This window comes from Streptomyces sp. NPDC048270 (assembly GCF_040652335.1).
Lineage (GTDB): Bacteria > Actinomycetota > Actinomycetes > Streptomycetales > Streptomycetaceae > Streptomyces.
Map to the genome: position 1 here is coordinate 53,015 of NZ_JBEZLV010000018.1, position 55,501 is coordinate 108,515.

Below are 55,501 nucleotides of genomic sequence, written 5' to 3' on the forward strand. Positions count from 1 at the left end.
ACGGCGCCCGCGGCCCCCGCACCCGCCCCCACGGCGCCCGCGGCCCCGGCGCGCGGGTCCGCAGCGCCCGTACCCCCTGGTCCCGCGGCCGGCGGACCGGCACCGGCCGCGCCCGGCCGGCCGCCTGCCCGTCCGTCCGTCCAACCGCCCGTCGAGCCCGACCCCGTCCCGGCCCCCACGCCGGCCCGGGCGGGGACGGGCCGGTACCTGCTGTGCGGCATGCTGCAGTTCCTGGCGTTCCTCGGCTATTCCTACCTCGCCGCCCTGAGCGCGGTCCGGGGCTTCGAGTGGGTCGCCGCCGGCACCGGTGTGCTCGACGTCTACCTGCGGTCCGTACTGCTGGGCAGCGCCGTCTTCGCCGGCCTGTGCGTCCTGCCGATCGCGGCGAAGTGGACCCTCATCGGTCGCTTCACACCCCGCGAGTTCCCCGTATGGAGCCTCGGCTACGTCCGCTGGTGGCTGGTCAAGACCTTGATCCGCAGCAGTCCTGCCCGCATGTTCGCCGGGTCCCCGCTGTACGCGGCGTATCTCAGGGCGCTGGGCGCGAAGATCGGCCGGAACGTCGCGATCTTCTCCACCCACATTCCCGTCTGCACCGACCTGATCACGATCGGTGACGGAACGGTGATCCGCAAGGACGCGAACCTCTCCGGCTACCGGGCACACGCCGGTCTCCTCCAGACCGGCCCCGTCACCCTCGGCAGCAACGTCCTCGTCAGTGAGCAGACCGTCCTCGACATCCACACCTCGATGGGCAGCCAGGCCCAGCTCGGACACGCCTCCAGCCTGCACGCCGGCCAGGCCGTCCCCGCCGGCGAGCGCTGGCACGGCTCACCGGCCGAGCCCACCGGCACGGACTTCCGCATGGCCGGAGGCGGCGCGTGCTCCACCGCCAGGAAGGTCCGCTACACCGCCGGGCAGCTGCTCGCCCTGCTGCTTGCGTACCTGCCGCTGGTCACGGGCGGCGCCACCGTGCTGCTGGCCCCCCTGTGGGAGCTGGCCGCGCCGTCAAGGGCCGGCAGTCCGGCGTTCACCAGCGCACCCTTCTACCTCGGTGCGCTGGCCGCGTCCTTCGTCCTGTTCTTCGGCGCCGCCCTCGCCGGGCTGGTCATCCAGGGCGTGGTGCCGCGCCTGCTCAACCTGGCGGTCAAGCCGGACACGGTCTACCCGCTCTACGGCGTGCACTACGGCCTGCAGCGCGCCATCGGGCGTCTGACCAACAGCAAGTTCTTCACGGCGCTGTTCGGGGACAGCTCCGCGATCGTCCACTACCTGCGCTACATCGGCTACGACCTGTCGCGTGTCACGCAGACCGGCTCGAACTTCGGCATCGAGGTGAAGCACGACAGCCCGTTCCTGAGCACGGTGGGCAGCAAGACGATGGTCGCCGACGGCCTGTCGGTCATCAACGCCGAGTTCTCCGACACGTCGTTCCGGCTGTCCCGCGTCTCGATCGGCGCCGACAACTTCCTCGGCAACCGCATCGCCTATCCCTCGCAGGCCAAGACCGGTGACAACTGCCTGCTGGCGACGAAGGTGATGGTCCCGGTCGACGGGGAGGTTCGGGAGAACACGGGCCTGCTGGGCTCGCCCGCCTTCGCCATCCCCCGCACGGTGATGCGCGACACCCGCTTCGAGGACCTGGAGACCGGCAGCGAACTGCACCGGCGGCTGGCCGCCAAGAACCGGCACAACGCCGTCACCGCGGCGCTGTACCTGACGGCGCGGTGGCTGCACGTCTTCGTCGTGACCCTCGTCGGCCTGGGCGCGGCAGTCCTCTACCCCGCGCTGGGTGTGTCCGCGTTCGCGCTGGCCGGTGTCCTCATCCTGCTGTTCACCGTCGTCCACTTCGCGCTGCTCGAACGGGCCACCACCGGATTCAAGACGCAGAAGCCGCTGTACTGCTCGATCTACGAGCCCTCGTTCTGGCGGCACGAGCGCTTCTGGAAGATGGCCTCGGTCGGCTACGCGCGGATCTTCGACGGGACCCCGTTCAAGAACGTCGTCTGGCGGCTGCTGGGCGCCCGGATCGGCAAGCGGGTCTTCGACGACGGCTGCTCCTTCCCGGAGCGGACCCTCATCACCATCGGGGACGACTGCACGCTGAACGCGGGCACGGTCATCCAGTGCCACTCGCAGGAGGACGGCGCCTTCAAGTCCGACCGGACCACGATCGGCGACGGCTGCACCCTCGGGGTCGGCGCGTACGTCCACTACGGCGTGACGCTGGGAGACGGCGTCCAGCTCGCCTGCGACTCCTTCCTCATGAAGGGCGAGCAGGTCCCGCGGCTCGCCCGGTGGGCGGGAAACCCGGCCCGGCAGATGCCCGACGAGGCCCCGGCACCCGCGAGGCCGCCGGCACACCTGCCCGGCGCGGCGCCCCTGCACCCCGACCCGCTCACCGGCATCTGACCCCCACGCATCAGCACCAGACAGGAGAGACCCCCATGGCACGCAACGCATCCACCAGCAGAGAGTTCTGGCACGGCGTCCTGGCCGCCGGCAGCGGCTTCGCTCCCCTTCCCCGATGGACCCGGGTGCCGGTGGCGGGCGTGGCCGAGTACGAGGCACCGGTCCCCGCCGGCCAAGCGGCTGCACTGCGCCGGCTGGCGGACGACCTGGCGGTGCCGCTGGACCGCGTGCTGCTGGCCGCCCACGCGAAGGTGCTCGCTGCGCTGAGCGGGGAACGGGACGTCACCACCGGTTACGTCACCGCCGCCGGGGACCGCCCGCTGCCGTTCAGGCTGACGACCGCCCCCGGATCGTGGCGCAGCCTGCTGGAGCACACCGGCCGCGCCCTCGCGGACCTGCTGGCCCACCGGGACTTCCCCGTCGAAGACCTCAGGCGCGAACTGGGCCTGGCCGACGCGCCGTTCGAGACGGTGCTGGATCCCACCGGCATCACCGGCATCACCGGCCTCAGCAGTGACCTTCCCGGCACCGACGGCACGCCGGCCCGGAACCGCAGCACCCTGCCCGCGGACACGGCGCTGTGGATCGGCGTCGCCCACCACGACGACGCACCGCCGAGGCTGCTGCTGCGCTACCGCACCGACGTCCTCGACGCGGACTGTGCCGCCCGGATCGCCGGCTACCACCTGACCGCGCTCGCCCTGATGGCCGCCGACCCGGACGCCGATCACCGAGGCCGGAGCCTGCTCTCGGCCCAAGAGCTCCGCTTCCAGCTCCACGACCTGGCCGGGCCGAGCCGAGACCTTCCCGGGCTCCGCGTGCACGAGCTGTTCGAGCGGCGGGTGCGGCAGCACCCGCACGCCGTGGCCGCCCAGCACGGCGACCGGCAGTGGACCTACCAGGAGCTCAACACCCGCGCCAACCAGCTGGCGCGCGCCCTGCAGGCCCAGGGCCTGCGGCGTGAAGGGGTGGTCGCGGTGGCCATGGAGCGGGACCTGGACTGGCCGGCCGCCGTCCTGGCCGTCTTCAAGGCCGGCGGCGCGTACCTGCCGATCGAGCCGGGCCTGCCGGCCGGACGCATCAAGTCCATGCTGGCCCGTGCCGGATGCGGGCTCGTGCTGACCCAGCCGGCCGCCACCGCCCACGTGCGGCAGGCCCTCGCCTCCCAGCCCGAGGTCCGGGTCCTGTTCGCCGACACCGTCTACGGCCAGGAGCACTCCGGGACCGACCTCGGCATCGACGTCGCACCCGACCAGCTGGCCTACATCTACTTCACCTCCGGCTCGACGGGGGAGCCCAAGGGAGCGATGTGCGAACAGGAGGGCATGCTCAACCACCTCTACGCCAAGATCGACGACCTCGAGATGGGGGAGGGGCAGGTGGTCGCCCAGACCGCGCCCCAGTGCTTCGACATCTCGCTGTGGCAACTGCTCGCCCCCCTGCTGGTCGGCGGGCGAACCCTGCTGATCGAGCAGGAAGCGATCCTCGACGCCGCACGGTTCGTCGACACCGTCGCCCGCGGCCGGGTCACCGTGCTGCAGGTCGTCCCCTCCTACCTCGACGTGGTCCTGTCCCACCTGGAGCAGCACCCCCGGACGCTGCCGGACCTGCGGTACGTGTCGGTCACCGGCGAGGCGCTGAAGAGGGAACTGGCCCAGCGCTGGTTCACCGCCCAGCCCCACATCAAGCTCGTCAACGCCTACGGGCTGACCGAGACCAGCGACGACACCAACCACGAGGTCATGGACCGCGTACCGGACACCGACCGGGTCCCGCTGGGCCCGCCGGTCAACAACGTGCACCTCTACGTCGTCGACGAGCACCTCGACCCGGTGCCGCTGGGTGCGCCCGGCGTGATCGCCTTCTCGGGGGTCTGCGTAGGCCGCGGCTACGTCAACGACCCCGAGCGCACCCGGCCGACCTACCTGGCCGACCCCCACCGCGAGGGCATGCGCCTGTACCGCAGCGCCGATGTCGGCCGCTGGCGGATCGACGGCAAGCTGGAGTTCCTCGGCCGCCGCGACAACCAGGTCAAGATCCGCGGTTTCCGTATCGAGACCGGCGAGATCGAGAACACCCTGCTGCGGGCCCCCGGGGTCCGCGACAGCGCCGTGGTGGTCACCGAACGGCCCGATCAGAGCGCCCACCTGGTGGCGTTCTATGCCGCGCCGCATCCGCTCGAAACCGGTGTCCTGCTGGACCTGCTGGGCGCGTCGCTGCCCGGGTACATGGTCCCCTCGGCCCTGCACTGGCAGGAGAGCCTCCCGCTGACCGCCAACAGCAAGATCGACCGGAAGGCCCTGACGGCCCTGGCCGCGCAGCTCCACGCCGTCGAGGACGCAGTGAAGGACGACACCCGGGAGCCGGCCACTCCCGCCGAACAGCGGCTGGCGGCCGCGTGGGCGAAGGTGCTCGGCGTCCCGCAGGGCCACATCGGCCGGCGCGACAACTTCTTCGACCGGGGCGGCACGTCCCTGTCGGCGGTGCGGCTCGCCGTCACCCTCGACCGCGCCGTGTCCCCGGCCGACGTGGCCCGCCACCCCGTCCTCACCGATCTGGCCCGCTTCCTCGACACCACGTCCCACCGGCGCCCCACCGCGCCCTCGGCCTCCTCCTGATGGCCGGCCGCCTCACCCACACCCCTGAAAGGACCCAGACCATGTCGCTCACCCGTCCCGCCCCGCTCAGCCCCGGCGCCGCGCCCACGGCCGCTTCCCGGGTCGACCTGAACCCCGGCAAACCCCCGATCCTGCACGTCCGCACCCCCGCGCCGGCCGATCTGCCGGCCTGGGCGGCCGAACACCGCCCCACCTTGCACGGCCTCGTCGCCGAGCACGGCGCCGTCCTCGTCCGCGGGGCCGGCCTGAGCGACAGCGGGCAGGCGGGGGCCGTCTTCGGCCAACTGGTCCCCGCCCTGATGACCGACACCGAGACCTTCGCCCCCCGCCAGGCCCACGCCCCCGGCGTGTACTCCTCCACGGTGTGGCCGGCCAACCAGCCCATGTGCATGCACCACGAGCTCAGCTACACCCACAGCCCTCCCGGCCTGATGCTGCTGGCCTGCCTGACGGCACCCGCCGCGGGCGGGGCCACCGCCCTCGCGGACGCCGCCACCGTCCTGGACGCGCTGCCGCCGGAACTCGTCCACCGCTTCGAGCAGGAAGGCTGGCTGCTCACCCGCACCTACAACGACGACATCGGCGCCTCCTGGACCGAGGCGTTCGGCACCGAGGACCCGGCCGTCGTCGAGGGCTACTGCCGCGCCCACGCCATCGAGTTCGCCTGGCAGGGCGACGGCAGCCTGCGCACCCGCCAGCTCCGCCCCGCCGTCGTGCGCCATCCGGTCACCGGCCGGCGCTGCTGGTTCAACCAGATCGCGTTCCTCAACGAGTGGACGCTGGCGCCCGAGGTACGGGAGTACCTCGTCGACGTCTACGGACCCGAAGCCCTGCCGTTCAACACCCACTTCGGAGACGGCGCCCCGATCAGCGAGGACGTGGTCGAGCTGATCAACACGGTCTACGCCGAGCACACCGTCCGCGAGCCGTGGCAGTCCGGCGACCTGATGCTCATCGACAACATCCGTACCGCCCACAGCAGGGAGGCGTTCGAGCCGCCGCGCGAGGTCCTCGTCGCCATGGCCGCACCGCAGGCCCCGGCCTCCTTCCCGCCCGCCCCGACCGCGGCCTCCGAGGGGAGCACCCGATGATCACCGTCCATTCCACTCCGACCCAGTCCCCCCTGTCCGACCCGAACGCGGCGTCACCCCGGTCCGCCGTGCCCCCGTTCGCCGTGATCCCCGGAGCCCAGGTCCAGCAGACCCTCCAGGGCCAGGAGCGCCGGATCACGGAGCTGATCGAGGACACCTACCATCTCCACGCCGCCGGGCAGTCGGTGAACCCGCCGTCGTACTTCCTGCGCTTCCCCGACCGCCCGACGGCCCGCATCATCGCCCTGCCCGCGTCGATCGGCGGACAGGCGCGGGTGGACGGCCTCAAGTGGATCTCCAGCTTCCCCGACAACGTGCAGGCCGGCCTCCCCAGGGCCTCCGCGGTGCTGATCCTCAACGACCACGACACCGGCTACCCGTTCGCCTGCCTGGAGAGCTCCATCATCAGCGCCACCCGGACCGCCGCGATGGCCGCATCGGCGGCCCGCACCCTCAGCCAAGGCCGGGGGACGCGGCCGGCCCGCGTCGGATTCTTCGGAACCGGGCTGATCGCCCGCTACATCCACACCTTCCTGGCCGCGACCGGCTGGTCCTTCGACGAGATCGGCGTGCACGACATCTCCGCCGACAGCGCCGCCGGCTTCCAGAGCTACCTGCAAGGCAGCGGCACGAGCGCCCGGCTCACCGTGCACGACAGCCCCGAGGAGCTGATCCGCTCCAGCGACCTGCTCGTCTTCGCCACCATCGCCGACCGGCCGCACATCACCGACCCGGCGTGGTTCGACCACAACCCCCTGGTCCTGCACGTGTCGCTGCGCGATCTCGCCCCCGAGATCCTGCTCGCCTCGACCAACATCGTCGACGACGTCGAGCACTGCCTGAAGGCCGACACCTCACCCCACCTGGCCGAACAGCTGACCGGAAGCCGCGAGTTCCTGGCCGGCACGCTGTACGACGTCACGGCGGGCCGCGTGGCGCTGCCGCAGGACCGGCCGGTGGTGTTCTCGCCCTTCGGCCTGGGCGTCCTCGACCTCGCCGTCGGCAAGCACGTCTACGACGAGGCGGCCCGCACCGGGCAACTGCAGGTCATCGACGGCTTCTTCCACGAGCTGCGGCGATACGGCTGAGGCGCCCGCGGCCGGCGCCGCCCGGGTGCACCGAACCAGCCGCGGAATCGGCGCGGTCGAGCCAGTCCCGGCCGCTGTGGCCGGTGACCCTGGTGGGGTCACCGGTCACTATGTAATGTCACATCGCGTGATCTTACGTCGTGCGGTATCGGCCGCTGCCCTCCTCGCCACCCTCCTCCCGGTGGCCGTCGCCTCGCCCGCCCACGCGGCCGACGGCGCGTCCGCCTGCCGCCCCCCGGCCCCGGCCGTGCCCGACGCCGAACAGGAACGGCTCGCGGACCCCCGTACCACCGCCCTCGTCGAGCGGGCCGGCCTCGGGGAGTTCGTACGCCGGCTGCCCACCGCGCTGTGCACGACGCGCAGCCCCGCCGAGTCCGAACGGCTCCTCGACTCCTGGGGCCAGGCCCTCTGGCAGGCCTCCGTGCGCAGGGCCCAGGGACAGCGGCCCGGCGGCGACCTCGCCCCCGGCGACGACCGGCCGCTGTACTGGGCGCGGCTCGGCATGACCGCCGTACTCGCCCGCTGGCAGCCGGTGTTCACCGTCGACCGGGCGGCGCTCCGGGCCCGTTTCGAGGACGCCTCCCGCGGCCTCACCGACAACGCCTTCCGGACGCAGCCCGGCGTACGAAGGATCTTCATCAGCGGGTTCGACCCCTTCGGCCTCGACGCGGAGATCCGCCGCGCCAACCCGTCCGGCTCGGCCGCCCTCCAGCTCAACGGGCGGCGGGTGACCCTCGCCGACGGCAGCCCCGCCGAGATCCGCGCCGTCGTCCTGCCCGTGCGGTACGCCGACTTCGACGCCGGCATGGTGGAGCGGGCCTTCGCCCCGCACCTGGCCGCCGGCCCCGCCGCGGCCGACATCATCACCACCGTCAGCCAGGGCTACCCCGGCATCTTCACCCTGGAGGACTGGGCGGGACGGGCGCGCTCCGCCGACCCGTACCCCGACAACGCGCGCGCCCTCTCCGGCGGCACCCGCGAACGTCCGGTGACGGCCCCCGGGCTCGGCCCGGGCCCGGAGTTCATCCGCACCACGCTGCCCGCCGACGCGGTGACCGCCGCCGTGCAGAGCCCGTACCCGGTCCTCCTCAACACCGAGGTGACCGAGATCCCGGCGGGCGCCACCGCTCCCGTCGACCGCGCCGACGGCCCGACACCCGGCTCACGGGCCGTGGCGGGCGGCGGGGGCGGCTACCTGTCCAACGAGGTCGCCTACCGCTCCAACCGACTGCGCGGCGAACTCGCCCCGCACCTGCCCGGCGGCCACCTGCACACCCCCGTGCTCACCGGACTGCCGGCCGACCCCCAGCAGCTCACCGGCCCCGAGTTCGAACGCAACGAGAGCGCGATCACCGCGGAGGTCCGCGCGGTCCTCGAACACGCCGCCGTACGGCGGTAGTCGCCGCCCCCGCCTGCGGTGCACCACCCGTCATGGGGCAGGATGGCAGCCCGTTCCGGATGCGCACACGCGCCCGAACGGGGCTTACCGCACGACGAACTGACAGGTGACAAGGTGACGACACACCTCATACGACGGTCGGCAGCGCCCGTCGCCACGCCCCGGAGCCGCCGCGCAGCGGAGGGGGTCCGTTGAACCGGGACCTCGTCCTGCACGACTGGCTGATCGCGGGCATCGCGGTGGCCGCGGGCGCCGCGGCCGGGCTGCTGCTGCGCGCCCTCCTGCGGTGGCTGGGCCGGCACGCCGAGCGGACCCGGTGGCGGGGGGACGACATCATCGTCGACGCGCTGCGCACCATCGCCCCGGGTGCCGCGGTCATCGCGGGCGCCGCGGTGGCCGCCACGACCCTGCCGCTCACCGCACGGGTCTCGGGGATCGTGAACCAGTCCCTCACCGCGCTGCTCATCCTGATCGCCACGCTCAGCACGGCGAGGGTCGTCGCGGGCCTCGTCCAGTCCGTGGCGGGGGCGCGCACCGGGGTGGCCGGGTCGGCGTCCATCTTCGTCAACATCACGCGGATCGTGGTCCTCGTGATGGGCGTGCTCGTCGCCCTGGAGACCCTCGGCGTGTCCATCGCGCCCCTGGTGACCGCCCTCGGCGTGGGCGGTCTGGCGGTGGCCCTGGCACTCCAGGACACCCTCGCCAACCTCTTCGCAGGGGTGCACATCCTCGCCTCCAAGACCGTGCAGCCCGGTGACTACATCCGGCTCACCAGCGGCGAGGAGGGGTACGTCGTCGACATCAACTGGCGCAACACCGTGGTGCGCAACCTGTCGAACAACCTGGTCATCATCCCCAACGGACGGCTCGCGCGGACCAACATGACCAACTTCACCCAGCCGGAAGCCAAGTTCTCGATCCTGGTCCAGGTGGGAGTCGGATACGAGAGCGACCTGGAGCACGTCGAGCGGGTGACCCTGGACGTCGTCGACAGCGTGATGGCCGACATCAACGGAGCGGTCCCCGAGCACGAAGCGGCCGTCCGCTTCCACACGTTCGCGGACTCGCGCATCGACTTCACCGTGATCCTGGGTGTGGGCGAGTTCAGCGACCAGTACCGGATCAAGCACGAGTTCATCAAGCGGCTGCACCGGCGGTTCCGCGCGGAGGGCATCTCGATCCCCGCCCCGACCCGTACGGTCGCCCTCCAGCGGGACCAGCTCCCGGCACCGTCCGCGCAGGTGCCGGTGCCCCAGCAGCGCGGGGCGTCACCGACGGTCCTGACGGACAGCGCCGGACGCTAGAGCGCCGTACGCCGTACGCCCCTGCCGGAGGCGAAGGACGCGCTCACGCCGAGCCGGCCGGGGCGGCCGGCTTCGCCACCGAGAGCGGCTCGGCGATGTCCTCCAGCGAGCGCCGCTCGGCCTTGACCGCCAGGAAGGCCGCCACGAGGCCGGCGGCGCACATCAGCGCGGCGCCGATCCGGAAGGCGAGTGCCGTGTCGCCGACCACCCCCGACTCGGTGAGGTCGGCGAAGATCAGCGGCCCGCTGATGCCGCCGGCCGCGGTGCCGAGGGCGTAGAAGAAGGCGATGGCCATGGCGCGGGTCTCCATGGGGAAGATCTCCGAGACGGTCAGGTACGCGCTGGAGGCGCCCGCCGACGCGAAGAACAGCACCACGCACCACCAGGCCGTCATGGTCGTCGCCGTGAGCGAACCCCGGTCGAACAGCCAGGCCGTGACGAACAGGAGCAGGCCCGAGACCAGGTAGGTGGAGGAGATCATGATCCGGCGGCCGAGCGTGTCGAACAGCTTGCCCAGCAGCAGGGGCCCGAGGAAGTTGCCCGCGGCGATGACGGCGAAGTAGTAGCCGGTGTGGCCCGTCGGCACGTCGAAGAACGTGATGAGGATGGTGCCGAAGCCGAAGGTGACGGCGTTGTAGAGGAACGCCTGGCCGATGAAGAGGGACAGGCCGAGGAAGGCGCGGCGCGGGTAGCGGCCGAAGACGGTCTTGGCGATCAGGCCGAAGCCGATGCTCTTGCGCTGGTGGATGGTGATCTCACCGGCCGGCGGCGGAAGGGGTTCGCCCTTCTCCTGCTCGATCTCGTGCTCCACGGAAGACACCAGGGCCTCGGCGTCCTCCTGCCTACCGTGGATGAACTGCCATCGCGGGCTCTCCGGGACGTGCCGGCGCACGAGCAGGATGACGAGGCCGAGGACGACGCCGAGCGCGAAACTGAGCCGCCAGCCCAGGTCCTTGGGGAAGATGGCGGTGTCCAGCAACACGACGGACAGCAGGGCGCCGCCGATCGCGCCCAGCCAGTAGCTGCCGTTGATGATGAGATCGACCCGGCCGCGGTAGAGGGACGGGATCAGCTCGTCGATCGCCGAGTTGATGGCCGCGTACTCGCCGCCGATACCGAAGCCGGTGAGGAAGCGGAAGAGGAAGAACCACCAGGACTCGAACGACAGCGCGGTCATCGCGGTCGCGCCGAGGTAGACGACCAAGGTCACCATGAAGAGCTTCTTGCGGCCGTAGCGGTCCGTCAGCCATCCGAAGAAGAGCGCGCCGGTGCAGGCCCCTGCCACGTAGAGGGCGGCGGCGATACCGGTGACCTGGGCCGCGGTGATGTCGAGGCCGCTGCCCTCCTCGGCGAGGCGGCCGGCGACGTTGCCGACGATGGTGACCTCGAGTCCGTCGAGGATCCAGACGGTGCCGAGGCCGATCACGATCATCCAGTGCCAGCGGGACCACGGCAGGCGGTCGAGTCGGGCCGGCACGGCTGTGGTGACGGTGGCCGTGGCGGCCGGCGCGGACACCGGCGACGAGTCGGATGCCATATTTCCCCGTTCCCTCCATCGCGAACGATCTCTGCCGTGCCGGATTCCCGGGAACCGGTCGGACATGCGGCCGTGGCCGCGCACGGCTGCCGGCCGGGTCCGGCGCGCCGCGCTGTTCGGCCCGCCGGCGCAGCCGGATCCCAGCTTGCGCGCAGTCCCCGGGCACACCCGCTGCGACACACCTGTGCGGCCGGCACGGTGCCCCGCGCCGGGGGACGGTGGCACGGATACGACAAGAAGATCCCCTCCGTGGGATCGACACGAATCCATTGACTATCGATCGCTATCGATCGATTATCGATGCATGCCTCGCTTCTTCATCACCGTGCTCCGTGCCGGCATCGCCGCGGCGATCCTCTTCGGCCTCTTCGGCCAGCTCGTCATCATCCCCACCACGGCGGCCGACGAGGTCGACGGCTTCCCCCCGTACGCCCCGTACGCCCTGCCCTACACGGTGGTTGCCCTCGCGGGGGTCGCCTGTGTGCAGGCCGTCCTCGCCGCGGCGTGGAGGCTGCTCACCATGGTCGAACGCGATGCGATCTTCTCGGCGGCGGCCTTCCGGTGGGTGGACACCATCATCGGCACCACCATCGCGGCGACGCTCCTCGCCTTCGCCGTCACCTGCCACCTGATGCTGGCCGACATCCCTTCCCCCGGTGACGGGATGGAGCTCATCAGCGCCTTCGCCGCCGCGACCGCGACCACCGGCATCGGGGCCTGCCTGGTCATGCTCCTCGTCATCATGCGCGGTCTGCTGCGCAAGGCGACCCACATGAAGAGCGAACTCGCCGAGGTGGTCTGATGGCCATCATCGTCGACCTCGACGTGCAACTCGCCAGACGCAAGCTCTCGGTGGCCGAGTTCTCCGCCGCCGTCGGCATCAGTCCCGCCAACATCGCGGTCCTGAAGAACGGCCGGGCGAAGGCGGTCCGGTTCACCACCCTCGACGCGATCTGCCGGACCCTCGACTGTCAGCCCGGCGACGTGCTGCGCTGGGTGCCTGATGATGCGGACGAGGTGTGAGTGCAGTGCAGCTCGGTGGTGTTCGGAGTGGAATTCGGGAAGGCTGGGGCGCATGGTTTCGGTAGTGCAGAACGTGGCGATCGACTGTGCGGATGCCTATGAGCTGGCCCGGTTCTGGAGCAGTGTGACGGGCCGTCCGATGGACCCGGACGCCGGCCCGGGGGACCGCGAGACCCAGGTGCTGCTGGCGGAGGGCCCGGTGCTGTACTTCAACCAGGTGCCCGAGGCGAAGACGATCAAGAACCGGATCCACCTGTGCCTGCGCCCCGAGACCTCGCGCGACCAGGAGGTGGACCGCCTGCTCGACCTCGGTGCCGCCTTCGTCTCCGATCACCGGAATCCTGACGTTGAGCCGGGAACACCCGGCCTGGTGGTCCTGGTCGCAACACGGCGCCCGCCGCCGCGAAGTCGGGCTCCGCACCCGCGACCCCCGCTTCGCACCCCTCGACACCCTCCGCTTCGGCCACCCCCGTGAGGCGGCCGCCTGGCTCGCATCACTCTGATCCGCCGGGCCGGGCCCGGACGGCGCCTTCGCGGCGCGGGGCCCCCGCGGCGAGCCCCCGCACCGCCCGCCGATCCTCCTCGCCACCCGTGCGGCCTAGCACCTGGTAGCGGGGCGCCGATCGACGCCTGTTGATGCCGGGACAGGTGTGCGCGCCGTGGTACGGGATATCAGAAGCCAAACCGGGCCATGATCGCGAAAGGTGCCGCCTGTGTCTCAGGAGCAACGTAAACGGGGGCAACGGCTGCGGCTGCCCGTGAAGGCGGCCCTCCCCGGCCGCCACCCGCAGGAGGACAAGCCGCCCGTGACCGACCGGGTGGTCTTCGGCGTGACGGCCGTGCTGACCTTGGGCTTCGTGATCTGGGGCGTCACGGCCACCAGCGCGCTCGAGAGCGTCTCCGACACCCTGCTGAACGGGCTGATGCACAACGGCGGCTGGGCGTTCGTCCTGGCCGCCTCGGGGTTCGTCGTCTTCGCCCTCTGGCTCGCCATCAGCCGGTACGGGCGCATCGAGCTGGGCCAGGAGCACGAGAAGCCGGAGTTCAGCACCGTCTCCTGGGTCGCCATGATGTTCAGCGCCGGCATGGGCATCGGCCTGATGTTCTACGGCGTCAGCGAACCCCTGGCGCACTACACCAATCCGCCGCCGGGCACCGACCCCGCGGACGCGGCGGACGCCATGCAGACGGCCCTGGCCACCACGCTCTTCCACTGGACGCTGCACCCGTGGGCCATCTACGCCGTGGTCGGCCTGGCCATCGCCTACAGCACGTTCCGGCGCCGCAGGCGGCAGACCATCAGCGCCGTCTTCGTCCCGCTCCTCGGGAAGAAGCGCGCCGAGGGCGCACCCGGCCGGGTGATCGACATCCTGGCGATCTTCGCCACGCTGTTCGGCTCCGCCACCTCCCTCGGGCTCGGCGCGCTCCAGATCGGCAGCGGCATGCACGAGGTGGGCTGGCTGGGCAAGGCCGGGACGGGGCTGCTCGTCGCCATCATCGGCGTACTGACCGTCTGCTTCGTCTTCTCCGCCGTCTCCGGTGTGGAGAAGGGCATCCAGTGGCTTTCCAACATCAACATGGTGCTGGCCGTCATCCTCGCGGTCTTCGTGTTCGTCGTCGGCCCCACCATCCTGGTCCTCGACCTGATCCCCACCTCCCTCGCGGCGTACTTCGACGAGCTGCCCCAGCTGATCGGCCGCACCGAGGCGTCCACCGGTGGCGGTGACGTCGCCGACTGGCTGAGCAGCTGGACGGTCTTCTACTGGGCCTGGTGGATCTCCTGGACCCCGTTCGTCGGCATGTTCATCGCCCGCATCAGCCGGGGCCGCACCATCCGCCAGTTCGTCGGCGGCGTCATCCTGGTGCCCAGCACCGTGAGCCTGGTCTGGTTCGCCATCTTCGGCGGCACGGCCATGCGGCTGAAGGAGCAGGGCGCCCTCGGCGCGGCGACCACGCCCGAGGCGCAGCTCTTCGGCGTGCTCCAGGAGTTCCCGATCGCCGGCGTGATGAGCCTGCTCGTGATGATCCTGGTCGGCATCTTCTTCGTCTCCGGCGCCGACGCGGCGTCGATCGTGATGGGCACCCTCTCCCAGAAGGGCACCTTCGAACCCGCCCGGTTCATCGTGGTCTTCTGGGGCGTGGTGACCGGTGGCGTGGCCGCGGTGATGCTGCTCGTCGGCGAGGGCAAGGGCGACGCCCTCGCGGGCCTGCAACACCTGACGATCCTCGTCGCGGCCCCGTTCGTCCTGGTGATGATCGGCATGTGCTGGGCCCTCCTGCGCGACCTGCGCCGCGACCCGCTGATCGTCCGCGGCGAACTCGCCGAGGAGGCGGTGGAGGAGGCCGTGATCGCCGGCCACGAGAAGTACGCGGGCGATTTCGAGATCCGCATCGGCCCGGCGAAGGACGAGCCGCCCCGGGAACCGAAGGAAGACCGCGACCGCAAGGACCCGGAAACCCCGCCGCCGTCCGCCTGACGGGCACACCCGCGTACGCCGAACCGCCGGCCCGGGCCTCGCACCCCGGCCCGGCGCGGCCGGCCCCGCCGCCCGAGCCCGAGCCGAGAGTGACTGCCGTGAACCGCATGGCCCCGGACCCGACCGTGCTCCACCCGTTTCCCGACCAGCCGCGCGTCGTTCTGCTGAAACCGCTGGTGACCTCGCCGCTGATCGAGGTCGGGGAGTACTCGTACTACGACGACCCGGAGGATCCGACCGCGTTCGAGTCCCGCAACGTGCTCTACCACTACGGGCCGGAGAAGCTGGTCATCGGGAAGTTCTGCGCGCTGGGCGCCGGGGTGCGGTTCATCATGAACGGGGCCAACCACCGCATGGACGGCCCCTCCACCTTCCCCTTCCCGATCATGGGCGGATCCTGGGCCGAGCACTTCGACCTGCTGGCCGGCCTGCCGGGAAGGGGTGACACCGTCGTCGGCAACGACGTCTGGTTCGGCTACCACACCATGGTCATGCCCGGCGTGCGCATCGGGCACGGCGCGGTCATCGCGTCCGGCGCCGTGGTCGTGGAGGACGTCCCCGACTACGGCATCGTCGGCGGCAACCCGGCCGGACTCATCCGCACCCGCTACGACGGCGACGAGGTCGCCCGCCTGCTCGACCTCGCCTGGTGGGACTGGCCCGCGGACCACCTCACCGAACACATCCGGACCATCATGTCCGGCACCGTCAACGACCTCGAAGGGATCGCCCCACGGGCCTGACCCGCGTTCCGAGTCGCCTCGCGGGGCGCCGGAACGGAGGATGGGGTGGGTGATGACGGTTCTGGTGGTCGGCGTGCCCGAGGGCGAACAGCTGGAGCTGCTGCGCTCGGGCATCCAGCGCAACCCGCACTTCCGGGTCGTGTCGCACGCCCACGATCCCGTGCTCGCGCTCGCCCGCGCCCGTGTCCTCCTCCCCGACATCACCGTCCTGTCCGTGCCCGCCGGGCTCGACAGCCTCGACGCGGATCCCGGCATCCTCCGCGTGTTCCACGGCGTGCGGACCCTGGACCCGCCGAGCGGAGTGGTGCTGCGCACGGCGGCCGCTCACGTGCCCCGCGCGGTGGCCGGACTCACGGTCGACGGAGCCGTCCACGTCGTGCGCGAGGGGGACGCCGAGGCCCTGATGCGCGCCCTGCGCACGATCGGGCTGCGCCGGGCCAGCTGCGACCCCGACGAGATGCCCTGACCGGACCGGGGACGACCGATGAGTTCCTCCGCGATCCGCAGTCATAGATCATGGTGGGCGCGCCGCGGCCACGAGCGTGGTCCGTGCGTGCACCGCCCGACCTGCTGCGAACCAGACACGAGGATCCTCAGATGCGTACGCTGATCAGCACCGCTTTCATCTCCCTCGACGGCGTCGTCGAGGGCCCCGGCGGCGAGCCCGGGTACCGCAACTCCGGATGGACCTTCAAGGACGTCGAGTTCCTTCCCGAGGCCTTCGAGATCAAGGGCCGTGAACAGAAGGAAGCCGCCGCGATGCTGCTGGGCCGGGCCAGCTACGAGGCGTTCAGCGCGGTGTGGCCGGACATGGAGGACTTCGCCGACTACAAGGAGATGCCGAAGTACGTCGTCTCCACCACCCTCGCCGAGGACGACCTGGTGGCCAACTGGGGCGAGACGACGATCCTGCGCTCACTCGAGGAGGTCGCCGCACTGAAGGAGACGGAGGGCGGGCCGATCATCGTCCACGGCAGCGCTTCCCTGAACCGGGCCCTGTCGGACGCCGGCCTGATCGACCGCTACCACCTCCTCGTCTTCCCGCTGCTGCTCGGGGCGGGCAAGCGCCTGTTCAGCACCACGGACAAGGACACCCAGAAGCTGAGGCTCGTCGAGCACGAGGCGTACGCCAACGGTCTGCAGAAGAACGTCTTCGACGTCGTCCGCTGACGGGGCGCCCCCGCGGTCGAGGGAGGGGAAGCGGACAGTAGCTGTCCGCAAGGGGGTGCACTCTGGGGTCGTCGGCCCACCCCGCCGACGGCGCTGGGCCCCGGACAGCCCGTCCGGGGCCCGGCGCTTCCCACCCCCACCAGCGAAAGGACGGCCCCGGCGGCCTCGGCCGCCACCGCCAGCCATGACGATCTCCCGACCGAGGATCACCGACGAGCAGCGGCGCGCCCGCCTCGCCACCGCCCACCTCCTGGCCCCCGGGGCGCGGGCGGCGACGCCCGAGCAGGTCGCCGACGCCCTCCTCGCCCTGCACGCCACGGACCCGGCCACCGTCTACCTGGCGGCAGCCGCCCGCATGGCCGATCCGGCGCCGGCGCGGCTGGAGCGGGCCCTGTACGAGGAGCGGAGCCTGCTGCGGATGCTGTGCATGCGCCGCACCATGTTCGTGGTGCCCCGCGACCTCGCGCCCGTGGTCGACGCGTCGACCGCAAGGGCTGTCGCGGCCCGGGAGCGCAAGAACCTCCTGAAGGTGCTCGGGGAGCAGCACGGCCACGGCGAGGGCTGGCTGGCCGCCGCGGAGCAGGCCGTCCTCGAGGCCCTGGCCGACTTCGGCGAAGCCACCGCCGCCGAGCTCGCGGCCGCGGTGCCCGCCCTGCGCACGCAGATCCTGGTCGCGCCCGGAAAGCCGTACCAGGCGACTCCCCGCATCACCAGCCGGGTGCTCGGCGTGTTGGCCGCGCAGGGCCGCATCCGGCGCGGCCGCCCGCTGGGCACCTGGGCGTCCTCGCAGTTCCGCTGGGCGCCGGCCGAACCCCACCCCGACATCCCGGCCGACGAGGCCCGTGCCGAACTCTGCGCCCGCTACCTGCGCTCCTTCGGCCCCTCGACCACCGAGGACGTCAAGTGGTGGACCGGCTGGACCCTCACCGACACCCGCCGGGCCCTGGAGCGCACCCACGCCATCGCGGTCGACCTCGCCCACGGGCCCGGCCACGCCCTGCCCGACCAGCTCGACCTGCCCTCCGGAACCGAACCCGCCGCCGCCCTGCTGCCCTCCCTCGACCCCACCGCCATGGGCTGGCGGCACCGCGACTGGTACCTCGACCCCGCCCACGTTCCCGAACTCTTCGACGCCTTCGGCAACATCGGCCCCACCATCTGGTGGGACGGCCGCATCGTCGGCGGCTGGACCCAGCGCCCGAACGGCGAGATCGCCACCCACCTCCTCGCCCCCGAAGGCCGCACCCGCGCGGCCCGGACGGCGATCGCCACCGAGACGGGGCGCCTGGCCGCCTTCCTCGGCGAGATCCGCATCCGGCCCAGCATGCGCACTCCCCTCGAACGCCGCCTGGCCGGCGGGTGACCCCGTCCGCGCCCGCCCTCGTGGTCTGACCGGCGACGAGGCAGGCTGATCACCGGCACATGAGGGAACGAGCTGCGGGGGTACGAGTTGGAGCTGATCGGGCGGGGACGCGAGGCTGATGTGTACGCCGTGGACGGGGACCGCGTGCTGCGCCGTTTCCGGGACGGGGGCCCGGCCGAGGACGAGGCACGGCTCCTGCGGTGGCTGGCCGCGCACGGCTACCCGGTGCCGGCCGTGCACGGGGTGGACGGCGCGGACCTGGTCATGGAGCGGCTGCACGGTCCGACCATGAGCGAGGCGCTGCGCAGCCGCCCGTGGCGGGCTCCGGCGTACGGCGCGCTGCTGGGCCGGCTGCACCGGGAGCTGCACGGTCTGCCCGATCCCGGCTGGCTGACCCGGCTCCCGGGCGGCGGCGGTGACGTCCGGGTGCTGCACCTCGATCTCCACCCGGAGAACGTCATCATCACGGACCGCGGTCCGAAGGTCATCGATTGGAGTACCTGCCGCGTCGGCGCCCCCGAGGTCGATGTGGCGATGACCTTCGTCATCCTCCGCGGCATCGTGCTGCGACCGCACGAGCGGCTGTTGATCCGGGGGTTCCTGCGGGCCATGGCCCGCACCTGCGGGGCCGACCGGGCCGCCGGCATGCCCGTGGCCACCGGGCGACGGCTGGCGGACCCCCACCTCACGGACGCCGAGGCCGTCCTGGTCCGTCGTCTGCGGCGCCTCTACGGCTGAGCCGGTTCGGCGACCGCGGGCGGTACGGCCCGCGGGTGCCGGGCGGCCTCGGCGGCGGTGTAGGAGGAGGTGAAGGTGAACGCGCGCGGGGACGGCCCGTGTGCGCGAAGGTCCGCCAGCCGCTCCAGGGCCTCGCCGACGGTCGGGAGGTGGCCGGCGGGCACCCACCAGAGCACCAGGTGGGACTCGACGTGCCGTTGGAACCATTCGCGGCGCCGCCGCATCACCTCCAGGTGTCCGCTGCGGTAGGCGAAGTCCCACAGGGCCTCCCGCGTCTCCCACACCGACAGGTTGACGATCACGTCCTCACCCGCCGGGCGCAGGCCGGTGGCGTCGCCCGCCCCTTCCTCCACGAGCCGCCACACGAAGCCGGGCGCGCCGTCGGCGGCCGCGTTGACCGGGTCGAGCATCTCGACGAAGGGCGCCATGCGCGGGTCGTCGAAGGGGTGGCGGAGCGTGGAGACGTTGAGTTGGGCGAGGTGGGCGGCGTGTCGGGATGCGGTCATGGCCTCATCCCAGCACGGCCCGCTTTTCTATGTCAACCATCATTGTTTTTAGAAGCCTCGACCACCACACAGCACTCGCCCGGTCGGGCGTCCATCCGGGCGCGGACCGGACCGTCCGTACCCAACAGCCCTTCCAGCAGTGCGAGGTTCATGCCGCAGACGAGCGGCGGGAAGCGTTCGGCGACGGCGTGGAAGGGGCAGTTGCGCATACGGACGACACGCGAGCCCGCCCCCTCGCCGCATTCGACGTCCTGGCCGCCGCCCTCGGCGGCCTCCGGCCCTTCCAGGTGTGGTTCGTAACCCCGGGCGGCCAGCACCTCCACGGCCTCTTCGAGGCCGGCGCAGGCCCCCGCCGAGCCGCGCAGGGCCTCCCCCCGGCGGCGCGCCGCCGCGCAGAGCCCGGAGTCCAGCCCGGCCTGCTCGGCGGCCTCGGCGAGCAGCTCGGCGGCGGTGCGGTAGTCGCGGGCGGGCAGCGACACCGACCACTCGGCCGGCGCCCGCGTGTACACCTTGGCGGGGCGGCCCGCCCCCGGCCCCGAGCGGCCCGTCAGGCGGCGGCTGCCGCTTTCCAGCAGTCCGGCCTCGGTCAGCTTGTCGAGGTGGTGTGCGGCGAGCGTGCGCGCCACTCCCGCCGCCTCGGCGGCCTCGTTGCGGCCGACCTCGCGGCCCTGCCCCGCCACGTACTCGTACAGGCGGCGCCGCACCGGGTCCTGCAACACCGCGATCGCATCAATGTCCTCCACCCGCCCATTCTAGGAACAACGCAGGTTGGAGATAGAGAAGCGAACCCGGCCGCCCGCTCCCGCCGCGCTTCACGGGGGTGTGGGCGAGGCGCGCCGCAGGCGGTCGAGGCGGCGGATGCCGGGGGTGGCGGCCGTGCCGTGGAGGAACACCGAGAGCAGGACGGTGAAGGATACGACGGACCACAGCTGCTCCGCTGTCGTGCCGAACTGCTCGCTGTGGCCGAGGGCGTAGGCGACGTAGAACAGGGAGCCGATGCCGCGCATGCCGAACACGGCCGTGACCAGGCGTTCGCGTGGGCCGGCCACCGTGCCCAGGAGGCCCACCCACCCGGCGACGGGCCGGACGACCAGGACCAGGAGCAGTCCGACGGCGGCGCCCTGCCACGTCAGCGAAGGCAGTCCGTACCGGACGAGGTAGCCCCCGAGCATGAACAGCAGGAAGGCGGTCAGCAGCCGCTCGATCTGTTCGGTGAACTCGTGCAGCACCTTGTGGTAGCCGTGGTCGCGTTCGGCGGACCGGATGGAGCAGGCCGTGACGAAGACGGCGAGGAACCCGTAGCCGTGCAGCAGTTCGGCCGCTCCGTACGCCACGAAGGTGGCGCCCAGCGCGACGAAGCCCTCCATGTGCTCCGAAAGCCGCAGGGCCGCAGACCGGGCCCGGAAGAACAGCAGGCCCAGCAGCCGTCCCGCGGCAACGCCGACGGCGAGCCCGACGACGGTCCGCACCAGTACGTCGACGAGGAGCCACTTCCCGATCCAGTCCGCCGCCCCTGCCCCCTGGGGTGCCGCGGCGAGGGCGAGCGCGGCCAGGACGAACGGGAAGGCGAGTCCGTCGTTGAGCCCCGCCTCGGCGGTGAGGGAGAACCGGACCTCGTCCTCGTCGTCCTCCGCGTCGGTCGGCTCGCCCACCCGGACCTCCGCCGCGAGCACCGGGTCCGTCGGCGACAGCACGGCCGCCAGCAGCAGCGCCGCGGCGAGCGGCCACTGGAGCAGCAGCGCCGCCGCCGCGGCCATCACCGCGATGGTCAGCGGCATGCTGATCCCCAGCAGCCGCCAGGGGCCCATCCAGCGCCGCAGGCCGACGGGACGGTTCAGGGCGAGCCCGGCCCCCATCAGGGAGACGATGACGCACAGCTCGGTCGCGTGCTCCACCCACAGCCGGTCCCGTTCCGGCTCCACCACCGGAACGGACAGCGGAAGGGCCGCGACCAGGGCCCCGGCGGCGAGGAACACCATCGGCATGGAGAGCGGCCGGCGGAACACGAGTCTGGGGAGCACGGCCGCGCCCAGCGCACCGATTCCCATGGCCAGGTACACGGCGTCGGAGAAAGTCACCCGTCCCATCCTGTCCGAAACGGATCAGTTCATGAGGGACCGCGGCAGGCAGGTCCGACGCGGTCTCGGGGACCTGCAGCGCGGTGCGGGCAGGGCGGGTCGGTGCCTGGTCAGCCGGCGTGCCACTGGTGGGGCCGGGCGCCCCGCCACTCCACCAGCTGCGGATCGTCGAGCACGTTCTCCGGCTCGATCACCCCGGCGGCCTCGAGGAAGACGATCAGGTCGTGGTCGGAGCGGGCCAGGCCGAGGGGCTCCTCGCGTCCGTCGCGGTGCAGCGCGACCTGCCGGCTGCCGTCCGGGGCGGGCCGGTGCACGACGATGGGAGCGGGGTTCATGTCTTCAGGGTGCGGCAGGGGCGGGGCGTTGTCGTCCCCCGACCATCGGCCCGGGGGAGCGGGGCCGGGCTAGGAGGCGGCTTGAGCCGGTCCCGCGGTCCGCCGCGTCGGGTCGGTTTCGGGTGTGGTCCGGTCATGGTGCGCGGCTCCCGGGCAGGCGGGGTTGGCGCAGGGTGCGTCGGCGTACAGCGGGACGTACACGCCCATCGTCTTGTACCGCTGGACCGTCGAGGGCAGGGGCTGCTTGCAGGACGGGCAGAGGCTGCCGGGGCGGGTCGCCGCAGGGTGCTTTTCTTCGTACATATTTCGACTTTACGTCCGCTTTGCTCCGATTTGAAGAGCCCTTTGGACCGAGGTCAGTCGGCGGTGCGTGCGGGCGCGTCCTCGTCGGAAGGCGGCGGCCGCAGCAGGCTCAGGGCCACGGACGCGGCGAGGACGAGGACGATCACGGCGAGGCTGAGCGGTGAGGGGATCTCCGGGATCGCCGGGCTGATCAGCTTGTGCGAGGCCTGCAGGACCAGCTTCACGCCGATGAAGGCGAGGATCAGCGCCAGCCCCTTGCCGAGGTAGTGGAAGCGGTCCAGCATGCCGGCCAGCATGAAGTACAGCGCCCGGAGCCCGAGGATGGCGAACGCGTTGCTGCTGTAGACGATGAAGGCGTCGCTGCTCACCGCGAGCACGGCCGGCACGCTGTCCACGGCGAAGACCAGGTCCGCCGCCTCGATCGCGGCCACCACCGCGAGCAGCGGGGTCGCGACCCGTCTGCCCGCCTCCTTGAGGAAGAACTTCGTCCCGGCGTACTCGTCGCGGACCGGCATGATCTTCCGCAGCAGCCGCACCGCGATGCTCCGCCCCGGGTCGAAGCTGTCGTCCTCCTCCCTGAGGATCTTGTACGTGCTGTAGAAGAGGATGGCCGCGAAGACGTACAGGACGGCCGTGAACCGGCTGACGACCGCGACGCCGGCCGCGAGGAACAGGCCCCGGAACACCAGGGCGCCCAGCACGCCGAGGAACAGCACGCGGTGCTGGTAGGCCCGCGGGACCTTGAAATAGCCGAAGATCAGGGCGAAGACGAAGAGGTTGTCGACCGACAGGCTCTTCTCCAGCAGCCACGCCGTGGTGTACTCGACGCCGGCCTGCGTGCCCACGATGGCGAAGACGGCGCCCCCGAAGGCCAGCGCCAGACCGACCCACACTCCGCTCCACGCGGCCGCCTCGCGGAAGCCGATGACGTGCGCCTCCCGGTGGGCAAGCAGATCGACCGCCAGCGACACCAGGACGGTGGCGGCGAAGACGATCCACAGCCAGTAGGGCACATCGTGCACGGCGAGCCCCCGCGGGACGGCAGGTAGGGCGCCCCCCTTACGTACGAGTCTGCGGGATGGGCGCCGGGTTGTCCTCCGACCGGCCGGAAGGGGCCCTGCCGGGCCGGCTCCGCGTCAGTCGTCGACGTCGTCGTTGAAGCGGTCGGTGCAGGCCTGCTGCTCCTGCTGCGTCCGGGCACCGTCGAGACAGGACCGCAGGTCCTTGCCCTCGTCGGAGTTGAGCAGGGACACCCCGACGGCGACCAGGATCCCCGCGATGACCACGGTCACGGCGCCCAGCGCCACGCCGGTGACGGCCATACCGCGGCCGCCGGCGCCGCCGCGGGCCCTGCGCAGGGCGGCGATGCCGAGACCGATGGCCACCAGGGCCAGCGGGAGGCCGACGAACCACAGCCACAGCAGCAGCAGGGACGCGATGCCGGTGACCAGCGCGGCCACGGCCAGGCCGTTGCGGGCCTTGCCGGGCGCGGCCGCGGGCGGGGGAGAGGCCGGGGGCGGGGATGCGGGAGTGGCGGATGTGGTGGGAGTGGGCTGAGGGGTGGGGCCGGTGTGGTCGGGGGAGCGATACGCGTCGGACATGGGAGGGGCCCCTTCGTGGCTCGGCTGCTGACCAACTGCCCTGCAAGGCAGGGCTGTTCAGCCCGTCTGCCACGAACCCGCCGTTGCAAACCCGCCGTGGGGCCGGATCCCACCCCACCGCAGTGGGTTCCGTCGCCGTCCGGCGATTTTCACTCTATTACCGCATTCGAATGAACCATGATCGTTCGCCATTTTTTCCGTGCTTATGATTCCCGCGCCATGACAGAAAGTCGCAATTGCCGAACGTTATGCGAATCAGCCGACGTCGTCGTTCTCGGTGCCGGTCCCGCCGGCCTCGTGCTCGGCAACCTTCTGGTTGCCGCCGGGATCGACTGCGTCGTCCTCGAACGCGCTGACCGCTCCCACATCCAGACCCGCGCCCGGGCCGGCTTCCTCGCGCCGAACACCGTACGGGTCCTCGACCGCCACGGCCTCGCCGAAGGAATCCACCGCCACGGACGGACCCACGGCACGTGCGAGTTCCGCACGGCGGAGGGCCGCTTCCGCCTCGACTACGCCGCCCTGGGCCGTGGCGAGCAGCACACCGTCTACCCCCAGCAGAACCTGGTGACCGACCTCCTGGCGCGCTACCTCGACGCCGGCGGGCGGATCCGCTTCGGCACCGAGGCGCTGGCCGTCCACGACGCCGACGGCGCCGCGCCGTACGTCACCACCCGCGAACCCGACGGCCGTCCCGCCCGGTGGGACGCCCGGTACGTGGCCGGCTGCGACGGCCGGCACGGTGCGGCCCGCCGCTCGCTGCCGCCGGGTGCGGTGCGCCACCGCCACGACTACGGCGTGAGCTGGCTCGGCCTGCTCGCCGAGGCCCCGCCCAGCCTCGACGCCGTCGGCTACGCCGTCCACGACCGGGGCTTCGCCGGCCATATGGCCCGCAGCCCGCAGATCACGCGCTACTACCTCCAGTGCGGCCGGGGCCTGCCCGCCGACGCGTGGTCCGAGGAGCGGATCTGGGACGAGCTCGACCTGCGGATGCGCGCAGCGGACCACGGCCCGCTGCACAGGGGGCCGATCATCGAGCGCTGTGTCGTCGACCTGGCGTGCGACGTGGTCGACTCGCTGCGCCACGGCTCGCTCCTGCTCGCCGGTGACGCGGCCAGCCTGACCGCCCCGGCCGCCGCGAAGGGCGCGAACCTCGCCGTCCTGGAGGCAGAGCTCCTGGCCGGCGCCCTGGCCGAGGCGCTTGCCCAGGGGAACGGCGCAGCCCTCGACCGCTACTCGACGCAGTGCCTGGCGTACATCTGGCGGGCGCAGGAATTCACCCAGTGGATGACGGGCCTGCTCCACGCGATCCCCGGCCAGGACCCGGACGAAGGATCGTTCTTCCACGGCTCCCTGCGACGTGCGCGCCTCGACTCGCTGCGCACCTCGCGCGCGCACCAGGACTGGTTCGCCGAGAACTACGTCGGCGTGTGACCCGGCACCCCACTCCGGTGCCACGCCCCTTCCCCTCCGCGCCCCCCCGCCCCGTACCACCCCAGCGCCGCCACGCCCTGCCCCGCCCTGCCCTGCCCTGATCCGCCCCAGCACCCGCCTGAGGACACCCCCCGTGATGACGACGACGACCCTCCCCGCCGGCCCCGACCTCCCCGCAGCCGAGACGCCTGCCGGCGGCGAAGCGATGCTCCTCCAGGACACGGCCCGCCTGCACGCGGCTGCCGCCTTCGTACGCGAACACGACAGCTCGACCCTGCTGCCCCTGCTGCTGCCCGGCCTGCGCGGACCCGAACTGGAGTCGGTGGCCGCGCACTGCCGGTTCGCCCACGCCGGCCTGCTGCTGTTCCCACCCGACCCGGGGCACCTGCGCGACCAGTTCGCCGACTGCGGGCTGGCCGCCGACACCCCGTCCCAGCCCAGCGTCGTCGTACGGGAGCGCCTCGCCCGGCGCCACCACCGCGACGCGGCCGAACTCGACGTCCGGATCCTGCGCCCCCGCGTCCCCGGCCTCCTCGGGGAGCGCCGCGCGGTGGAGGTGTTCGCCCTCACGGTGCCCGCCGGCTCGGACCTGGAACCGATCGCCGCGCACGAGCGGGCCCGCGGCCACGAGGCCCATCTCGCCTTCGAACTGGAGCACCCGGACCCGCTGGTCCTGCGCGGCCTGTGCACGGTGCTCACCCGCCACGGCGCCCGCCCCGACGGCGGCGGATACAACCCGCACGAGGACGGCACCGTCCTGTACTTCACCGCTCCCCGAGCCACCGCGTGCGGCTACCGGCGCCTGGAGCTGTACACGCCCGGCGACCACCCCGACGCCCTCGCGGCCCACCTAGAACCCGACGAGCACCCCGGCGCCCGCGGCCCCGCTGAATCGCTCCTCCACCTCCTCACCGGAGCATGGGCCACCCAGGCCCTCGGCGCGTTCACGCGCCTTCACCTGCCCGACGCCATGGACACCGAAGCAGCCACCAGCACCCCGGAGCTCGCCCGGCGTACCGGCACCCGCCCCGACAGCCTCGCCACGCTCCTGCGCTACCTCGCGATGCTCGGTGTCGTGGCCGGGGGAGCCGAGGGCCGGGACGGCTTCCGCCTGACCCCGCTCGGCCGTCTGCTGCGCGCCGACTCGCCCGACACGATGCGCCCGCTCGCCCTGATGTACGCGGGCCCCTTCTACCGTTCCTTCGCCGCCCTGGACCACACCGTACGGACCGGGCAGCCGGCCTTCGACCACCTCTTCGGCGAGAACCACTTCGACCACTTCGCCCGCGACCCCGAACTCGCCGACCTCTTCGACCGGTCGATGTCGGCGAGCTCCCGCATGTTCCAGCCGCTCCCCGACCACCCGGTGATCACCGCCGCGGCCCGGGCCCGGGCCCCCAGGACCGTCATCGACGTGGCCGGCGGCAACGGGGAACTCCTCGGCCGCATCCTCACCGCCCACCCGCGACTGCGCGGCGCGCTCCTGGAGCGCCCCCACGCCGTCGAGGCCGCCCACCGCTCGCTCGACGCCATGGGCTGCGGCGCCCGCTGCGACTACCTCAGCGGCGACTTCGCCGACCTGCCCCACGGCGGCGACGTCTACGTCCTGTCCCGCATCCTGCACGACTGGGACGACGACCGGTGCCGGGAGATCCTGCGCCACTGCGCCCGCGCGATGCCCGCCCACGCCGACCTGCTGATCGTGGAACGGCTCCTGCCCGCCGACGCCTCCCCCTCGCTGGCCACGGCCTGGGACCTGCACATGATGTGCAACGTCGGCGGCCGCGAGCGCACGGCCGAGCACTACGCCCGGCTCCTCGCCGACGCCGGACTGGAGCTCCTCGACCGCACGCCCCTACCCCTGGAGGCCCACGTCCTGCACGCCCGCAAGGCCCCGCCCGAGGGCTCGGGTTCCGCACCGCGACCGTGGACGACCCCGACCGGGTGAAAGCGGGTGCCGTAGCGGCGATGAGTTCGGGGCGATCTGCAGGTCTATCCCTTGACTGGGACGACCGACCACCGGGAGCAGGCCATGGGACTCATCCACATCGAGATGTTCGCGACCCTCGACCTCGTCGGGCAGGCGCCCGGCGGCCCCGACGAGGACCCCATCGGGTTCCCCTTCGGCGGCTGGCAGGCGCCGCTGCTGGACGAGGTCGCCGGGGCACAGATCGGTGCCGCGTACGAGGGCACGGACGCCCTCCTGCTCGGCCGGCGGACGTACGACATCTTCGCCGCCTTCTGGCCCCACCAGAAGGGCGGCGAGGACGGTGAGATCGCCGAGCTCTTCAACCGCATCCCGAAGTACGTGGCCTCCCGCGGCAGGCCCGACCTCTCGTGGGCGGGGTCCACGCAGCTCGGCCCCGACCTGGCCGACGCGGTGCGCGAGATCCGCGACCGGCACGAGAACGTGAAGGTCGTCGGAAGCCTCAACCTCGTCCAGACCCTCCTGCGCGAGAAGCTCTTCGACCGCCTCGACCTCTGGCTGCACCCGATCGTGCTCGGCGTCGGGAAGAAGGTCTTCGACGACGGCGCGGTACCCACCAACCTCACCCTCCTCGCACCCCCGGCGGCCGGCCCGAAGGGCGCCGTGCACCTCCGCTACGGCCTCGCCGACGGCATCCCCGCGACGGGGGACATGAGCGCACCCGACCGCGGCGCCACGACCGGCGACTGAGCCCGACCCCAACCCACCCGGCGGCACGCTTCGGCCTAGAGCCACTTGTTGCGGCGCAGGGCCCGGTAGACGACCGTGCACACGGTGACGATGAGGATCCAGACGGCCGGGTAGCCGTACGGGGAACGCAGTTCGGGCATGTGGTCGAAGTTCATGCCGTACACGCCGACGATCATGGTGGGGACGGCGACCAGGGCCGCCCATGCGCTGATCCGGCGCATGTCGGCGTTCTGCTGGACGCCGAGCTGGGCGATGCTGGCACTGAGCATCCCCGCGATCAGCTCGTCGAAGGACAGGATCTGCTCGCTGACCCGGTGGTGGTGGTCGGCGACGTCCCGGAAGTAGGTGGCCACGTCCTTCGGGATCTGCGCGACGCTGCCCTCACTGAGGCGCTGGAGCGCAGGTGCCAACGGCATCACAGCGCGCTTGAACTCCAGGAGTTCGCGTTTGAGCTGGTAGATGCGCCCGGCGTCCACCGGCAGGTCCGGGGAGAAGACCTCGCTCTCCAGCGTGTCGACATCGCCGGCGAAGGCGTCCGCCACTTCGACGTACCGGTCCACGACCATGTCCGCGACCGCGTGCAGGACGGCCGCGGGCCCGCAGCCCAGCTGCCGCGGGTCGTCCTGGAGCTGCTGCCGCACCCCGTCCAGCGACGGGGCGCTGCCGTGGCGCACGGTGATGGCGTATCCGGGCCCGGCGAAGACCATGATCTCGCCGGTGTCGACGATCTCGCTGGTCGCGGTGACCTTCTCGTGGTCGACGTAGACGATCGTCTTCAGAACCAGGAACAGCATGTCGCCGTAGCGCTCCAACTTGGGCCGCTGATGCGCGTGGACGGCGTCCTCGACGGCCAGGGGGTGCAGGCCGAAGGCCTCGGCAACCTCCTGCAGCTGCGCTCCGCTCGGCTCGTACAGGCCGATCCACGCGAACCGCCCCGCCTCGGGGTCTATCCGCTCCAGGATCCTGCCCAGGTTCACCTGCCCGGGGATCCGCTTCCCGTTCTCGTACAGGGCGCAGTCCACCACCGCCGAGGGCAGGCCCCCGGTCTCGTTCCCGTACCGCGCCGCCATGTGCCGCCTCCTGTCTGCCGTCGGACGTCCAGGGAGGCAACCTACCCGCGACCGGCGCATGATCACCGCACGCCGCCGAGGGGCCTGCGGTGTGCTGCGTACCGCGCCTGATCTGCGGCTCAGCCGGCTTGTGCGCCGCTCTGCGTCTGCGGCGCCTGCTCTCCTGCGGCCTGGGTTCCCGCTCCCCGCGACGGGGCGAGGAAGACGGCCATGGTCACGGCCAGGTAGAGCGCCCACACCGCCAGCTGGAGGACCGTCGGGTCGGGCTGGAAGTTGAAGACGCCCTTGAGCAGGACCCCGTACCAGCTGTCCGGCGGGATGACCCCGCTGATGTCGAAGGCCCTGTTCTCCAGGCCGCCCAGGAAGCGGGCCTCCTGGAGGTCGTGGACCCCGTACGCCAGCACGCCCGCGGCCACGACCACCAGCATGGCCCCGGTCCACTTGAAGAACCTCGCCAGGTTGATCTTCAGTGCACCGCGGTAGAACAGCCAGCCCAGCACGATCGCCGTGGCGATGCCCAGTAGTACCCCGGCCAGCGGCGCGGGGGATCCCTCGCCGCCGGCGCGTACCGAGGCCCACACGAACAGGGCGGTCTCCAGGCCCTCGCGGCCCACCGCGAGGAAGGCGGTGGTCACCAGCGCGCCGGTACCGACGGCGAGGGCGGCGTCGAGCTTGCCGTGGAGTTCGGCCTTGAGGTGCCGGGCGGTGCGCTTCATCCAGAAGACCATCCACGTCACCAGGCCGACGGAGAGGATCGACAGGGTCCCGCCGATCAGCTCCTGCGCCTCGAAGGTGAGCTCCTGGGTGCCGAACTCGAGGAGGGCGCCGAAGGCGAGCGAGATCGCGCAGGCGATCCCGACGCCGAGCCACACCGGGCGCAGTGCGGCCCGGTTCTCGGTCTTGACGAGGTAGGCGATCAGGATGCAGACGACGAGGCTGGCTTCCAGGCCCTCGCGCAGGCCGATCAGGTAGTTGCCGAACACGGCGGTCCCTCCACGGTGTTGATCAAGAGAACAGTGTCCGGCCCCACCAGTCGTCCTTGTCGCGGACGCCCGGCGGGACGGCGAAGACGGCCGAACCCACGTGCTGGATGTATTCGTTGAGGACGTCGGACTTCGCCAGGCTGCGCTGGACCGGCACGAAGCCGGTGCGGACGTCGCGCTGGTAGGCGAGGAAGAACAGGCCCGCGTCGAGCCGGCCCAGACCGTCCGTGCCGTCGGTGAAGGAGTAGCCGCGGCGCAGGATGGTCGCCCCGTTGTTGCTGTCGGGGTGTGCGAGGCGGACGTGCGCCTCGGGCTTCATGGCCTTCAGGAACGGCTCGTCGCGTTCCCTGGACTTGCCGACCGGAGCGCCCTCGCCCTTGTCGCGGCCGAAGATGTCCTCCTGCTCCTGGAGGGAGGTGCGGTCCCAGGTCTCGATGTTCATGCGGATGCGCCGGGCGACCAGGTAGGAGCCCCCGGTCATCCAGTCGCCGCCGTCCCCGGCGCCCACCCACACGTGCTGGTCCAGGGCCGCGGTGTCGGTGCCCGAGATGTTTCGGGTGCCGTCCTTGAACCCCATCATGTTGCGCGGGGTCTGCTCGTCCGGCGTGGTGGAGGACGTCTTGCCGAAGCCGAGCTGCGACCAGCGCATCGCGGTCCGGCCGAAGCCGATGCGGGCGAGCTGCCGGATGGCGTGCACCGCGACCTGCGGGTCGTCGGCGCAGGCCTGGACGCAGAGGTCGCCGCCGGAGCGGGCCGGGTCCAGGTTGTCGCCCGGGAACAGCTCCAGGTCCACCAGAGCCGCGGGGCGCCTGCCGTCCAGGCCGAAACGGTCCTTGGCGAACAGGCCCGGGCCGAACCCGATGGTCAGGGTCAGTCGGGAGGGCTTCAGACCCAGCGCCTCACCCGTGTCGTCCGGCGGAGCCTGGGGCAGGCCGCCGAAGCCGCCCTCGCCGACCGGGAGCCCGGCCGTCATCAGCCGGGCCGCGACGGTCCATTCCTTCAGCAGCGAGACCAGCTCGGCACGGTCCTTGGTCTTCACGTCGAAGGCCGCGAAGTGCAGCCGGTCCTGGACCGCCGTCGCGATCCCGGCCTGGTGCTGCCCGTGGAAGGGCACGGCGCCGCCCGCCGCGGCCGCGGGGACCGCGTCCGATCCGGCGTGGAAGGCGGCGACCCCGCCGCCGGCCGCGGCGGCACCGAGCGCGAGCCCGGCACCGCCCCAGCCGAGCACGGCGCGCCGCGAGGGCGTGTGCGCCGCACTGCCGGCCTGCTCCGGCTCCGAGTCACTCATCCGGCTCTCCCGCCTCTCCCGTCCATGCTTCCGTCCGGCCGGGACTACTTGACGACCGCGGCGGCCAGCTTCGAGAGCGGCTCGGCCAGCGCGTTCACACCGTCCGAGAGCTCCTTGCGCTCCGCCTCGCCGACCTTGTCGTACGAGGTGAACTCGTAGGAGGCCTTGTCGGCCCGGTACTTGTCGAGCAGTGCGGACAGCGCGGCGAACTGCGTGTCCAGCTGCTTGGCGAGCTCCGGGTCGTTCTTCTGCGCGGTCGGCTTCAGGAGCTCGTAGGACTTCTGCGCGCCTTCGACGTTGGCCTTGAAGTCGACGAGGTCGGTGTGGCTGTAGCGCTCTTCCTCGCCGGTCACCTTGCCGGTGGCGACCTCGTCGAGCAGCTCCTTCGCGCCGTTGGCCATGGAGGTCGGGGTTATCTCCGCCTGGCCGACCTTCTTCTGCCAGTCGGTGAGGTCGGTGATCAGGGTGTCGGCGAGCTTCTTCTCCTCGTCGCCGATCTTGCCGTCCTGGAACAGCGCCTTCTCCAGGCGGTGCCAGCCGGTCCAGTCCTTCGCCGGGTCCTGGCCGGCCTCCAGACCGTCCTCGCGGACGTCGACCTTCGGGTCGATGTCGCCGAAGGACTCGGCGACCGGCTCGGTGCGCTCCCAGCCGATGCGGGAGGGGGCGTAGGCCTTCTTCGCGGCCTCGACGTCCCCGGCCTTGACGGCGTCCGCGAAGACCTGGGCCTTCGGCAGTGTCTCGTCGGCCTGCTCCTGCACGTACTTGCGGTACGCGGCGACCGCGGCGTCCAGCTCGGGGCTGCGCTTCTCGCCGCCGCCCTGGCCGGTGGCCTTGACCTTCTGGCGGATGCCGTCGCCCTTCATGCCGGGCTTGCAGACGATCTCGTAGTCGCCGGCCTTGATCTCGGCGGTGATGGAGGCCTTGGTGCCGGGACCGATGTTCTCGCGCTCGGTGACGATCCGGTCGTCGGGGAAGAGCACGTAGAGCTCGGTGACCTTGGAGCCCTTGTTCTCCACGTCGATGGTGACCTTGCCCGCCGGGAACTCGGTCTTGGAGACCTCGCAGGCGCTGTCCGACGCGGCGACCTTGACCGCCCCGTCACTGCCTCCGGCGCTCTTGTCGGCGCAGCCGGTGACAGCGGTCAGTGCGGCCACGGCAGAGGCGGCGACGATGACAGTGAGGCGGGCGGGACGCATGGAGGCTCCTGGCGATGAGGAAGGGGGGTGAGGCGGCCCTAACTTAGCTGACCCTTACTTCCTCCGGCACAGCTGAGCGGCGGATTTGCCCGCACCATTACCTGATCGAGAGCCTCACGTGACCCGACGAGCGCCGGCCCCGGGCCCGCGGAGCAGCAGGACGGTGGAGTCGCCGGCCTCGAAGCGCTCCGCGCGCCGCCAGCCCTCGCAGACCTGGTCGAGCTCCGCGTCGTCCAGGCAGATCCCGCGCAGATCCGGCCGGTGCCGGCCGGCGTGCGGGGTGATCACGCACAGGACGCCCGCGGGAGCGAGGAGCGCGGCGAGGCCGGCCATGACGCGGGCGCGGTCGGGCAGGTGGGCCAAGGCCCGCCGCATGGCGATGAGCCGGTACCCGCCGTGCGGCGCGAGGGCGGCCACGTCCCCGCTGGTGACGTCGAGCCGGTGGTAGGCGATCCCCTCAGACGTGGTCGCCGCCGCGCGGGCGAGCGCGGACTCCGCCCAGTCCACCGCATCGACCCGGTACCCGAACTCCTGGGCGAGGAATCGCGCCAGTCCGCCGGTCCCGCAGGCCACGTCCAGCGCCCGGGAACCCTGCTCCCCCTCCGGTAGAGCCAGGTGCCGGCTGAGGACGTTCCTCTCGGTTTCGGTGAGCGGCCGGAAGTCCCGGCCGCCGTCATAGTGGGCGTGCCAGTCGTGCATGGTGGGTGTGGTGTTCATGTGTGGGTGGGCGCCTTCCTGCTGCGGGGTGGTCAGGGCCGGTCGATCCGTTGCTCCTCCAGGCCTCCCGGTCCCAGGTGTCGAAGTACACCGGTACCCCCGTGCGGCGGGCCGCGACGGCTGCCTCGAGCCGAGCGTGGTCCCGGCCGGGCATCAGCTCCCGCCACCGGGGAACGGTCAGGGCGCGTACCTCGTCGTGCTCGTCCGGGTCCAGGACGATGTCGGCGAGCCGGCCGGGCGTGAGGCGGCCGCCGTCGAAGACGTAGCCCACCGTGCTCAGCGGCCACTCCTTGCCGGGGAGTCCGAAGACCGCGGCGAGCAGCCGCGGAGGCCCGGACATGACGAGCCCGGTCTCCTCCCGGCACTCCCGTACGGCGGTCTTGCGGTCACAGCACTAGAGACCCTTGGCGGCGTGGAGCCGGTGCAAGGTGCGGCGGCCGCGTTCGGCGACCTCCGGGTCGGCGTGGGCGGTGCCGTACGCGATGCCCGAAACGGCGTCGAAGGCCGTCTCGCAGTCCAGGCGCAGCTCCTCGGCCGGCGTGAGAGGCCTGCCGTACCCGTCGAGGAACGCGGCGCGCAGCTCGGGCCGCCCGGTCCAGGTGTCGCTCAGGCGCGCCATGTCCCGGGTGGCGGTGGCGTACTCCGACCGCTCGAAGTCGAACAGCCGCAGCGCGCCGTCGTCGGTGAGGAGGCAGTTGCGGTACTGCAGGTCCCCGTGCGTGGGCACCACCACGGGCCGCGGGAGGTCCCCGTACACGCGGGTCAGGGCGAGGACCAGCTCCTCGTCCCCATCGGCCAGGTGCGGCCCGGCCTCCGCCAGATGACGCCTCACCTTGTCCGGAGCCGCCGATGGGCCGGTCGGCCGCTCCGGTCCGCTGCGGTGCAGGGCAGAGGCCAGGCGGCCCAGTTCATGCTGGACACGCCCCTCGGCAGCGGCGTCGAGGAGCATGCCGTTCGGGGAGCGCCCCGCCAGCGCGGTGACGAGGACGGCCCGCGCGGTGGTGTCCGCCGCGACGAGGCGGGGCGCCCGGGCGCCGAGCGCCGGCACCCACGTCCGGTACGCGGCCACCTCCCGCTCGTGGAACCGCGCCCCACGGTGCCGTTTGAGGTACCAGACGCCGCCGTCGGCCCCGGTGATCCGCCAGACCCGGTTCCGGTTCCGCGCCCAGGAGGCCTCCGCCGCCTCGGTGATCGGGCCGACGGTCTGTTCGGCGAACGCCCGGAGCCGGTACGGCAGCTCCACCCCGCCGGCGGGCGGGCCGGGCAGGAGCCGGGTGCGGTCGGGGCCGTCCGGGGTGTGGGGGACATGGTCGCCGGGGCGCTGGAAGTGCACGGCGGCGGGCAGTCCGGCGCGGTAGGCGTCCAGGCCGGCCCGGCAGTACGCCACCATCGGATCCGGCAGCCCGTCCAGCGGGTACCAGCCCATGCCGTCGCACCGGTCCGGCTCCCTCACGTGGGGCCGCCCCGACCACCACCGCACTTCGAAGAAGACCCCGATCCGGGACCGCGTACCCATGGGAGGGCGGTGGTGGACGGTGACGGCCGCGGCGACGCTGCCGAGGTCGATGAGGACGCCCGTCTCCTCGCGCGCTTCCCGGATCACCGCCTCGACCATGTCCTCGCCCGGGTCGAGGTGCCCGGACGGGAGGTGCCACAGGCCGGACGCGTACACCGGCCCCGCGCGGCGCGACAGCAGCACCTCGGGGCCGTGCTCGCCCTCGCGGCGCAGGATGAGGTGGACGTCGACCGGCACCGTGTGCCGGGCGGCGGAGCCGCTCACCCCTGAATTCACGGCATCCTCCGGAGGGGAGCAGGACTGGTACAGGTGCTCCCAGAATGCCGCCGGAACGACTGCGTCACGACCCATTCGGGGGTACTGGGCGAACGCTTGTGATCTCGCCCCTCCGGCGGCGGGCCATTGTGCTAAGCGGTACCGGCCTCGTGTTCTCTGATCGCGGCTTCGACGAGGGCGCGTGCTGCCCAGGTGATGGCCTCCTCCTCGTCCTGCGGGCCGAGGCCGCGGACGTCGCGCAGGGCGATCTGGGCCTCCCAGCCGACCACGATCGTCAGGGCCGAGATCAGCCGCCGGAACGCTTCCGGTTCCAGGGTGTCGCGCAGCGGCGCGCACGCCTCCTCCAGCCATTCGACTCGTCGGGGGCCGCGGCGGGGGCCGGTCGGCTCGTCGGCTCCGGTGGTCGGGGGATCGACGGTCAGCCGGATCAGGCGGCGGCCCAGGGGCAGCGACTGCGGTGAGTACTTCAAGAGCGTCCTTATCAGGGCGTCCACCCGCGCCGCGGGGTCGTCGGCGAGTGCGGGATCCGCCAAGGCCTCTTCGACCGGGGGCTCGTTGAGCGCGCCGGCGGTCGCATCGATCAGCAGGTGGTCGAGGCTCGGGAAGTACACGTAGACCGTGCGCCGCGAGACGTCCGCGGCGGCAGCGATCTCATCGATGGACGGCGTCGCACCCCCGGCGCTCAGCCGGACCGCCGCCTCGACGATCGCCTTGCGGGTACGGCGCCGTTGCGCTTCGCGCCCGCCGCGGCGGGCCGGGTCCTCACTGGTCATCGTGGCCCGTCGCTCTCGGGTCGGGGGCGTTGGCGGATCTCTTGACGGTTGATCACCCGATGAGTATATCTTGATGCAGTCATTGCACAGCAGTGCAGTGACTGCATGCCAGTGAGACTTACGTGTGTCATGCGCCAGGCCTGTCACAACCACCGGCTCGCCGGTGTCTCAAGGCCGAACCCACAGACGAAGGAGTCACCGTGAGCGAGAAGAACATCGACGTGGTCGTGATCGGCGGCGGGTACGCCGGTGTCATGGCGGCCAACCGCCTCACCCGGCGCTCCGACGTGACGGTGACGCTGATCAACCCGCGTCCCTCGTTCGTCCACCGGATCCGGCTGCACCAGCTGGTGGGCGGGACCGACGGCGCGGTCGTCGCGTACGAGGACGTCCTCGCCGACCGCGTCCGGCTGGTCGTCGACACCGTCACCCGGATCGACGCGGCCGGCCGCAGCCTTGTCCTGGCGGATGGAGGCACGCTGAGATACGACCACCTCATCTACGCGGTGGGCAGCGGCAGCGCCGATCCGACCGTGCCCGGAGCCGCCGAATTCGCCCACCCGATCGCCACCTTCGAGGACGCGCAGCGGCTGCGCCCGGTCCTCGACGCCGCGCCCGCGACGGCCGCGGTGACGGTCATCGGCGCGGGGCCCACCGGCATCGAGACCGCGGCCGAGCTGGCGGAGGCGGGCCGGGCGGTGACGCTGGTCTGCGGGGGGCTGCTCGGCCCGTACCTGCACGCCCGGGGCCGGCGCTCGGTCGCCAGGCGGCTGGCCAGGCTCGGGGTGAGCGTCGTCGAGGGCCCCGACACGAAGGTGACGGCCGTGACCCGCGATGCCGTACGGCTCGGCGGCGGCCGCACGCTGCCGAGCGAGGTGACCATCTGGACCGTCGGCTTCGGGGTGCCGGACCTGGCCGCGCGCAGCGGGCTGAGCACCGACCCGCTGGGCCGCCTGCTCACGGACGAGACCCTGACCAGCGTGGACGACGACCGTATCGTCGCCGCCGGTGACTCGGCGGCGCCGTCGGGCCTGCCGCTGCGGATGAGCTGCCAGGCCGCGATGCCGATGGGAGCCCGGGCCGCCGACACCGTACTCAGCCGGATCGGAGGCGAACAGCCCGCCTCGCTCAACCAGGTCTTCGGCGCCCAGTGCATCAGCCTGGGCCGGGCGGACGGCATCTTCCAGTTCGCCGACCGGCTCGACCACGCGGTGTGGTTCAACATCGACGGCCGACTCGGCGCGAAGCTCAAGGAACTCGTCTGCTCCGGCGTGGTCAAGCACCTCGCCGACGAGGGCGACAAGCCGGGCGGATACAAGCTGCACCTCATGTCCCGCGGCGGCACGCGCCAGCAGCTCGTGCAGGCCGAACGCGACAACGCGCCGGTCGCCCTCCCGTCGCCCGCCTGACCCGGCGCGGCCCCGCCCGGCGCCCGCAAGCGCCGGGGCCCCGTCTACCGGGTCAGCTGTCCGTGACCGTGAAGAGGGCGTCCGCGCCGGTCATCTCCAGCAGGCGAAGGAACTGGGGCCTCGGGGCGCGCAGGCTGATGTGCCGGCCGTGCTCCGCCGCGGTGTGCCGGGCTTGGACGAGTCCGCTGAGTCCGGAGGAGTCGCAGAAGAGGAGTTCGGACAGGTCGACGACGATCTCCTCCGGGCCGCCGGGTTGGGTGATCGCCGCGTGCAGGGCGTCGTGCAGCATCGAGACCCGGTCGATGTCCATCTCCCCGCCGACGTGCACGACAAGTCGCTGATCATCACCGTTCACCCACACGCCCCGTTCACCACCGGCTTCTGGATCTTCCATACCGCCATGATGAAGCAGGCTGGGCGTGCGGGGGGACACGACGGGTGGGGACGCCCCCGGAGGGGTCGGCCGGCCCTCTTCACCGCCGTGCCGGCCCACCCGTAACGGGCGGCGGAAACCAGCCCCGTCCGGGCCGCTCGGCCGGTAGGGGCCCCGGCCCCGGCCACCCGCGTCCGCGCCGAGCGAACTCGGCCGGAGTTCCACCCCCATGGGTGCGCCCGGTCGGTGACGCCGCGGCCAGAACCTGGGTACGGCAACGCCGGCCGCGCCCGGCTCCTCGCTCGCGGCGCGGAGTGTGCCGCTGTTCGTTATTCGTTTCGTGCCGTGCGGGAGGGCGCCTTACCGTGGCGCGGTGACGACTCAGATGATCATTCTCAACGGTGGTTCCAGCGCGGGGAAGTCAGGGATCGTGCGGTGCCTGCAGGCCGTACTGCCGGATCCGTGGCTGGCGTTCGGGTGCGACGCGTTCGTCGACGCCATGCCCGCGAGGATGCGGGCGTCGGACGAGGGGATCGTGTTCGCGGCGGATGGCCGGGTGAGCGTCGGGGCGGAGTTCCGCGCGCTGGAGGCGGCCTGGACGGAGGGCATCGTGGCGATGGCCCGTGCAGGCGCCAAGGTCATCATCGATGACGTCTTCCTCGGCGGAGCGGCGTCCCAGCAGCGGTGGCAGAAGGCGCTGGGCGCAGTGCCCGTGTTGTGGGTCGGCGTCAGGTGCGAGAGCGAGGTCGCCGCAGGCCGTGAGATCGCACGAGGAGACCGCGTCCAGGGGATGGCCGCGTCGCAGGCGGATGTGGTTCACCGGGGGGTGCTCTATGACCTTGAGGTGGACACGACGCATACCGAGTCCCTGGTGTGTGCGCGAACCATCGCCGCCCGCGTCAGCTGACCGCCGGACCGGTTACCGGCTGCCCGGCAGAACGCCGTGGTGGTCGCAGACCCGTCCGGCAGCCCTATACCCAGGGCGCGGAGCCGTACAGGTCTCCCCAGGCCGGGAACCGGCCGCCCGGGCCGTCATAACCCTCCGCGGCACGCACCGCGTTGACCACGGCCCGGCACACGGCATCCGCCGCGGCGCCCAGGACATCGTTGAACTCCACCAGCCCCACCACCGGATGACCGCCCAGCGCCAGCCCGAAAACCGCGTCCCCGTCGTTCATCAAGTGCACGGGACGGATCGCCCGGGCCAGACCGTCGTGAGCCGTACCGGCCATCTTCTGAACCTGGGCCCGCGTGAGCTCGGCGTTCGTCGCCACCACCGCAAGGGTGGTGTTCATCACCGACTCCGACCCGCCCTCTCCCGGAGCGCCACGCCGCAACCGGGTCGTGGCACGTGCCTGCGCCACGGCCCTCAGTGCCCGCTCGTGCACCTCCGGCCGCGGCCACACATCGCGCCGGCCCGCATAGAACTCCCCGTACAGCGCACCCGACTCGGGATCCACGACCGACCCGGCCGCGTTCACCACCACCAGGGCGCCCACCACCGCCCCGCCGTCGAGGCACACACTGGCGGATCCCACCCCGCCGCGCAGACCGCCGGCCACCGCACCCGTCCCCGCCCCCACGGACCCCTGCGCCACGACGGCGCCCGGCTCCGCGGCCGAGGCGGCCTCCACGGCCCGACGGCCCAACGCCGGCCCCGGCCGAGCACCGAAGTCCCCGCCGCGCCCCAGGTCCAGCAATGCGGCCGCGGGCACCACAGGTACCACCTGCCCGGCAAGCGGCCCCACCGGCACACCCCGGCCCTGCTCCTCCAGCCACTCCATGACGCCGTGCACCGCGGCGAGCCCGTACGCACTGCCACCGGTCAGCACGACCGCGTCCACCCGCTCGACCAGAGCCCGCGGATCCAGCGCATCCGTCTCGTGCGTCCCAGGGCCCCCACCGCGCACGTCCACCGCCGCGACCGCCCCTCCCTGCGGAACCAGCACCACCGTGGTACCCGACAGAGCGCCCTCGCCCGTCAGGGCGGCATGCCCCACGCGCACACCGGCCACGTCCGTTATCGCATCGACCCGATCCACGTACCCACCCCCGATCCCACTGCCGCCCGCCGCCCGCCGGCTGCCGCAACTGCGGCACCAGCAACCCCGGCCGTTGGGCCGGCACCACCCTCCACCCCACCACAACGCACAGGCGTGCGCGATGGTTCGCCCCGTATACCGCCGTCGCCGGCGGAGCCGCGTGCGCGTGCGGGCCGGGGGCGGGCAGCCCGCTGTCCCGCGCTTGACCAGCCACGCGGGCGGCACGCCCACGAAACCGACCCGCACCACCCGTGCCGTGCGGAAGGAACCGCTCCGGTAGATGGCGGCATCTGGTGGGGCATGGGTATCGTGATCTTGCTCTTCCTCCTGCTCTTCATGGGCGGCTGGGCCGTGGCCCTCGCCGGGCTGGGGTACGCCTCCTCGCTGCTGTGGCAGGGCCGGAGGCAGCCATGGGTACGGGACCACGGGACCCCCCTCGCCCGGCTGCTCCTCCCGACCCCCGCGTACCTCCGCTTCGACAGGGCCCTGGCCGTGACGGTCCTGCTGGCCGACGTGTGGCTGGTGTCGGGAGTCGTCGTGCTCGGCGCGGACGGCATCTTCACCGAGGAGTGGATGGGATACCCGGGCATGATGGATCCCGACGGACAGGGCTACCAGGAAGGGGCCGTGGACCTGCTGCGGACGACGGCGTGGTGGAGCGCCTCCGCCGCGATCCTCGGCCGGTGCTGGACCACGGCGGTCGTCCAGCTGACCGTTCTGCCGCTGGCGGCGCTCTGGGTGGCCTCGTTCGACATCTACTACACGTGACCCCGCAGGTCACGGGCGACGTGCCTGCGCCGGCAGCCCGAACCCGGGGGTGGCGTTTCCCGAAGAGCTCAGGGTCCTCTACCGGCTGGTACCGGCCGTTGGGACGACTGGAGGGACGCCTGGTGGCGGGGGAAGCCCCGCCACCCACGCCGCCAACGCACGCGACTCCCGGAGCGGACCGTGTGCGCGGCCACCGCGGGACGCGAGTCGGCCGCGGGCGCATGGAACGGGCGGGCGCGGACACACGTATGCCAACTGGCCTGACTGCCGCGACAGTCGGGCCGACCGCCCCTTCCCTACGCGCACCGAGGAAGTGAGAGACGTCATGCCGCTGACATTCCGTAAGAGCTTCAGAATTCTGCCCGGTGTCCGGCTCAACATCAACCGCAAGTCGTGGTCGATCACCACCGGCGGCGGCAAGCACGGCCCCCGCCGCACCCACAGCAGCACCGGACGCCGTACCACCTCGATGGACCTGCCCGGCCCGTTCGGCTGGCGCAAGACCCGCCGGCGCTGACTCGCGAGGCGGGGCGCCCCGGCTCAGTGGCAGAGCCGGGCCACCTGCTCCAGTTCGTCTGCCAGCAGCGCCGGGTCCCGGGGGCCGATGTGCGGGGCCGCCAGCGACCGTACGCGGAAGCGGTTGCCCGGGGTCATCTCGTCGGCCTCCCGGATCATCAGGTCCTGGAGCGCCGGCGGAAGCGTTCGGTCCTGGGTGAACCGCACGTACGTGCGCGGGATCCGGCCCCATCGGTGCGGCAGGCCGCGGCCGTCGGAGGCCCCGATCGCCGCCGACTCGTCCGGTTCGAGGATGTTGAGCATGGTCCTGACCTCGGTGTCGGAGTAGCCGGCGGCCATCGCCTCCTTGGCGACGTCGAAGAAGGACGCGTCGTTGCTGCGCCAGTTGACCCGGGTAACGCCGAGCTCGGGGGGAGTCGGGACGGGAGTCATCTTGAATATGTGGCTCGTGGCCGCCTCCGGGGTTGCCAGCAGCTCGCTCATGGAGGCGCGCTTCGCCGGGCAGAACGCGGAGACGTACACCAGGTGCGAGATCAGCTCGGGCACCAGGTCGGCCGCCGCGTTGACGGTGACACCGCCGAGGCTCTGGCCGGCCAGGACCACCGGTCCGTTGCGGCGCGCCCGCCGCACCACCGCGGCCACGTGTGCCGCGCAGTCGGCCAGGGTGATCCTGCCGATCGGGGAGGGCTCCGTGCGGAGCCGCTCCAGATCCTGCGGCGCCTGGTACGAGAGCGGCAGGTACGCGCCGGGCCCGTGGCCGGGCAGGTCGACCGCGACGGCGCGCTGCCCGCGCAGCCCCAGTTCGGCCACCACGGGGGACCATCCATAGGCGTTGCTGCCCGATCCGTGGACGAGGACGAAAGTGACCGGCGGATCGACCGCACCAGTTAAGTTACTCATGGGTAGCGAGTGTAGCCCCGAGTGCAGCCCGGCCCCTCGTGTGCGCGAGGTTCGTACGGATATTCGGCCCCCAGGCGCCGGTGCCGGTGCGGTGACGTCACACCCGCCCCGTCTCCCACCCCGTTCACGACCTTGGCGGAACCGGATGACAGCCCCCTGCCCCCGTGGCACGTTGTACGCCGTCAGAACGACGGAGGGGGACACCGTTCATGCCCAAGTACGCCGAGAACGACGAGGACGCCAACCAAAGCCTTCTGGAGTACTGCGAGTCGATCGGCTTCGACCCGGAATGGATCACGCCGGACACCTGGGCCACGACGATCCGGATCGCCCGGACCAAGGACAAGGGCTACGTCGAGGCATACAAGTCCATCGAGACCGACCGCACCGAGATGATCAAGGCCGGGGCGCGGGAGGCCCGGAAGAAGAAGCTCGACGGTGACGCCGCCAACCTGCTCGGCAAGATCAAGACGCACTACCTGCTCAAGGACTCGCTGGTCCTGACGGTCCTGCAGCAGTGCGCGACCACCTACGTGGGCGGGGAGCGCGTCAACCTGGGCCTGGGCGGCTCCCCGATGGACCCCGACGCATACGAGGAGCTGCGCGAGGAGTGGGACCAGGCGGCCCCGCTGGCCGCGGGCGGGGTCTTCTCCGAGTTCCACAGCTTCCCGCCGCAGAACAAGGCCGCTCTGGGCAAGGGCAACGTGGGCGGCACTCTGGCCAAGCGCAAGGTGCAGGGCAATCTGCTGGTGAAGGTCGCCGGGGTGCGTTTCAACATGCACATCGACATCGCCGAGTAGCAGGCCCCCACCCCCCTTTCGGCCCGGTCCCGCACGGGCCCGGGCCGAAAACCTCGGGATGCACCCGGCCCGACTGGCCCCGCTCCCGCAGGACTTGCCCGCCGCATGCCCGGGATGACCCCAAACTCCGCATGGGGTGCCTCCATCCGTCGGCCGGCGGCGATACTGGTGGCAGGAAGGGGTACCCCCGCATGAGCGCACAGCCCGTACACCCGCACCACCCCACCCCATCGGCCCCCGCCCCGCCGGCCGGCCGCCAAGCTCGGCACCCGTATCACCGCACGCGCGGCTGCTGACCCCCGCACGCCTGCCGTCGACCGCGACTGGCGCGCCGCGCCGGCAGAGTCCCGAGATCCCTTCGGCCTCACCGCACTGCACGAGGCCATCCCCGGCCGGGGCGCCGACTGCACACCGCACCCGCCGTCATCGCGCTCATCGGCTTCACCCTGGAGGACACCATCGGAGCCCGCCGGTGAGTGATGCATGGCCCGCCCGACTGGCACCGCAGGCCTCCGCCTGCCTCGCCGCGCTGGACCCGCCCGTCCAGGAGATGGTCCGCGACGTCCTCGACATCGCCTCACGGTCCCCGTGGTCCTGGCCCCAGTGGGATCGCACCGATCCCGAAGGCGAGGACGTACGGCGAGCGTCGATCGGCCCGCTCACCGTCGTCTACTGGGTCAACCGCAGCCTCGGACACCTGCGCGTCCTGTCCATCGTCTGGGTCTGCTGACGCGCGTGGAGCGCCCCGAACGAGCTCCCGGCAGGTTCGATCTGCCGGGCCTCGCCCTGTCGACGCCCTCGGGCGAGAAGGTGTGGTGGGGTGGCCTCGCGACGGTGTGCCGGAACTCGCGCGTCCGGCCGCACGAGCGTTCTAGCGTGCCTGTCATGACCTCGATCAGGCACTGGCGTGCACCGATGCTCGCCCTCGCCGCCGTCCTGCTGCTCATGCCGCAGACGGCCGCGGCCCAGGGCGCCGCGGAACCCGCCGCCGCCGCGACCGCGACCCCGGACCGCCCCTCGTACGACGTGTCGCTGCGCGGCGACTCCGACGGCTCCCACTGGACCGGCCGCCAAACGGTGTCCTTCCGCAACGCCGCCCGCACCCCGCTGCGTTCGATCGACGTACGCCTGTGGGGCAACGGCGCCGACGGCTGCGGAGCCGCGGACAGGCCGTCCCCGGTCCGGGTGGGCGGGGTCACCGGAGGCACCCCCCGCCCGCTCACCGTCGGCTGCACCGCGCTGCGGATCGACCTGCCCGCCCCGCTGCCGCAGGGAGCCCGTACCAGCGTCTCCTTCGACATCGCGATCACCGTCCCGGACCGCGTCCACCGCTTCGGCAAGGACGGCGCGCACCGCTACCTCGGCAATGCGCTGCCCCTGCTGTCCGTCCGCGACGCGCAGGGCCGCCACCTCGACCCGGACGTGGGGTTCGGCGAGAGCTTCCACACCCTGGCCGGGGACTTCCGGGTGGTCCTCGACCATCCCGGCACGCTGGTCGTTCCCGCGACCGGCACCACGACCCGGCGCCCGGGCGCACCCGGCCGCACGGTCAGCACCAGCACGGCGCGCGGGGTACGGGACTTCGCGTGGGCGGCGGGCCCCTTCCGGTCGAAGACGGTGACCACGCCCGGCGGAATCCGGCTGAACGCCTACTGGACCGCCACCACCTCCCCCGAGGGCGTCACCACCGACCTGGAAGATGCCGCCGGGGCCGTCGACGAGTTCGGCCTGCGCTTCGGCCGCTACCCCTACGCCGAGCTGGACCTCGTCATGAGCGACACCCTCGACGGCTTCGGCAGCATGGAGTTCCCGGGACTCGTCCTGCTGTGGACCGAACCGGAGGGGTCGGCCGTCGTCCACGAGATCGCCCACCAGTGGTTCTACGGCCTCGTCGGCAACGACCAGTTCGCGTCGCCCTGGCTGGACGAGTCCTTCGCCCAATACGCGAACCAGCTGTACTACCGGGAGGACACCACCACCTGCTGGGAGGACCACGGCGCGTGGCCCAGCGACACGGCGGCCCTCACCCGTACCCTGGCCTACTACGCGGACGGCCACCGCTCGGAGTAGCCCGGGTCGTCTACGGACGCGGCTCCTGCGCCCTGCACGACCTCGAACGCGTCCTGGGGGGACCGGCGATGGCGTCCATGCTGCGCGGCTACGTGCGAGACCACTGGCTGGGCGTCTCTACCACCGCGGACTTCAAGCGGGCGGCGCAGGCGGCGACGGCGAAGGACCTCGGCCCGTTCTGGACGGAGCACAGGATCCTGTGACCGCAGGCCCCGGGCCCGGATATCAGACCTGGGCAAGCCAGAGCCGCCAGCCGCCAGCCGCCAGCCGCCAGGCGGCCACCTGGCTGTGGGCTGACCGGGCTTGAGGCTTGATGCTCAGCGGGCCAGGGAGACGGCGAAGGGTTTGAAGCCGTGGCGGCGCAGGACGTGGGGCACGATCAGGATCATGGCCTCGGTGGCGCGGGCTGTGGTGATGTCGCCGAGGTCCTCGATCCGTTCGGGCCGCCAGCCCAGGTCGCCGAGCAGGCCGGCGACGGTCTCCTTCGCGTGCGCGTGGTCGCCCGAGAGATAGGCGGTCGGCGGGGTGGCCAAGGCCTCGGGAGCGGTCATGACCGTGAACAGCATGGTGTTGAGGGTCTTGACCACGCGGCTGTCGGGGAGCGCGTACTGGAGCTTCTCGGCGAGGCTGCTGCCGGGGAAGCACAGGCCGCCCGGTAGGCCGTCGTCACTGTCGCGGGTGGCGTTGGAGACGTCGATGAGGATCTTTCCGGCGAGCTCGGTGCGCAGGTCGGTGAGACGGTCCAGGGAGCTGTCGCCGGGCGTCGCGTTGATCACGATGTCCGAGGTGCGGGCGGTGGTGCGCTGGTCCGCGACGGCGATGCCCGGGGCGAGCCCGAGGGTACGGGCCGCGGCGTCTTCGGGGCTTCGGCCGCCGAGGGTGACATGGTGTCCGGCTGCGGAGAGCTTGCCGGCGAGGCCGGTTCCGACGCGGCCGGCGCCCAGGATGCCTATGTTGCTCATGCGGTGATGCTCCTTGCGGTATCGGAGTGGGGGAGGGAGCGGAGCGGGCCGGTCAGGCGATCGGCGCGAGGACCTTGAGGACGGCGCCGTGGATTGCGGGGGCGGCGGCCAGGAAGTCGCGGCTGCCGGTGTTCCAGGGCTCGCCCGTCAGGTCGGTGACCGTGCCTCCGGCCTCGGAGACCAGCAGGGCGCCGGCCACCAGCCCTGAGCGGACGTCGGAGAACTGCCAGAACGCGTCCATGCGACCGGCGGCGACGTGGATGAGCTGCATCGTGGCGGGAACGGACACGCGCACGACCAGCCCGGCCACCAGCATGGCGGTGACGGAGTCACCGATGCGCCGGAAGGTGAGCTCGTCCTCGCCGGGCTTGGCCTGACCGGTGCCGATGAGCGCCGCCTCCAGGTCGGACTTGGCGGACACCTTCAGGGGCCGGCCGTTGAGGCGGGCACCGCCTCCGGCGACGGCGGTGTAGGTGTCGCCGGTCAGCGGCAGGTGGACGACGGTGAGCACCGGCTGGTTGTCGCGGACCAGGGTGGCGGTGACGGCCCAGTCCTCCATGCCGTGGACGTGGTTGATGTTGCCCTCGGCGGGGTCGACGACCCACCACTCGCCGGGCGGGAGCGCGCCGCCGGCCAGCTCGTCCTCGGCCCACTGCGAACCCGGCCGGGCCAGCAACAGGGGCTCCCGCAGCACGTCCAGCACCGCGTCGTCGTTGGCGTGGATCTCGCCGACGACCTCGTCCAGGCTCACGCCCCTGGCGTGCGAGGTGAAGCGGTCGCGGAGGACGACGCCTGCGGCCTCCACCGCAGCGGTCACGTCCGACAGGAACGTCGCGTCGGCGTCGAAAGGCATGGCTGTGCTCATGGCGGGCTCCCTGGGGATCGGTAGAAGCGGGGCGGTCGTCTCGCCCCGCACTTCGAAGGTAGGCCGCCTCATACCTAACAACAAGTGCATGCTGGTCACTTGTAGAGTTACTGCCATGCAACTGGATTTGAACCTGCTCACCGCCCTGGACGCCCTGCTGGAAGAGGGCAGCGTCGCCGGCGCGGCAGCACGCCTCCACGTCACCGCACCGGCCATGAGCCGCTCCCTGGGGCGCATCCGCAAGGCCACGGGTGATCAGATCCTGGTCCGTACCGGCCGCAGCATGGTCCCCACCACCCGGGCGCTGGCCATGCGCGCCGAGGTCCACGCCCTCGTGCAGCAGGCCCACCAACTCCTGTCCGCGCAGCAGGATCTCGACCTGGCGGCTCTGGACCGGGTGTTCACCGTGCGCTGGCACGACGCCCTGACCGCAGCCTGCGGAACCGCCTTGATCGCGGCCGTCCACCATCAGGCACCCGACGTCCGGCTGCGCCTGTCCGCCGAACCCGGGACGGACGACGCCGAGCTGCGCCGGGGTGAGGTCGACCTCGAATCGAGCTCAAGCGCTCCGACCCTCGCCGACCTCCGCCACCGTCTCGTCGGCAGGGACCGGCTGATCGTCGCCGTCCGCCCGGCCCACCCGCTCACCGAAGGCACGCTGAGCCTCGAGCGCTACGCAGCCGCCGAACACCTCACGGTCTCGCGGCGCGGAAGCCTGCGCGACCCGATCGACGACGCCCTGACCACGCGCGGCCTCGAACGACGCGTAGTCGCCGCCGGGCCGACCGCCGCCTTCGCACTGCAACTCGCCCTCGACACCGACCTGGTCGTCACGCTCCCCGACGCGGTCACCCGTACGGCCCGGGAACGGCTCGGCCTGGTTTCACTGCAGCCGCCGCTCCCACTGCCCGACGTCCCCCTGTACCTGCTGTGGCACCAGCGCTACGACGACGACCGCGCCCACACCTGGCTGCGAGACCTGGCCGCCGAGACCGTCCAGGCACTGTTCACGCCACGGGCCGGCGCTCAACGGGCCCTCGCCCACCGGGACGGGCGCTGACGGACACACCCGCAGAAGACCTGCGGCTCACCGTCGAATCCGTTTCTTAATTCTCTTGCATCGACGGTATCTGATCCTGCAATAGTGATGGTCAACAGAACATAGTTCAGTAGTCGGTCCACGGATCGACGACCGAAGGAGACGGACATGACCACGGGCCGCCCTGCCCTGTACGAAGTGCTCGACGACAGGTTCCGTACGGAGAAGTGCGCCGCGGGGGATCTGCAGTTGGAGACGATCCACGTCGGCTCCCGCTGGGCGGAGGGGCCGCTGTACATCCCGGCGTGGCGCCAGTTGATATGGAGCGACATCCCGAACGACCGGATGCTGCGCTGGGACGAGATCACCGGCACGGTCAGCGTCTTCCGCTCGCCCGCCGGGCACCCCAACGGCAACACCCTCGACCGCGAGGGCCGCCTCGTCACCTGCGAGCAGGGCAACCGCCGGGTCACGCGGACCGAACATGACGGCTCGATCACCGTGCTCGCCGACAACTACCAGGGCAAGCGGCTCAACAGCCCGAACGACTCGACCGTCAAGTCCGACGGCTCGATCTGGTTCTCGGACCCGGACTTCGGGCTCACGAGCGACTACGAGGGCGTACGCGGCGAGCCCGAGATCGGCGCCACCAACGTCTACCGGATCGACCCTGCCACCGCGGAGGTCCGGCTCGTGGCCGACGGCTTCAGCGGACCGAACGGACTGGTCTTCTCGCACGACGAGCGCGAGCTGTACGTCTCCGACAGCCGGGCCAATCGCATCCGGGTCTTCGACGTGCGCGAGGACGGCACTCTCTCGGAGGGCCGGATCTTCGCCGAGGGAACCGGGGAGGGCCGCTTCGACAACATCCGCTTCGACGACCGCGGCCACCTCTGGGCGGCGGCCATGAACGGCGGCGTGCACTGCTACGCCCCGGACGGAACCCTCCTGGGCCGGATCCTGGTGCCCAACACGGTCTCCAACATCCGCTTCGGCGGCCCGAGGGCGAACCGCCTCTTCATCACGGCGAACGACACCCTCTACTCCCTGGTCATGGGGGTGAGGGCCGCCCCCACCCCCGCCTGATCCCCATCCCCGCCCACGCCGGCGCTCAGGAGCCGTGGTACCGGTGGAGGCGGGGAAGGGTTATTGACCGGTCGTTCCAGATATGGATATGATCTTCGATGTGGCCAGGACCAAGGAATTCGATCCGGACGTCGCGCTGCAGTCGGCTCTCGAGCTGTTCTGGCGGCGCGGCTATGAAGCGACGTCGGTGACGGACCTCGTCCAACACCTCGGTATCGGCCGCGCCAGCATCTACGCGACCTTCGGCAGCAAGCACGAGCTGTATCTGAAGGCCATGGATCGGTACGCCGAGATGTACAACCCCCCGCTCCTGGCCGAGCTGTCCCAGCCGGGCCCCGCACTGCCGGCCGCGCGGGCGGTGGTGCGGCGCTTCGCCGCCGAAGCCGCCTCCCCGGAAGCGCGGCTGAACGGCTGCTTCGTCACCAATACGGCGGCCGAACTGGCCCCGCACGACCGTGCGGCGGCCCGCAGGGTCGAGATCAGCTGGGAGCGCGTCGAGACCCCGCTGCACTCCGCTCTCGTACGGGCCCAGGCTCAGGGCGAGCTTCCGGAGGACCGCGATCCGCGCGCGCTGGCCCGCATGCTGCTCGTCCTGCTGCAGGGCGTCCGGGTCGTCGGCAAGGCGTCGAACGACCCCGCCCGGGTGCGGGACGCGGCCGAACAGGCGCTGGCCCTGCTGGACTGAGCCGCACCCGCCGGAGCCGCGCGAGCCACTGGAGTCATCCGAGCCATCGGCATCGCCGGGCCGGCTTCCGCGCGCCCGAATAATGAACCGATCGGTCAAATATCAGGGGGAGGCATGACCGCAACGGGCACCGCCCGCATCACCACCGTGCAGTACCGACGAGCCTTCGTCCTCCTCGGCAGCGTCCAGACCATGCTGATCTTCACGCTCGCCTCGATCGCCATACCGCTGCCCCGAATCGCTGACGAACTGGGGCTCCAGCGCGTCGACTTGATCCTGCTCAGCGCCGCCTACGGACTGACCTTCGCCGGGCTGCTGCTCTTCGGCGGACGCCTCGCCGACCGCTATGGAGGGCGGCGCGCCCTCACCGCGGGCCTTGTCGTCTTCGCCGTCGCCTCGGCCGCCGCCCCGTTCGCCCCCGGTTTCGGGGCACTGCTGGCGGCGCGCTTCGCCCAGGGCGCGGGCGCGGCCCTCGTCGCGCCGGCAGCCATGGCCGTGCTGCGCGCCGTCTTCCCCGGCCCCGCCGCGTACGGCAGGGCGATGGCCACCTGGGGCGGGCTGTCGGCGCTCGGCGCGACTGCGGGCAATCTGCTCTCCGGGGTCATCTCGGCTCTGCTTTCCTGGCGTTGGACCTTCGCCGTGCCCCTCGTGGCCGCGATCGCAGCCCTCGCCCTCATGCCCCGGCTGCTGCCGGACACCGCACCGAATCGGGGCAGGGCCCTCGACGTGCCGGGCGCTCTGCTCGCCACCTCCGGGATCACCCTCGCCAGCTACGGGCTCGTCGTCACCGACTCCCAACCCTGGTCGTCGGCCGGCGTTCTCGTGCCGCTGCTCGGCGGGACCGCGTTGCTGGCCGCGTTCGGGTACGCCGAGCGCCGGGCCCGCGACCCGCTGCTGCCACCCCGCTTCCTGCTCGACCGGCGGCGGGCCCTGGCCCTCACGGCCATCGCACTGAGTGCCTGCGGGACCGCGATGACCTTCGTGGTGGTCTCACTCCACCTCCAGCAGGCGCGCGACTGGTCACAGTTGCAGGCCTCGGCCGCCTTCGTGCCGTTCGCCGTCGCGCTGCTCGCCTCGGGCCGGGCGGCAGGCCCGCTCATCGGCCGGTACGGGGCCGGAGCCGTCACGACCGCCGGGCTCGGCACGGCCGCGGCCGGGCTCGCCCTCCTCGCGTTCACCGGGCTCGATCCGCACACCTGGTACGCGTACGGACTGCTGCCGGGTCTCGTACTGCTGCCGGCCGGCACCGCGGCCTCCTTCGCGGGGGCCGCCGTACTCGCCACCGAGGGAGTGCCGCAGGAGCAGAGCGGGCTCGCCGGCGGCGTGCTGAACACTGCCATGGAGTTCGGCCCGACCGTCCTCTTCGCCCTCCTGCTGACGCTCGGCACCGACGCCTCGTCCCTGGCCGCGACGGGGGCCGCCCTCGCCGTGGCAGCCCTCATGCACCACCGCACCAAGTAGCCCACCACTCAAGGGAGTCATCAAGATGAACCGTTTCACCGGCAAGACCGTCCTCGTCACCGGCGCAGGCTCCGGCCTCGGCCGCGCGATCGCGCTCGCCTTCGCCGCCGAGGGCGCGTCCGTGGTCGCCGCGGGACGCACCGCCGCCTCCCTGGACGAGACGGTCGGTCTCATCGAGGCCGCCGGCGGCGCGGCCACCGCCGTCCCTGCCGATGTCACCGACTCCGGCCAGCTCCAGAACCTCGTACGCGAGAGCGTCAACCGCTTCGGCGGACTGGACATCGCGGTCAACAACGCCGGCATACTCCGCGGCACCGTACCCGTCGGCGAGGTGACAGAGGAGGACTGGGACGCGGTGCTGCGGACCAACGTCACGGGTGTCTGGCTGGCCATGAAGCACGAGATCGCCCACATGAAGGACAACGGCGGCGGCGCCATCGTCAACATCTCCTCCAACCTCGGCGCACACCTGCGGATCCCCAACGCCGCCGCGTACATCACCTCGAAGGCGGCGGTCTCCGCGCTGACCCGCGCCGCCGCCCTCGACCACATCCACCAGGGCATCCGCATCAACGCGGTCAGCCCCGGCGCCTCCGCCGCTCCGATGTCGCTGTGGCCCGGGGAGACCGAGGCCGACCGCACCGAGCGGATGAAGACGGAGAACCCGCTCGGCCGTGCCGCGGAGGCGGACGAAGTGGCGGCCGCGGTCCTCTACCTCGCCTCGCCCGCGGCCGGCGCGGTCGTCGGCACCGACCTCGTCATCGACAGCGGATCATCTGCCTGACGGTTCGCGGCCGGGGTGCCACCGCTGCGCATCGGGGCCCTGGGACGGGGTGCCGGCCCCGATGCGCAGGGCAGGGGCGCCAGGTGATGGCGGGGCAGCGAGGAGATCGGAAAGGCTCATTGCGGGGCGGCCGAGCAGGGCTGTGAGCGTGCGCCGCTGGCGCTCGGTCAAGGAGGGAACGAAGACCACCGCGTCAGCTTTGGCCTCGTCGCAGGCCCGGGCCACCTCGCGGACCTTTCCGTAACTCAGCAGCGTCCGCGAGGAGAAGGGAAGAGTCATCTTCTGCACCCCGCCGTGCGAGACGCCTCGTCGTTGCACCATTTGCACGGCGACCCGAGCACCACGCGCTGCCAGTTCTGTGGCGGCCGAAGACATGAGCGTTTCGAAGTCCTTCCGCTTCGCGGAGAAGAAGCCGACAAGGACCACATCAGCGCCCGCTTTCGTGAGCCGGAACGCCTGCCGCTCGGGAGGCTGGGGCGGCACGCGGCGCGTCAGGCGCCGGTCGCGCCTTCGGGGCTGATGCATGCGCCACAGGCTAATTGCCTGGCCACCCGCACCGATACCGCTTTTCCCGCTCGCCGGGCTCGGCGAGCAAGGTCTGCACGACCTGATCGACTCCTTGAACATGCGGCGAACCCGCCTCGGCCTCATGCCGGCGCGCCTGGCCCGGTTTCCCCTGTCAAGGCAGCTGCTCGGCCAGTCCGACGATGATGCCCTCCGGGCCGCGGAGGTAGCAGAGGAGATGGCTGTCCTCGTACCGGGCGATCTCGCCGACGAGTTCGGCGCCGTGGGGGCGCAGGCGGGCAACGGTGTCCTTGAGGTCGTCGACGGCGAACATGACCCGGTGCGTGCCGAGGATGTTGTGCGGCCGGTTGCGCGGACCGGCGCTGATCACCGCGGGGCTGCGGTACTTCGCCAGCTCGAGGCGGCTGTGGCCGTCCGGGGTCCGGACCATCGCGATGTCACAGCGGACGCCGTCGAGTCCGGTGCACTGGTCGGCGACCCGGCCCTCCACCTCCGCCCTGCCCTCCAGCTCCATACCGAGTTCCACGAAGAACGCGATGGCGGCCTCCATGTCCTCGACGACGATGCCGACGTTGTCCATCCGCTGAATCGCCATGCGGGTTGCTCCCTCTTCCCCGTGCCGCCGGTGGTGGCCGCTGATGTCCCTGGGACGGAGCCGGTGGCACGTTCTCGACATCCTCAGAGCCAGGCGGGCTGTAGTGCGATGACGCCCCTCGACGGTCCTCGTCCGGACCGCGACGGCCACCTCACCGTCACTGTCGTTCGGCGGCTCCGCCGCCGTCGGTGGGCAGCCAGCAGCCGTGCAGGCCGAGCGGGACCCGGACGGGGATGCGGGCGCGCGCCACCGGTCCGGAGGCCGGGTCCCCGGCCGGCACGACCAGGAACCAGCTCGACCCGTCGGTGCGGTCGGTGGCGAAGGTGAGCCAGTAGCCGCGCTCCTCGGAATCGGTGCCCGGCTCGGGAGCGAAGACCGGTTCGCCCACCGACAGGTCCCCGGCGTCCCAGACGGCGGCGGCCCCCGTCCGCACGTCGTGGAAGCGCACCGCGTCGTACTCGCCCGCCAGCAGGTCGGTCCGGCCGGTCGAGGTGGCCAGCGCGGTGTGCCGGTGGCGGCGGCCGATGAGCCGGTCGTCGATGCGGGGGAACTCCACCCGGGCGTCGTCCAGCAGGCTGCGGGTCATGGAGCCTGCCGCGGGGTCGATGCGCGCCCGTGCCAGACCGCCGCTGACCGGGTCCCGTGCCGCCCCCGGCGCGTCGCCGACGGTCAGCCGGCTCCACTGGACGTAGTCCAGGACCACCGGGGCGTCCGCGCCGGGGCCGTCGTCGTAGGCGTTCACGGTGTGCCACAGCCAGAACGCCTCGTCGTCCGCCCAGCGCGGCGGTCCGCCGTCGCGGGGGATCAGGACCACGCGGGTGCCCCGTTCGGGCCGCCAGGCCAGGAACGAGCCGCCCGCCATCGCCGCGTCCAGGTCGAAGAAGGCGGGTGCCAGCACCAGCACGGCGTAGCGGCTGGTCAGGGCCATGTCGTGGATCATCATCGGCTCGTCCACGCCCTCGACGGGGGTGGGCCCGCTCGTGACGGTGCCGTCGCGGCCGATGACCGACCAGGTCAGGTACGGCGGCTCCAGGCCGTAGCAGAAGACCACCATCTCGCCCGTGACCGGGTCGATCTTGGGGTGGGCGGTGATTCCCGCAGGCAGGCCCCCTTCGAAGTCCTCGCGGCCCAGGGTCTCCAGCCCGGCGCCGATCCGGTACGGGCAGGCCGACTCGGCCAGGGCCAGCAGCCGGCCCCCGTGCCGTACGACGTTGATGTCGGGCAGGTCCCGGAAGGTCCCCGCGAGCTCCGGTCCGACCTGCTCGGCATCCGGCACGATCATCGACTGCAGCCCTCCCCACAGGGCCCGCCCGGCCCGCTCCTCGGCCTCCAGGGCGGGAGTGCGCACGAAGCGGTTGCGGTAGCGGGCGCGGCCCTGCGACAGCCACACCCCGTGCAGCATGCCGTCGCCGTCGATGGGGTACAGGTACGAGCCGATCGGCGTGAAGCGGGGATTGGGGCCGTTGCGCAGGTACAGGCCGTCCAGGGCGGCCGGGATCTCGCCCGTCACCTCCAGGTCGACGGCGTCGACCTCCTCGGTCACCGGCGCGAACGATCCCACCAGGTGGGGGACGCGGGTGGGATCGAAACGGGGCGGCGTGTGCGTGTTCACGAAACCTCCCGGAGCGCGGGTGCGGCACCTTCCGGCACCTTCCAGTGAAACACGGTACGGACACCGGTGCCAGGTGCCCCGTCCGGACGCCCGGAATGCGAGGGCGCGCGGGCAAGCGCACGATGGGAGCCGGACGGGTGCCCGCTCCGGCAGGCGGCGCGGGGGAGACCGCTCCGCACTCCGCAGGGAGGCACCATGGCCGCGGACCGCACCGACGACCGGACGACCCCGACCCGCACGTCCCCCCGCCGTACCGGCGTCCTCCTCGGTTTCGCACCGTGGATCATCTTCGACGTGATCGCGAGCCCCAGTACGTGGAAGCTGGCCGCGTTCACCGCACTGATCGCCTCACTGGTACTGAACGCCCCTGACCTGCGGCGCGGCAGCGTCAAGGTGTTGGAGATCACCGGAATGGTGTTCTTCGCGGTGATCTCGATCCTGGCGCTCGTCCTCGACCGCGGAGACCTGCTCTGGCTGGAGACGTACGCACAGACGCTGGCGAGCGGGGTCATCGCGGCGGTCGCCCTCGGGTCACTGGCCTTCACGCCGTTCACCGAGCAGTACGCCCGCGAGTCGGTGCCCTCGCAGTACTGGGGCACCGCGCTGTTCCGCCGGACGAACCGGGTGCTGACGGCTGTGTGGGGCGTCGTGTTCCTGCTCATCGCGGTCGCCGGTCTGATCGCCGTGGAATCCGGCCACCACGGCGACTGGTTCAACTGGGTCATCCCCGTCGTCCTGCTCGTGGCCGCCGTCAGGATCACCGCCTGGTACCCGGATCACGTCAGGTCCACCGCCCGGCAGACCTGACTCGTGCGGACGACCCTCAACGCTGTTCGAGCAGTTCCCGCTCGCGCCCCCCGTCCGCCGTCGTACCGATCCATGCGGCAAGGACGTACGGGCCGGTCAACGCGAGGAGCGCGGCGAGCACCGCGGGAAGTGCCAGAGCGGTGGGCAGGGACGTGGCGGCCGCGATGTAGGCGATGGCCGCCGGGCCCACCAGGCTGCCGCTGTAGCTGAGTGTGGTGATCGTCGAGAGCTGGCCGGGCGTCCCGTGGCCGGCGGTGCTGGCCAGGACGGGCCAGATGAGCGCCATCCCGGCACCGGCCAGTGCCCATCCCGCATAGGCGCCGAGCGTGCCCAGGGTGGACGAGGAGATCACGAGCAGCAGCCCCGTCGCGGTGGCCATCCCCGCGGTCCGCAGCGTCACGCCCGGACCCAGGCGGGAGCGCAGGAAGTCGCCCGCGAAACGCACCACGGTCATGGCCGCGAGGAAGGCCGTATAGGCCAGGGAGG

General features: G+C 72.0%; 57 protein-coding genes (2 of these 57 cut by a window edge). 32 read left to right on the plus strand and 25 right to left on the minus strand.

Features of this window, described 5'->3' with window-relative positions:
* The 6 genes from AB0D66_RS17960 to AB0D66_RS17985 all read left to right on the plus strand — a co-directional run.
* Positions 1-2,412, plus strand: partial view of a Pls/PosA family non-ribosomal peptide synthetase gene (locus tag AB0D66_RS17960; RefSeq protein WP_362303746.1) — the 3' portion only. It extends 339 nt beyond the left edge of the window; only the last 2,412 of its 2,751 coding nucleotides appear in the window; its start codon lies beyond the left edge, outside the window; the stop codon is at positions 2,410-2,412.
* Positions 2,413-2,447: 35 nt separating this feature from the next.
* Entirely contained in the window at positions 2,448-5,030 is a 2,583-nt protein-coding gene (locus AB0D66_RS17965) for an amino acid adenylation domain-containing protein (RefSeq protein WP_362303749.1), read from the plus strand.
* Positions 5,031-5,071: 41 nt separating this feature from the next.
* Complete coding sequence (locus tag AB0D66_RS17970) at positions 5,072-6,121, plus strand: TauD/TfdA family dioxygenase (RefSeq protein ID WP_362303751.1); 1,050 nt, start codon at positions 5,072-5,074, stop codon at positions 6,119-6,121.
* A complete protein-coding gene (sbnB, locus tag AB0D66_RS17975; protein ID WP_362303754.1) occupies positions 6,118-7,209 on the plus strand; it encodes a 2,3-diaminopropionate biosynthesis protein SbnB in 1,092 nt (363 codons plus the stop codon). Before AB0D66_RS17970 ends, sbnB begins: the two co-directional genes overlap by 4 nt.
* A gap of 127 nt (positions 7,210-7,336) precedes the next feature.
* Positions 7,337-8,608, plus strand: coding sequence for a pyroglutamyl peptidase (locus AB0D66_RS17980; protein WP_362303757.1), 1,272 nt, complete (start codon positions 7,337-7,339; stop codon positions 8,606-8,608).
* Positions 8,609-8,799: 191 nt separating this feature from the next.
* Complete coding sequence (locus AB0D66_RS17985) at positions 8,800-9,912, plus strand: mechanosensitive ion channel family protein (RefSeq protein ID WP_362303760.1); 1,113 nt, start codon at positions 8,800-8,802, stop codon at positions 9,910-9,912.
* Positions 9,913-9,955: 43 nt separating this feature from the next.
* Here the strand turns inward: AB0D66_RS17985 and AB0D66_RS17990 are convergent, their stop codons facing one another.
* A complete protein-coding gene (locus tag AB0D66_RS17990) occupies positions 9,956-11,449 on the minus strand; it encodes an MFS transporter (protein ID WP_362303763.1) in 1,494 nt (497 codons plus the stop codon).
* Positions 11,450-11,753: 304 nt separating this feature from the next.
* On the opposite strand from AB0D66_RS17990, the gene AB0D66_RS17995 reads away from it, so the two are divergent.
* From AB0D66_RS17995 to AB0D66_RS18035, 9 genes are all read left to right on the plus strand, one after another.
* The gene (locus AB0D66_RS17995; RefSeq protein ID WP_362303766.1) at positions 11,754-12,251 is read left to right on the plus strand and encodes a DUF2975 domain-containing protein; all 498 of its coding nucleotides are present in this window, start codon (positions 11,754-11,756) and stop codon (positions 12,249-12,251) included.
* Positions 12,251-12,472, plus strand: coding sequence for a helix-turn-helix transcriptional regulator (locus tag AB0D66_RS18000; RefSeq protein ID WP_362303769.1), 222 nt, complete (start codon positions 12,251-12,253; stop codon positions 12,470-12,472). The genes AB0D66_RS17995 and AB0D66_RS18000 overlap by 1 nt, the downstream gene beginning before the upstream one ends.
* Before the next feature lie 52 nt (positions 12,473-12,524).
* Entirely contained in the window at positions 12,525-12,947 is a 423-nt protein-coding gene (locus AB0D66_RS18005) for a VOC family protein (protein ID WP_362303772.1), read from the plus strand.
* 277 nt (positions 12,948-13,224) lie between these two features.
* Positions 13,225-14,949, plus strand: coding sequence for a BCCT family transporter (locus AB0D66_RS18010; protein WP_362304002.1), 1,725 nt, complete (start codon positions 13,225-13,227; stop codon positions 14,947-14,949).
* A gap of 107 nt (positions 14,950-15,056) precedes the next feature.
* Positions 15,057-15,692 carry a CatB-related O-acetyltransferase gene (locus AB0D66_RS18015; protein WP_362304005.1) on the plus strand — a complete coding sequence of 212 codons (636 nt, stop codon included), beginning with the start codon at positions 15,057-15,059 and terminating at the stop codon, positions 15,690-15,692.
* Positions 15,693-15,744: 52 nt separating this feature from the next.
* Positions 15,745-16,158, plus strand: coding sequence for a hypothetical protein (locus tag AB0D66_RS18020; RefSeq protein ID WP_362303775.1), 414 nt, complete (start codon positions 15,745-15,747; stop codon positions 16,156-16,158).
* Between the two features lie 131 nt (positions 16,159-16,289).
* Positions 16,290-16,862 (plus strand): dihydrofolate reductase family protein, encoded by a 573-nt coding sequence (locus tag AB0D66_RS18025; RefSeq protein WP_362303778.1) that lies wholly within the window; start codon positions 16,290-16,292, stop codon positions 16,860-16,862.
* Positions 16,863-17,046: 184 nt separating this feature from the next.
* A complete protein-coding gene (locus AB0D66_RS18030) occupies positions 17,047-18,225 on the plus strand; it encodes a winged helix DNA-binding domain-containing protein (RefSeq protein WP_362303781.1) in 1,179 nt (392 codons plus the stop codon).
* Between the two features lie 87 nt (positions 18,226-18,312).
* A complete protein-coding gene (locus AB0D66_RS18035) occupies positions 18,313-18,963 on the plus strand; it encodes a phosphotransferase (RefSeq protein WP_362303784.1) in 651 nt (216 codons plus the stop codon).
* Here the strand turns inward: AB0D66_RS18035 and AB0D66_RS18040 are convergent.
* The 7 genes from AB0D66_RS18040 to AB0D66_RS18070 form a co-directional block, all read right to left on the minus strand.
* Positions 18,954-19,469: a DUF3291 domain-containing protein gene (locus AB0D66_RS18040; protein WP_362303787.1), complete on the minus strand. Its 516-nt coding sequence runs from the start codon at positions 19,467-19,469 to the stop codon at positions 18,954-18,956. The genes AB0D66_RS18035 and AB0D66_RS18040 overlap by 10 nt on opposite strands.
* Before the next feature lie 32 nt (positions 19,470-19,501).
* On the minus strand, positions 19,502-20,212 hold the full coding sequence (locus tag AB0D66_RS18045) for a helix-turn-helix domain-containing protein (RefSeq protein ID WP_362303789.1): 711 nt from the start codon (positions 20,210-20,212) through the stop codon (positions 19,502-19,504).
* Between the two features lie 69 nt (positions 20,213-20,281).
* Positions 20,282-21,556 (minus strand): cation:proton antiporter, encoded by a 1,275-nt coding sequence (locus AB0D66_RS18050; protein WP_362303792.1) that lies wholly within the window; start codon positions 21,554-21,556, stop codon positions 20,282-20,284.
* Between the two features lie 101 nt (positions 21,557-21,657).
* Entirely contained in the window at positions 21,658-21,882 is a 225-nt protein-coding gene (locus tag AB0D66_RS18055) for a hypothetical protein (protein ID WP_362303794.1), read from the minus strand.
* 69 nt (positions 21,883-21,951) lie between these two features.
* Positions 21,952-22,185, minus strand: coding sequence for a hypothetical protein (locus AB0D66_RS18060; protein ID WP_362303796.1), 234 nt, complete (start codon positions 22,183-22,185; stop codon positions 21,952-21,954).
* A 53-nt stretch (positions 22,186-22,238) separates the two neighbouring features.
* Positions 22,239-23,207, minus strand: coding sequence for a TerC family protein (locus AB0D66_RS18065; RefSeq protein WP_362303799.1), 969 nt, complete (start codon positions 23,205-23,207; stop codon positions 22,239-22,241).
* 114 nt (positions 23,208-23,321) lie between these two features.
* Positions 23,322-23,786 (minus strand): DUF4190 domain-containing protein, encoded by a 465-nt coding sequence (locus AB0D66_RS18070; RefSeq protein WP_362303802.1) that lies wholly within the window; start codon positions 23,784-23,786, stop codon positions 23,322-23,324.
* 219 nt (positions 23,787-24,005) lie between these two features.
* Here AB0D66_RS18070 and AB0D66_RS18075 point away from each other — a divergent pair, with 219 nt between their 5' ends.
* The 3 genes from AB0D66_RS18075 to AB0D66_RS18085 all read left to right on the plus strand — a co-directional run bounded on the left by AB0D66_RS18075 (position 24,006) and on the right by AB0D66_RS18085 (position 27,897).
* Positions 24,006-25,220, plus strand: a complete 1,215-nt coding sequence (locus tag AB0D66_RS18075; protein ID WP_362304008.1) for a 4-hydroxybenzoate 3-monooxygenase — start codon at positions 24,006-24,008, stop codon at positions 25,218-25,220.
* Between the two features lie 205 nt (positions 25,221-25,425).
* A complete protein-coding gene (locus AB0D66_RS18080) occupies positions 25,426-27,168 on the plus strand; it encodes a methyltransferase (protein WP_362304011.1) in 1,743 nt (580 codons plus the stop codon).
* A gap of 84 nt (positions 27,169-27,252) precedes the next feature.
* The gene (locus AB0D66_RS18085; RefSeq protein ID WP_362304014.1) at positions 27,253-27,897 is read left to right on the plus strand and encodes a dihydrofolate reductase family protein; all 645 of its coding nucleotides are present in this window, start codon (positions 27,253-27,255) and stop codon (positions 27,895-27,897) included.
* A 35-nt stretch (positions 27,898-27,932) separates the two neighbouring features.
* On the opposite strand, the gene AB0D66_RS18090 is transcribed toward AB0D66_RS18085, so the two are convergent.
* The 8 genes from AB0D66_RS18090 to AB0D66_RS18125 form a co-directional block, all read right to left on the minus strand.
* Positions 27,933-28,967 (minus strand): magnesium and cobalt transport protein CorA, encoded by a 1,035-nt coding sequence (locus AB0D66_RS18090; protein ID WP_362303805.1) that lies wholly within the window; start codon positions 28,965-28,967, stop codon positions 27,933-27,935.
* 119 nt (positions 28,968-29,086) lie between these two features.
* Positions 29,087-29,950: an iron uptake transporter permease EfeU gene (gene efeU, locus AB0D66_RS18095; RefSeq protein ID WP_362303808.1), complete on the minus strand. Its 864-nt coding sequence runs from the start codon at positions 29,948-29,950 to the stop codon at positions 29,087-29,089.
* Positions 29,951-29,972: 22 nt separating this feature from the next.
* Entirely contained in the window at positions 29,973-31,238 is a 1,266-nt protein-coding gene (efeB, locus tag AB0D66_RS18100) for an iron uptake transporter deferrochelatase/peroxidase subunit (RefSeq protein ID WP_362303811.1), read from the minus strand.
* A 44-nt stretch (positions 31,239-31,282) separates the two neighbouring features.
* Entirely contained in the window at positions 31,283-32,434 is a 1,152-nt protein-coding gene (efeO, locus tag AB0D66_RS18105) for an iron uptake system protein EfeO (RefSeq protein ID WP_362303813.1), read from the minus strand.
* Between the two features lie 114 nt (positions 32,435-32,548).
* Positions 32,549-33,151, minus strand: a complete 603-nt coding sequence (locus AB0D66_RS18110) for a methyltransferase domain-containing protein (RefSeq protein WP_362303815.1) — start codon at positions 33,149-33,151, stop codon at positions 32,549-32,551.
* On the minus strand, positions 33,108-33,491 hold the full coding sequence (locus AB0D66_RS18115) for a hypothetical protein (RefSeq protein WP_362303818.1): 384 nt from the start codon (positions 33,489-33,491) through the stop codon (positions 33,108-33,110). The genes AB0D66_RS18110 and AB0D66_RS18115 overlap by 44 nt, the downstream gene beginning before the upstream one ends.
* A 54-nt stretch (positions 33,492-33,545) precedes the next feature.
* Complete coding sequence (locus AB0D66_RS18120; protein WP_362303820.1) at positions 33,546-34,943, minus strand: NUDIX domain-containing protein; 1,398 nt, start codon at positions 34,941-34,943, stop codon at positions 33,546-33,548.
* A gap of 131 nt (positions 34,944-35,074) precedes the next feature.
* The gene (locus AB0D66_RS18125) at positions 35,075-35,716 is read right to left on the minus strand and encodes a TetR/AcrR family transcriptional regulator (protein WP_362303823.1); all 642 of its coding nucleotides are present in this window, start codon (positions 35,714-35,716) and stop codon (positions 35,075-35,077) included.
* A gap of 254 nt (positions 35,717-35,970) precedes the next feature.
* Here AB0D66_RS18125 and AB0D66_RS18130 point away from each other — a divergent pair, with 254 nt between their 5' ends.
* A complete protein-coding gene (locus tag AB0D66_RS18130) occupies positions 35,971-37,125 on the plus strand; it encodes an FAD-dependent oxidoreductase (RefSeq protein ID WP_362304017.1) in 1,155 nt (384 codons plus the stop codon).
* 52 nt (positions 37,126-37,177) lie between these two features.
* Here AB0D66_RS18130 and AB0D66_RS18135 read toward each other — a convergent pair whose 3' ends face one another.
* Positions 37,178-37,519: an STAS domain-containing protein gene (locus AB0D66_RS18135; protein WP_362303826.1), complete on the minus strand. Its 342-nt coding sequence runs from the start codon at positions 37,517-37,519 to the stop codon at positions 37,178-37,180.
* A gap of 352 nt (positions 37,520-37,871) precedes the next feature.
* Between AB0D66_RS18135 and cpt the strand changes: the two genes are divergently transcribed.
* Positions 37,872-38,405, plus strand: a complete 534-nt coding sequence (gene cpt / locus AB0D66_RS18140) for a chloramphenicol phosphotransferase CPT (RefSeq protein WP_362303829.1) — start codon at positions 37,872-37,874, stop codon at positions 38,403-38,405.
* Between the two features lie 64 nt (positions 38,406-38,469).
* Here the strand turns inward: cpt and AB0D66_RS18145 are convergent, their stop codons facing one another.
* A complete protein-coding gene (locus AB0D66_RS18145; RefSeq protein WP_362303832.1) occupies positions 38,470-39,540 on the minus strand; it encodes a P1 family peptidase in 1,071 nt (356 codons plus the stop codon).
* A 300-nt stretch (positions 39,541-39,840) separates the two neighbouring features.
* Here AB0D66_RS18145 and AB0D66_RS18150 point away from each other — a divergent pair, with 300 nt between their 5' ends.
* Positions 39,841-40,308 carry a hypothetical protein gene (locus AB0D66_RS18150; protein ID WP_362303835.1) on the plus strand — a complete coding sequence of 156 codons (468 nt, stop codon included), beginning with the start codon at positions 39,841-39,843 and terminating at the stop codon, positions 40,306-40,308.
* A gap of 325 nt (positions 40,309-40,633) precedes the next feature.
* Entirely contained in the window at positions 40,634-40,825 is a 192-nt protein-coding gene (locus AB0D66_RS18155) for a DUF4236 domain-containing protein (RefSeq protein WP_069923317.1), read from the plus strand.
* 23 nt (positions 40,826-40,848) lie between these two features.
* On the opposite strand, the gene AB0D66_RS18160 is transcribed toward AB0D66_RS18155, so the two are convergent.
* On the minus strand, positions 40,849-41,724 hold the full coding sequence (locus tag AB0D66_RS18160) for an alpha/beta hydrolase (RefSeq protein WP_362303838.1): 876 nt from the start codon (positions 41,722-41,724) through the stop codon (positions 40,849-40,851).
* A 209-nt stretch (positions 41,725-41,933) separates the two neighbouring features.
* Here AB0D66_RS18160 and AB0D66_RS18165 point away from each other — a divergent pair, with 209 nt between their 5' ends.
* From AB0D66_RS18165 to AB0D66_RS18180, 4 genes are all read left to right on the plus strand, one after another.
* Complete coding sequence (locus tag AB0D66_RS18165; RefSeq protein WP_362303840.1) at positions 41,934-42,524, plus strand: hypothetical protein; 591 nt, start codon at positions 41,934-41,936, stop codon at positions 42,522-42,524.
* Positions 42,525-42,996: 472 nt separating this feature from the next.
* The gene (locus AB0D66_RS18170; protein WP_362303843.1) at positions 42,997-43,254 is read left to right on the plus strand and encodes a hypothetical protein; all 258 of its coding nucleotides are present in this window, start codon (positions 42,997-42,999) and stop codon (positions 43,252-43,254) included.
* A gap of 155 nt (positions 43,255-43,409) precedes the next feature.
* A complete protein-coding gene (locus AB0D66_RS18175) occupies positions 43,410-44,594 on the plus strand; it encodes a M1 family aminopeptidase (protein ID WP_362303846.1) in 1,185 nt (394 codons plus the stop codon).
* A 68-nt stretch (positions 44,595-44,662) separates the two neighbouring features.
* Positions 44,663-44,797: a hypothetical protein gene (locus tag AB0D66_RS18180; protein ID WP_362303848.1), complete on the plus strand. Its 135-nt coding sequence runs from the start codon at positions 44,663-44,665 to the stop codon at positions 44,795-44,797.
* Between the two features lie 114 nt (positions 44,798-44,911).
* On the opposite strand, the gene AB0D66_RS18185 is transcribed toward AB0D66_RS18180, so the two are convergent.
* On the minus strand, positions 44,912-45,556 hold the full coding sequence (locus AB0D66_RS18185) for an NAD(P)-binding domain-containing protein (RefSeq protein ID WP_362303850.1): 645 nt from the start codon (positions 45,554-45,556) through the stop codon (positions 44,912-44,914).
* Positions 45,557-45,608: 52 nt separating this feature from the next.
* Positions 45,609-46,421, minus strand: a complete 813-nt coding sequence (locus AB0D66_RS18190) for an inositol monophosphatase (RefSeq protein WP_362303853.1) — start codon at positions 46,419-46,421, stop codon at positions 45,609-45,611.
* A 115-nt stretch (positions 46,422-46,536) separates the two neighbouring features.
* On the opposite strand from AB0D66_RS18190, the gene AB0D66_RS18195 reads away from it, so the two are divergent.
* From AB0D66_RS18195 to AB0D66_RS18215, 5 genes are all read left to right on the plus strand, one after another.
* Positions 46,537-47,481 (plus strand): LysR family transcriptional regulator, encoded by a 945-nt coding sequence (locus AB0D66_RS18195; protein ID WP_362303856.1) that lies wholly within the window; start codon positions 46,537-46,539, stop codon positions 47,479-47,481.
* Positions 47,482-47,628: 147 nt separating this feature from the next.
* Positions 47,629-48,546, plus strand: a complete 918-nt coding sequence (locus AB0D66_RS18200; RefSeq protein WP_362303858.1) for an SMP-30/gluconolactonase/LRE family protein — start codon at positions 47,629-47,631, stop codon at positions 48,544-48,546.
* A 100-nt stretch (positions 48,547-48,646) separates the two neighbouring features.
* Complete coding sequence (locus AB0D66_RS18205; protein WP_362303860.1) at positions 48,647-49,231, plus strand: TetR/AcrR family transcriptional regulator; 585 nt, start codon at positions 48,647-48,649, stop codon at positions 49,229-49,231.
* A gap of 114 nt (positions 49,232-49,345) precedes the next feature.
* Positions 49,346-50,692 (plus strand): MFS transporter, encoded by a 1,347-nt coding sequence (locus AB0D66_RS18210; RefSeq protein WP_362303863.1) that lies wholly within the window; start codon positions 49,346-49,348, stop codon positions 50,690-50,692.
* A gap of 25 nt (positions 50,693-50,717) precedes the next feature.
* A complete protein-coding gene (locus AB0D66_RS18215) occupies positions 50,718-51,476 on the plus strand; it encodes an SDR family oxidoreductase (RefSeq protein ID WP_362303866.1) in 759 nt (252 codons plus the stop codon).
* Here AB0D66_RS18215 and AB0D66_RS18220 read toward each other — a convergent pair.
* The 3 genes from AB0D66_RS18220 to AB0D66_RS18230 form a co-directional block, all read right to left on the minus strand.
* Positions 51,465-52,001: a hypothetical protein gene (locus AB0D66_RS18220; RefSeq protein ID WP_362303867.1), complete on the minus strand. Its 537-nt coding sequence runs from the start codon at positions 51,999-52,001 to the stop codon at positions 51,465-51,467. The two genes, AB0D66_RS18215 and AB0D66_RS18220, sit on opposite strands and share 12 nt — an antisense overlap.
* Before the next feature lie 154 nt (positions 52,002-52,155).
* The gene (locus tag AB0D66_RS18225; protein ID WP_362303869.1) at positions 52,156-52,596 is read right to left on the minus strand and encodes a VOC family protein; all 441 of its coding nucleotides are present in this window, start codon (positions 52,594-52,596) and stop codon (positions 52,156-52,158) included.
* Positions 52,597-52,753: 157 nt separating this feature from the next.
* Entirely contained in the window at positions 52,754-54,208 is a 1,455-nt protein-coding gene (locus AB0D66_RS18230; protein ID WP_362303871.1) for a carotenoid oxygenase family protein, read from the minus strand.
* A 195-nt stretch (positions 54,209-54,403) separates the two neighbouring features.
* Between AB0D66_RS18230 and AB0D66_RS18235 the strand changes: the two genes are divergently transcribed.
* Entirely contained in the window at positions 54,404-55,015 is a 612-nt protein-coding gene (locus tag AB0D66_RS18235) for a hypothetical protein (protein ID WP_362303874.1), read from the plus strand.
* A 16-nt stretch (positions 55,016-55,031) separates the two neighbouring features.
* On the opposite strand, the gene AB0D66_RS18240 is transcribed toward AB0D66_RS18235, so the two are convergent.
* Positions 55,032-55,501, minus strand: partial view of a hypothetical protein gene (locus AB0D66_RS18240; protein WP_362303877.1) — the final stretch only. It continues 688 nt past the right edge of the window; the window shows 470 of its 1,158 coding nt (coding positions 689-1,158); its start codon lies off the right edge, out of view; its stop codon occupies positions 55,032-55,034.

What these genes read in the sequence shown, in the direction of transcription:
- AB0D66_RS17965 (WP_362303749.1), top strand. Translation starts at nt 2,448, where the DNA reads ATGGCACGCAACGCATCCACCAGCAGAGAGTTCTGGCACGGCGTCCTG.
- AB0D66_RS17970 (WP_362303751.1), top strand. Translation starts at nt 5,072, where the DNA reads ATGTCGCTCACCCGTCCCGCCCCGCTCAGCCCCGGCGCCGCGCCCACG.
- sbnB (WP_362303754.1), top strand. Translation starts at nt 6,118, where the DNA reads ATGATCACCGTCCATTCCACTCCGACCCAGTCCCCCCTGTCCGACCCG.
- AB0D66_RS17990 (WP_362303763.1), bottom strand. Translation starts at nt 11,449, where the DNA reads ATGGCATCCGACTCGTCGCCGGTGTCCGCGCCGGCCGCCACGGCCACC.
- AB0D66_RS17995 (WP_362303766.1), top strand. Translation starts at nt 11,754, where the DNA reads ATGCCTCGCTTCTTCATCACCGTGCTCCGTGCCGGCATCGCCGCGGCG.
- AB0D66_RS18000 (WP_362303769.1), top strand. Translation starts at nt 12,251, where the DNA reads ATGGCCATCATCGTCGACCTCGACGTGCAACTCGCCAGACGCAAGCTC.
- AB0D66_RS18005 (WP_362303772.1), top strand. Translation starts at nt 12,525, where the DNA reads ATGGTTTCGGTAGTGCAGAACGTGGCGATCGACTGTGCGGATGCCTAT.
- AB0D66_RS18015 (WP_362304005.1), top strand. Translation starts at nt 15,057, where the DNA reads ATGGCCCCGGACCCGACCGTGCTCCACCCGTTTCCCGACCAGCCGCGC.
- AB0D66_RS18020 (WP_362303775.1), top strand. Translation starts at nt 15,745, where the DNA reads ATGACGGTTCTGGTGGTCGGCGTGCCCGAGGGCGAACAGCTGGAGCTG.
- AB0D66_RS18025 (WP_362303778.1), top strand. Translation starts at nt 16,290, where the DNA reads ATGCGTACGCTGATCAGCACCGCTTTCATCTCCCTCGACGGCGTCGTC.
- AB0D66_RS18030 (WP_362303781.1), top strand. Translation starts at nt 17,047, where the DNA reads ATGACGATCTCCCGACCGAGGATCACCGACGAGCAGCGGCGCGCCCGC.
- AB0D66_RS18040 (WP_362303787.1), bottom strand. Translation starts at nt 19,469, where the DNA reads ATGACCGCATCCCGACACGCCGCCCACCTCGCCCAACTCAACGTCTCC.
- AB0D66_RS18050 (WP_362303792.1), bottom strand. Translation starts at nt 21,556, where the DNA reads ATGGGACGGGTGACTTTCTCCGACGCCGTGTACCTGGCCATGGGAATC.
- AB0D66_RS18055 (WP_362303794.1), bottom strand. Translation starts at nt 21,882, where the DNA reads ATGAACCCCGCTCCCATCGTCGTGCACCGGCCCGCCCCGGACGGCAGC.
- AB0D66_RS18060 (WP_362303796.1), bottom strand. Translation starts at nt 22,185, where the DNA reads ATGTACGAAGAAAAGCACCCTGCGGCGACCCGCCCCGGCAGCCTCTGC.
- AB0D66_RS18070 (WP_362303802.1), bottom strand. Translation starts at nt 23,786, where the DNA reads ATGTCCGACGCGTATCGCTCCCCCGACCACACCGGCCCCACCCCTCAG.
- AB0D66_RS18075 (WP_362304008.1), top strand. Translation starts at nt 24,006, where the DNA reads ATGACAGAAAGTCGCAATTGCCGAACGTTATGCGAATCAGCCGACGTC.
- AB0D66_RS18080 (WP_362304011.1), top strand. Translation starts at nt 25,426, where the DNA reads ATGCTCCTCCAGGACACGGCCCGCCTGCACGCGGCTGCCGCCTTCGTA.
- AB0D66_RS18085 (WP_362304014.1), top strand. Translation starts at nt 27,253, where the DNA reads ATGGGACTCATCCACATCGAGATGTTCGCGACCCTCGACCTCGTCGGG.
- AB0D66_RS18090 (WP_362303805.1), bottom strand. Translation starts at nt 28,967, where the DNA reads ATGGCGGCGCGGTACGGGAACGAGACCGGGGGCCTGCCCTCGGCGGTG.
- efeB (WP_362303811.1), bottom strand. Translation starts at nt 31,238, where the DNA reads ATGAGTGACTCGGAGCCGGAGCAGGCCGGCAGTGCGGCGCACACGCCC.
- efeO (WP_362303813.1), bottom strand. Translation starts at nt 32,434, where the DNA reads ATGCGTCCCGCCCGCCTCACTGTCATCGTCGCCGCCTCTGCCGTGGCC.
- AB0D66_RS18110 (WP_362303815.1), bottom strand. Translation starts at nt 33,151, where the DNA reads ATGAACACCACACCCACCATGCACGACTGGCACGCCCACTATGACGGC.
- AB0D66_RS18115 (WP_362303818.1), bottom strand. Translation starts at nt 33,491, where the DNA reads ATGTCCGGGCCTCCGCGGCTGCTCGCCGCGGTCTTCGGACTCCCCGGC.
- AB0D66_RS18125 (WP_362303823.1), bottom strand. Translation starts at nt 35,716, where the DNA reads ATGACCAGTGAGGACCCGGCCCGCCGCGGCGGGCGCGAAGCGCAACGG.
- AB0D66_RS18130 (WP_362304017.1), top strand. Translation starts at nt 35,971, where the DNA reads ATGGCGGCCAACCGCCTCACCCGGCGCTCCGACGTGACGGTGACGCTG.
- AB0D66_RS18135 (WP_362303826.1), bottom strand. Translation starts at nt 37,519, where the DNA reads ATGGAAGATCCAGAAGCCGGTGGTGAACGGGGCGTGTGGGTGAACGGT.
- AB0D66_RS18150 (WP_362303835.1), top strand. Translation starts at nt 39,841, where the DNA reads ATGGGTATCGTGATCTTGCTCTTCCTCCTGCTCTTCATGGGCGGCTGG.
- AB0D66_RS18155 (WP_069923317.1), top strand. Translation starts at nt 40,634, where the DNA reads ATGCCGCTGACATTCCGTAAGAGCTTCAGAATTCTGCCCGGTGTCCGG.
- AB0D66_RS18160 (WP_362303838.1), bottom strand. Translation starts at nt 41,724, where the DNA reads ATGAGTAACTTAACTGGTGCGGTCGATCCGCCGGTCACTTTCGTCCTC.
- AB0D66_RS18165 (WP_362303840.1), top strand. Translation starts at nt 41,934, where the DNA reads ATGCCCAAGTACGCCGAGAACGACGAGGACGCCAACCAAAGCCTTCTG.
- AB0D66_RS18175 (WP_362303846.1), top strand. Translation starts at nt 43,410, where the DNA reads ATGACCTCGATCAGGCACTGGCGTGCACCGATGCTCGCCCTCGCCGCC.
- AB0D66_RS18180 (WP_362303848.1), top strand. Translation starts at nt 44,663, where the DNA reads ATGGCGTCCATGCTGCGCGGCTACGTGCGAGACCACTGGCTGGGCGTC.
- AB0D66_RS18185 (WP_362303850.1), bottom strand. Translation starts at nt 45,556, where the DNA reads ATGAGCAACATAGGCATCCTGGGCGCCGGCCGCGTCGGAACCGGCCTC.
- AB0D66_RS18190 (WP_362303853.1), bottom strand. Translation starts at nt 46,421, where the DNA reads ATGAGCACAGCCATGCCTTTCGACGCCGACGCGACGTTCCTGTCGGAC.
- AB0D66_RS18195 (WP_362303856.1), top strand. Translation starts at nt 46,537, where the DNA reads ATGCAACTGGATTTGAACCTGCTCACCGCCCTGGACGCCCTGCTGGAA.
- AB0D66_RS18200 (WP_362303858.1), top strand. Translation starts at nt 47,629, where the DNA reads ATGACCACGGGCCGCCCTGCCCTGTACGAAGTGCTCGACGACAGGTTC.
- AB0D66_RS18210 (WP_362303863.1), top strand. Translation starts at nt 49,346, where the DNA reads ATGACCGCAACGGGCACCGCCCGCATCACCACCGTGCAGTACCGACGA.
- AB0D66_RS18215 (WP_362303866.1), top strand. Translation starts at nt 50,718, where the DNA reads ATGAACCGTTTCACCGGCAAGACCGTCCTCGTCACCGGCGCAGGCTCC.
- AB0D66_RS18220 (WP_362303867.1), bottom strand. Translation starts at nt 52,001, where the DNA reads ATGCATCAGCCCCGAAGGCGCGACCGGCGCCTGACGCGCCGCGTGCCG.
- AB0D66_RS18225 (WP_362303869.1), bottom strand. Translation starts at nt 52,596, where the DNA reads ATGGCGATTCAGCGGATGGACAACGTCGGCATCGTCGTCGAGGACATG.
- AB0D66_RS18235 (WP_362303874.1), top strand. Translation starts at nt 54,404, where the DNA reads ATGGCCGCGGACCGCACCGACGACCGGACGACCCCGACCCGCACGTCC.